Source organism: Streptomyces sp. H27-D2, assembly GCF_035828615.1.
Lineage (GTDB): Bacteria > Actinomycetota > Actinomycetes > Streptomycetales > Streptomycetaceae > Streptomyces.
Map to the genome: position 1 here is coordinate 1 of NZ_JAYMZR010000001.1, position 56,015 is coordinate 56,015.

General features: G+C 70.5%; 54 protein-coding genes and 2 pseudogenes (1 of these 56 running past the window's edge). 25 read left to right on the plus strand and 31 right to left on the minus strand.

The window, feature by feature from the left end:
* The first annotated feature begins 112 nt into the window (after positions 1-112).
* The gene (nirB, locus tag QMK28_RS00005) at positions 113-2,713 is read left to right on the plus strand and encodes a nitrite reductase large subunit NirB (protein ID WP_326434806.1); all 2,601 of its coding nucleotides are present in this window, start codon (positions 113-115) and stop codon (positions 2,711-2,713) included.
* A complete protein-coding gene (nirD, locus tag QMK28_RS00010) occupies positions 2,710-3,111 on the plus strand; it encodes a nitrite reductase small subunit NirD (protein WP_326434807.1) in 402 nt (133 codons plus the stop codon). Before nirB ends, nirD begins: the two co-directional genes overlap by 4 nt.
* Before the next feature lie 35 nt (positions 3,112-3,146).
* Here nirD and QMK28_RS00015 read toward each other — a convergent pair whose 3' ends face one another.
* Positions 3,147-3,776, minus strand: a complete 630-nt coding sequence (locus QMK28_RS00015; RefSeq protein WP_326434808.1) for a LysE family transporter — start codon at positions 3,774-3,776, stop codon at positions 3,147-3,149.
* Positions 3,777-3,965: 189 nt separating this feature from the next.
* Here QMK28_RS00015 and QMK28_RS00020 point away from each other — a divergent pair, with 189 nt between their 5' ends.
* From QMK28_RS00020 to QMK28_RS00030, 3 genes are all read left to right on the plus strand, one after another.
* Positions 3,966-4,985 (plus strand): LysR family transcriptional regulator, encoded by a 1,020-nt coding sequence (locus QMK28_RS00020; protein ID WP_326434809.1) that lies wholly within the window; start codon positions 3,966-3,968, stop codon positions 4,983-4,985.
* A gap of 47 nt (positions 4,986-5,032) precedes the next feature.
* On the plus strand, positions 5,033-6,019 hold the full coding sequence (locus QMK28_RS00025; RefSeq protein WP_326434810.1) for an oxidoreductase: 987 nt from the start codon (positions 5,033-5,035) through the stop codon (positions 6,017-6,019).
* A 168-nt stretch (positions 6,020-6,187) separates the two neighbouring features.
* Complete coding sequence (locus QMK28_RS00030; protein WP_326434812.1) at positions 6,188-6,532, plus strand: cupin; 345 nt, start codon at positions 6,188-6,190, stop codon at positions 6,530-6,532.
* Between the two features lie 291 nt (positions 6,533-6,823).
* Here the strand turns inward: QMK28_RS00030 and QMK28_RS00035 are convergent, their stop codons facing one another.
* The gene (locus QMK28_RS00035; protein WP_326434813.1) at positions 6,824-7,318 is read right to left on the minus strand and encodes a hypothetical protein; all 495 of its coding nucleotides are present in this window, start codon (positions 7,316-7,318) and stop codon (positions 6,824-6,826) included.
* Between the two features lie 524 nt (positions 7,319-7,842).
* On the opposite strand from QMK28_RS00035, the gene QMK28_RS00040 reads away from it, so the two are divergent.
* The 3 genes from QMK28_RS00040 to QMK28_RS00050 are packed head-to-tail and all read left to right on the plus strand — an operon-like array spanning position 7,843 to position 10,865.
* Positions 7,843-9,108, plus strand: a complete 1,266-nt coding sequence (locus tag QMK28_RS00040; protein ID WP_326434814.1) for an ABC transporter substrate-binding protein — start codon at positions 7,843-7,845, stop codon at positions 9,106-9,108.
* Positions 9,105-10,025 carry a carbohydrate ABC transporter permease gene (locus QMK28_RS00045; RefSeq protein ID WP_326434958.1) on the plus strand — a complete coding sequence of 307 codons (921 nt, stop codon included), beginning with the start codon at positions 9,105-9,107 and terminating at the stop codon, positions 10,023-10,025. Before QMK28_RS00040 ends, QMK28_RS00045 begins: the two co-directional genes overlap by 4 nt.
* A gap of 3 nt (positions 10,026-10,028) precedes the next feature.
* The gene (locus QMK28_RS00050) at positions 10,029-10,865 is read left to right on the plus strand and encodes a carbohydrate ABC transporter permease (RefSeq protein ID WP_326434815.1); all 837 of its coding nucleotides are present in this window, start codon (positions 10,029-10,031) and stop codon (positions 10,863-10,865) included.
* Between the two features lie 133 nt (positions 10,866-10,998).
* Here QMK28_RS00050 and QMK28_RS00055 read toward each other — a convergent pair whose 3' ends face one another.
* The 4 genes and pseudogenes from QMK28_RS00055 to QMK28_RS00070 form a co-directional block, all read right to left on the minus strand.
* On the minus strand, positions 10,999-12,024 hold the full coding sequence (locus QMK28_RS00055) for an ArsR/SmtB family transcription factor (RefSeq protein ID WP_326434959.1): 1,026 nt from the start codon (positions 12,022-12,024) through the stop codon (positions 10,999-11,001).
* Between the two features lie 606 nt (positions 12,025-12,630).
* Positions 12,631-15,381 carry a pyruvate, phosphate dikinase gene (ppdK, locus tag QMK28_RS00060; RefSeq protein ID WP_326434816.1) on the minus strand — a complete coding sequence of 917 codons (2,751 nt, stop codon included), beginning with the start codon at positions 15,379-15,381 and terminating at the stop codon, positions 12,631-12,633.
* Between the two features lie 496 nt (positions 15,382-15,877).
* Positions 15,878-17,005 carry a tRNA dihydrouridine synthase DusB gene (gene dusB / locus QMK28_RS00065; RefSeq protein WP_326434817.1) on the minus strand — a complete coding sequence of 376 codons (1,128 nt, stop codon included), beginning with the start codon at positions 17,003-17,005 and terminating at the stop codon, positions 15,878-15,880.
* A 136-nt stretch (positions 17,006-17,141) separates the two neighbouring features.
* Positions 17,142-17,858: pseudogene (locus tag QMK28_RS00070) on the minus strand (helix-turn-helix transcriptional regulator); the annotation flags it as partial.
* Here QMK28_RS00070 and QMK28_RS00075 point away from each other — a divergent pair.
* Entirely contained in the window at positions 17,812-18,990 is a 1,179-nt protein-coding gene (locus QMK28_RS00075) for an MFS transporter (protein WP_326434818.1), read from the plus strand. The pseudogene QMK28_RS00070 and the gene QMK28_RS00075 overlap by 47 nt on opposite strands.
* A gap of 217 nt (positions 18,991-19,207) precedes the next feature.
* On the opposite strand, the gene QMK28_RS00080 is transcribed toward QMK28_RS00075, so the two are convergent.
* Positions 19,208-20,590 carry a glycine--tRNA ligase gene (locus tag QMK28_RS00080; RefSeq protein ID WP_326434819.1) on the minus strand — a complete coding sequence of 461 codons (1,383 nt, stop codon included), beginning with the start codon at positions 20,588-20,590 and terminating at the stop codon, positions 19,208-19,210.
* A gap of 188 nt (positions 20,591-20,778) precedes the next feature.
* Between QMK28_RS00080 and QMK28_RS00085 the strand changes: the two genes are divergently transcribed.
* The 4 genes from QMK28_RS00085 to QMK28_RS00100 are packed head-to-tail and all read left to right on the plus strand — an operon-like array spanning position 20,779 to position 24,061.
* A complete protein-coding gene (locus QMK28_RS00085) occupies positions 20,779-21,798 on the plus strand; it encodes a metal ABC transporter substrate-binding protein (protein WP_326434820.1) in 1,020 nt (339 codons plus the stop codon).
* 14 nt (positions 21,799-21,812) lie between these two features.
* Positions 21,813-22,649 carry a metal ABC transporter ATP-binding protein gene (locus QMK28_RS00090; RefSeq protein WP_326434821.1) on the plus strand — a complete coding sequence of 279 codons (837 nt, stop codon included), beginning with the start codon at positions 21,813-21,815 and terminating at the stop codon, positions 22,647-22,649.
* Complete coding sequence (locus QMK28_RS00095; RefSeq protein WP_326434822.1) at positions 22,649-23,542, plus strand: metal ABC transporter permease; 894 nt, start codon at positions 22,649-22,651, stop codon at positions 23,540-23,542. The genes QMK28_RS00090 and QMK28_RS00095 overlap by 1 nt, the downstream gene beginning before the upstream one ends.
* A gap of 48 nt (positions 23,543-23,590) precedes the next feature.
* Positions 23,591-24,061, plus strand: a complete 471-nt coding sequence (locus QMK28_RS00100) for a Fur family transcriptional regulator (protein ID WP_443050474.1) — start codon at positions 23,591-23,593, stop codon at positions 24,059-24,061.
* Positions 24,062-24,228: 167 nt separating this feature from the next.
* Here QMK28_RS00100 and QMK28_RS00105 read toward each other — a convergent pair whose 3' ends face one another.
* The 4 genes from QMK28_RS00105 to QMK28_RS00120 form a co-directional block, all read right to left on the minus strand.
* Complete coding sequence (locus tag QMK28_RS00105) at positions 24,229-25,098, minus strand: isoprenyl transferase (RefSeq protein ID WP_326434824.1); 870 nt, start codon at positions 25,096-25,098, stop codon at positions 24,229-24,231.
* 82 nt (positions 25,099-25,180) lie between these two features.
* Positions 25,181-25,927: a DNA repair protein RecO gene (gene recO / locus QMK28_RS00110; protein ID WP_326434825.1), complete on the minus strand. Its 747-nt coding sequence runs from the start codon at positions 25,925-25,927 to the stop codon at positions 25,181-25,183.
* A 70-nt stretch (positions 25,928-25,997) separates the two neighbouring features.
* The gene (locus tag QMK28_RS00115; RefSeq protein ID WP_326434826.1) at positions 25,998-26,198 is read right to left on the minus strand and encodes a DUF397 domain-containing protein; all 201 of its coding nucleotides are present in this window, start codon (positions 26,196-26,198) and stop codon (positions 25,998-26,000) included.
* A 10-nt stretch (positions 26,199-26,208) separates the two neighbouring features.
* A complete protein-coding gene (locus tag QMK28_RS00120; RefSeq protein ID WP_326434827.1) occupies positions 26,209-27,060 on the minus strand; it encodes a helix-turn-helix domain-containing protein in 852 nt (283 codons plus the stop codon).
* 180 nt (positions 27,061-27,240) lie between these two features.
* Here QMK28_RS00120 and QMK28_RS00125 point away from each other — a divergent pair, with 180 nt between their 5' ends.
* The 5 genes from QMK28_RS00125 (at position 27,241) to QMK28_RS00145 (ending at position 30,272) form a co-directional block, all read left to right on the plus strand.
* Positions 27,241-27,666, plus strand: a complete 426-nt coding sequence (locus QMK28_RS00125; protein ID WP_326434828.1) for an ATP-binding protein — start codon at positions 27,241-27,243, stop codon at positions 27,664-27,666.
* Positions 27,667-28,215: 549 nt separating this feature from the next.
* Positions 28,216-28,713, plus strand: a complete 498-nt coding sequence (locus QMK28_RS00130) for a hypothetical protein (RefSeq protein ID WP_326434829.1) — start codon at positions 28,216-28,218, stop codon at positions 28,711-28,713.
* A gap of 36 nt (positions 28,714-28,749) precedes the next feature.
* Positions 28,750-29,310 carry a hypothetical protein gene (locus tag QMK28_RS00135; RefSeq protein WP_326434830.1) on the plus strand — a complete coding sequence of 187 codons (561 nt, stop codon included), beginning with the start codon at positions 28,750-28,752 and terminating at the stop codon, positions 29,308-29,310.
* Between the two features lie 32 nt (positions 29,311-29,342).
* Positions 29,343-29,648, plus strand: a complete 306-nt coding sequence (locus QMK28_RS00140; protein WP_326434831.1) for a hypothetical protein — start codon at positions 29,343-29,345, stop codon at positions 29,646-29,648.
* A 228-nt stretch (positions 29,649-29,876) separates the two neighbouring features.
* A complete protein-coding gene (locus tag QMK28_RS00145; RefSeq protein ID WP_326434832.1) occupies positions 29,877-30,272 on the plus strand; it encodes a hypothetical protein in 396 nt (131 codons plus the stop codon).
* A 376-nt stretch (positions 30,273-30,648) separates the two neighbouring features.
* Here the strand turns inward: QMK28_RS00145 and QMK28_RS00150 are convergent, their stop codons facing one another.
* Positions 30,649-31,314 (minus strand): TerB family tellurite resistance protein, encoded by a 666-nt coding sequence (locus QMK28_RS00150; protein ID WP_326434833.1) that lies wholly within the window; start codon positions 31,312-31,314, stop codon positions 30,649-30,651.
* A 491-nt stretch (positions 31,315-31,805) separates the two neighbouring features.
* The gene (gene leuA / locus QMK28_RS00155) at positions 31,806-33,590 is read right to left on the minus strand and encodes a 2-isopropylmalate synthase (RefSeq protein ID WP_326434834.1); all 1,785 of its coding nucleotides are present in this window, start codon (positions 33,588-33,590) and stop codon (positions 31,806-31,808) included.
* Positions 33,591-33,890: 300 nt separating this feature from the next.
* Between leuA and QMK28_RS00160 the strand changes: the two genes are divergently transcribed.
* Both QMK28_RS00160 and QMK28_RS00165 read left to right on the plus strand, forming a co-directional pair.
* Positions 33,891-35,000, plus strand: coding sequence for a M4 family metallopeptidase (locus QMK28_RS00160; protein ID WP_326434835.1), 1,110 nt, complete (start codon positions 33,891-33,893; stop codon positions 34,998-35,000).
* A gap of 75 nt (positions 35,001-35,075) precedes the next feature.
* A complete protein-coding gene (locus QMK28_RS00165; RefSeq protein WP_326434836.1) occupies positions 35,076-35,342 on the plus strand; it encodes a protealysin inhibitor emfourin in 267 nt (88 codons plus the stop codon).
* A gap of 162 nt (positions 35,343-35,504) precedes the next feature.
* Here the strand turns inward: QMK28_RS00165 and era are convergent, their stop codons facing one another.
* From era to QMK28_RS00180, 3 genes are all read right to left on the minus strand, one after another.
* Positions 35,505-36,443, minus strand: coding sequence for a GTPase Era (era, locus tag QMK28_RS00170; protein ID WP_326434837.1), 939 nt, complete (start codon positions 36,441-36,443; stop codon positions 35,505-35,507).
* A gap of 193 nt (positions 36,444-36,636) precedes the next feature.
* Positions 36,637-37,047 carry a cytidine deaminase gene (locus QMK28_RS00175; RefSeq protein WP_326434838.1) on the minus strand — a complete coding sequence of 137 codons (411 nt, stop codon included), beginning with the start codon at positions 37,045-37,047 and terminating at the stop codon, positions 36,637-36,639.
* A gap of 109 nt (positions 37,048-37,156) precedes the next feature.
* A complete protein-coding gene (locus QMK28_RS00180) occupies positions 37,157-37,978 on the minus strand; it encodes a helix-turn-helix transcriptional regulator (RefSeq protein ID WP_326434839.1) in 822 nt (273 codons plus the stop codon).
* Between the two features lie 186 nt (positions 37,979-38,164).
* Here QMK28_RS00180 and QMK28_RS00185 point away from each other — a divergent pair, with 186 nt between their 5' ends.
* Positions 38,165-39,691 carry an MFS transporter gene (locus QMK28_RS00185; protein ID WP_326434840.1) on the plus strand — a complete coding sequence of 509 codons (1,527 nt, stop codon included), beginning with the start codon at positions 38,165-38,167 and terminating at the stop codon, positions 39,689-39,691.
* A 79-nt stretch (positions 39,692-39,770) separates the two neighbouring features.
* On the opposite strand, the gene QMK28_RS00190 is transcribed toward QMK28_RS00185, so the two are convergent.
* Positions 39,771-40,262 (minus strand): DUF6415 family natural product biosynthesis protein, encoded by a 492-nt coding sequence (locus tag QMK28_RS00190; protein ID WP_326434841.1) that lies wholly within the window; start codon positions 40,260-40,262, stop codon positions 39,771-39,773.
* Between the two features lie 76 nt (positions 40,263-40,338).
* Here QMK28_RS00190 and QMK28_RS00195 point away from each other — a divergent pair, with 76 nt between their 5' ends.
* The 3 genes from QMK28_RS00195 to QMK28_RS00205 all read left to right on the plus strand — a co-directional run bounded on the left by QMK28_RS00195 (position 40,339) and on the right by QMK28_RS00205 (position 41,816).
* Positions 40,339-41,106, plus strand: coding sequence for a Twin-arginine translocation pathway signal (locus tag QMK28_RS00195; RefSeq protein WP_326434842.1), 768 nt, complete (start codon positions 40,339-40,341; stop codon positions 41,104-41,106).
* 1 nt (position 41,107) lies between these two features.
* Positions 41,108-41,422 carry a 4a-hydroxytetrahydrobiopterin dehydratase gene (locus QMK28_RS00200; protein WP_326434843.1) on the plus strand — a complete coding sequence of 105 codons (315 nt, stop codon included), beginning with the start codon at positions 41,108-41,110 and terminating at the stop codon, positions 41,420-41,422.
* 94 nt (positions 41,423-41,516) lie between these two features.
* Positions 41,517-41,816, plus strand: coding sequence for a 4a-hydroxytetrahydrobiopterin dehydratase (locus QMK28_RS00205; RefSeq protein WP_326434844.1), 300 nt, complete (start codon positions 41,517-41,519; stop codon positions 41,814-41,816).
* A gap of 176 nt (positions 41,817-41,992) precedes the next feature.
* On the opposite strand, the gene QMK28_RS00210 is transcribed toward QMK28_RS00205, so the two are convergent.
* From QMK28_RS00210 to hrcA, 14 genes and pseudogenes are all read right to left on the minus strand, one after another.
* On the minus strand, positions 41,993-43,303 hold the full coding sequence (locus QMK28_RS00210; protein WP_326434845.1) for a hemolysin family protein: 1,311 nt from the start codon (positions 43,301-43,303) through the stop codon (positions 41,993-41,995).
* Entirely contained in the window at positions 43,300-43,791 is a 492-nt protein-coding gene (gene ybeY / locus QMK28_RS00215) for an rRNA maturation RNase YbeY (protein ID WP_326434960.1), read from the minus strand. The genes QMK28_RS00210 and ybeY overlap by 4 nt, the downstream gene beginning before the upstream one ends.
* Before the next feature lie 13 nt (positions 43,792-43,804).
* Entirely contained in the window at positions 43,805-44,854 is a 1,050-nt protein-coding gene (locus QMK28_RS00220; protein ID WP_326434846.1) for a PhoH family protein, read from the minus strand.
* A gap of 262 nt (positions 44,855-45,116) precedes the next feature.
* Positions 45,117-46,283, minus strand: a complete 1,167-nt coding sequence (locus tag QMK28_RS00225) for a carbohydrate kinase family protein (RefSeq protein WP_326434847.1) — start codon at positions 46,281-46,283, stop codon at positions 45,117-45,119.
* Positions 46,284-46,583: 300 nt separating this feature from the next.
* A pseudogene (locus tag QMK28_RS00230) lies at positions 46,584-46,949 on the minus strand (enolase C-terminal domain-like protein); the annotation flags it as partial.
* An 80-nt stretch (positions 46,950-47,029) separates the two neighbouring features.
* Positions 47,030-47,701 (minus strand): MBL fold metallo-hydrolase, encoded by a 672-nt coding sequence (locus QMK28_RS00235; RefSeq protein ID WP_326434848.1) that lies wholly within the window; start codon positions 47,699-47,701, stop codon positions 47,030-47,032.
* Positions 47,701-48,786 carry an S-(hydroxymethyl)mycothiol dehydrogenase gene (locus QMK28_RS00240; protein WP_326434849.1) on the minus strand — a complete coding sequence of 362 codons (1,086 nt, stop codon included), beginning with the start codon at positions 48,784-48,786 and terminating at the stop codon, positions 47,701-47,703. The genes QMK28_RS00235 and QMK28_RS00240 overlap by 1 nt, the downstream gene beginning before the upstream one ends.
* A gap of 157 nt (positions 48,787-48,943) precedes the next feature.
* The gene (locus QMK28_RS00245) at positions 48,944-49,861 is read right to left on the minus strand and encodes a ribonuclease Z (RefSeq protein ID WP_326434850.1); all 918 of its coding nucleotides are present in this window, start codon (positions 49,859-49,861) and stop codon (positions 48,944-48,946) included.
* Between the two features lie 9 nt (positions 49,862-49,870).
* A complete protein-coding gene (locus QMK28_RS00250) occupies positions 49,871-50,230 on the minus strand; it encodes a histidine triad nucleotide-binding protein (protein WP_326434851.1) in 360 nt (119 codons plus the stop codon).
* 110 nt (positions 50,231-50,340) lie between these two features.
* Complete coding sequence (locus tag QMK28_RS00255; protein ID WP_326434852.1) at positions 50,341-51,057, minus strand: hypothetical protein; 717 nt, start codon at positions 51,055-51,057, stop codon at positions 50,341-50,343.
* A 131-nt stretch (positions 51,058-51,188) separates the two neighbouring features.
* Positions 51,189-51,959 carry a 16S rRNA (uracil(1498)-N(3))-methyltransferase gene (locus QMK28_RS00260; protein ID WP_326434853.1) on the minus strand — a complete coding sequence of 257 codons (771 nt, stop codon included), beginning with the start codon at positions 51,957-51,959 and terminating at the stop codon, positions 51,189-51,191.
* The gene (locus QMK28_RS00265) at positions 51,956-53,059 is read right to left on the minus strand and encodes a nitronate monooxygenase (RefSeq protein ID WP_326434854.1); all 1,104 of its coding nucleotides are present in this window, start codon (positions 53,057-53,059) and stop codon (positions 51,956-51,958) included. The genes QMK28_RS00260 and QMK28_RS00265 overlap by 4 nt, the downstream gene beginning before the upstream one ends.
* Before the next feature lie 64 nt (positions 53,060-53,123).
* Positions 53,124-54,263, minus strand: a complete 1,140-nt coding sequence (gene dnaJ, locus QMK28_RS00270) for a molecular chaperone DnaJ (protein ID WP_326434855.1) — start codon at positions 54,261-54,263, stop codon at positions 53,124-53,126.
* Entirely contained in the window at positions 54,264-55,280 is a 1,017-nt protein-coding gene (gene hrcA / locus QMK28_RS00275; protein WP_326434856.1) for a heat-inducible transcriptional repressor HrcA, read from the minus strand.
* A 174-nt stretch (positions 55,281-55,454) separates the two neighbouring features.
* On the opposite strand from hrcA, the gene QMK28_RS00280 reads away from it, so the two are divergent.
* Positions 55,455-56,015, plus strand: partial view of an MBL fold metallo-hydrolase gene (locus QMK28_RS00280; protein ID WP_326434857.1) — the 5' portion only. 174 nt of this gene lie beyond the right edge of the window; the window shows 561 of its 735 coding nt (coding positions 1-561); it begins with the start codon at positions 55,455-55,457; its stop codon lies off the right edge, out of view.

Genomic DNA, 56,015 nt, shown 5'->3' on the forward strand with positions numbered 1-56,015 from the left:
TGCTCGGCGATCTCGGCACCGTCGGTGCGCTCGCGCGCACCTGGGAGGACGACGAACCGCTGTCCTCCGCGCCGCTGCTCCACCTGCTCACCAACGACGGAGGCTCCTGACCATGCCCGCACCGAAGACCGCCGCTCCCACGATCCTGCTGGTCGGCCACGGAATGGTCGGGCAGCGCTTCCTGGAGGCGCTCGCCGACCGGGGCCTCACCGACACGGCCCGGGTGGTGGTGCTCTGCGAGGAGCCGCGACCCGCGTACGACCGGGTGCGGCTGACCTCCTACTTCTCCGGCAGCACGCCCGACGAACTCTCCCTCGTGGACGAGGGCTTCATGGCGCGGCACGGCATCGAGCTGCACCTCGGCGACCCGGCGCAGTCCATCGACCGGGAGGCGCGCACCGTCACCTCGCGCGCCGGGCTGACCATCGCGTACGACACGCTCGTGCTGGCCACCGGCTCGTACCCGTTCGTACCGCCCGTCCCCGGCAAGGACAGCGAAGGCTGCTTCGTCTACCGCACCATCGAGGACCTGCTCGCGATCGAGGAGTACGCCAAGGGGGCGGCCACCGGAGCGGTCGTCGGCGGCGGGCTGCTCGGTCTGGAGGCGGCGGGGGCGCTCAAGGGGCTCGGCCTCGACACGCACATCGTCGAGTTCGCGCCCCGTCTGATGCCCGTCCAGGTGGACGAGGGCGGCGGCGCGGCGCTGCGCCGGACCGTCGAGGGCATGGGGCTGACGGTGCACGCCGGGGTCGGCACCCAGGAGGTCACCGCGGACGACGCGGGCGCGGTCGCGGGCATGACCCTGTCCGACGGCTCCACCCTCGCGACCGACCTCGTCGTCTTCTCCGCCGGCGTGCGCCCGCGCGACCAGCTCGCCCGCGACAGCGGCCTGCGGGTGGGCGAGCGCGGCGGCATCGCGGTCGACGAGCAGTGCCGCACGAGCGACGCGGCCGTGTACGCGATCGGCGAGTGCGCGCTCGCCGCCGACGGCCGGGTCTACGGACTGGTCGCGCCCGGCTACGAGATGGCGCAGACCACCGCCGACGCCATAGCGGGCCTGCCCGGCTCGTTCAACGGCACCGACACCTCCACCAAGCTCAAGCTGCTCGGCGTGGACGTGGCCTCCTTCGGCGACGCACACGGCACGGCGGACGGCTGCCTCGACGTCGTCTACTCCGACTCCCGCTCCGGCGTCTACAAGAAGCTGGTCGTCAGCGCGGACGGCGTGCTGCTGGGCGGCGTGCTGGTCGGCGACGCCGACTCGTACGGCATGCTGCGCCCGCTCACCGGCTCCGTACCGCCCGTTTCCCCCGAGCAGCTCGTCCTCCCGGCGGGGCTCGGCGCGCCGGCCGCGCTCGGCCCGTCCTCGCTGCCCGACGCGGCGGTCATCTGCAACTGCCACCACGTCACCAAGGGCGCGATCCGCTCGGCCGTCACCGAGCACCAGTGCGTGGACGTGCCCGCCGTGAAGAAGTGCACCAAGGCGGGCACCGGCTGCGGCAGTTGCGTGAAGGTGCTCACCACACTCGTCAACGACGAGCTGGAAGCGAGCGGCGTCAGCGTCGACAAGGGGCTGTGCGGCTGCTTCGCGCACACCAGGGCCGAGCTGTACGAGATCGTGCGCACCCTGCGCATCACCACCTTCGCCGCGCTCCTCGACAGCCACGGCCGCGAGCCCGCCCGCAGCGGCGACGGCTGCGAGGTCTGCAAACCGACCGTCGGCTCGATCATCGCCTCCCTCGCGCCCGCCCTCGGCGCGAGCGGCTACGTCCTGGACGGCGAACAGGCCGCCCTCCAGGACACCAACGACCACTTCCTCGCCAACCTCCAGAAGAACGGCTCGTACTCGATCGTGCCCCGCATCCCCGGCGGCGAGATCACCCCCGAGAAGCTCATCGTGATCGGCGAAGTGGCACGGGACTTCGGCCTCTACACGAAGATCACCGGCGGCCAGCGGATCGACATGTTCGGCGCGCGCGTCGACCAACTGCCGCTGATCTGGACCCGGCTGGTCGACGCCGGATTCGAGTCCGGTCACGCGTACGGCAAGGCGCTGCGCACCGTGAAGTCCTGTGTGGGCTCGACCTGGTGCCGCTACGGCGTGCAGGACTCCGTCCGGATGGCCATCGACCTGGAGCTGCGCTACCGGGGCCTGCGCTCCCCCCACACGCTCAAGTCGGCCGTCTCCGGCTGCGCCCGCGAGTGCGCGGAGGCGATGAGCAAGGACTTCGGCATCATCGCCACGGCCGAAGGCTGGAACCTGTACGTCGGCGGCAACGGCGGCGCCACCCCCCGGCACGCCGATCTGCTGGCCCAGGACCTGAGCGACGCGGAGCTCGTCCGCCTCATCGACCGCTTCCTGATGTTCTACATCCGCACCGCCGACCGCCTGGAGCGCACCTCCGCCTGGCTGGAGCGGATCGAGGGCGGCCTGGACCACATACGGGACGTGGTCGTGCACGACTCGCTCGGCCTGTGCGCGGAGCTGGAGGCCCTGATGGCCGGCCATGTGGACGGCTACCGCGACGAATGGGCCGAGACCGTCAACGACCCGGAGCGCCTGCGCCGCTTCGTCTCCTTCGTCAACGCACCCGACGCCCCCGACCCGACCGTCCGCTTCGTCCCGGAGCGCGACCAGGTCAAGCCGGACCTCACGCTGCTGGCCGGCCCGACCATCCCCGTACGCACCCTGGAAGGGACCGCTACTCGATGACTACCGCGCCTGTACAGACCAGCGAGCAGACGCAGGAGGCGGCCGGCGCCGCCGGCCGCTACGTCGAACTCCGGATCGGGCAGAACTGGGTCGCGGTCTGCGAGCTGGCCGACCTCACCCCCGGCCGCGGCGTCGCCGCCCTGCTGCCGGACGGCCACCAGGTCGCGGTCTTCCTCGACCGGGACGGCCGCTCGTACGCCGTCGGCAACCGCGACCCCTTCTCCGGCGCGTACGTCCTCTCCCGGGGCCTGCTCGGCTCGGCCGCCGGCCGCCCGTTCGTCGCCTCCCCCCTCCTCAAGCAGCGCTTCGACCTGGCGACCGGCGGCTGCCTGGACGACGAGACGGCGAGCGTGCCCGCTTACGTCACGCGGAGGTCGGGTGAGTCGGCTGCCGGGTGACGGGGCTGCCGGGTGACGGGGCGGACGCCGATCGCTCAGTGCGGCAGCAGAACCGCGATCGCGAGAGAACCGATCACCGCGCCGGAGAGCAGCGCGGTGGCCAGCCGCCCGCGCCGCCCGGTGAGCGCACGGCCGAGTACGGTGCCGCCCCCGGCCAGCAGCAGCTGCCAGCTCGCGGAGGCGGCGACGACTGCCGAGAGGTAGCCGATCTGCTCCGCAGGGCTCATGTCCACGGCCACTTGCCGGCCCAGCATGAGCGCCACGAAGTAAATGGCCGGCCACGGGTTGAGGGCGGTCAGCCCCAGATAGGTGACGTAGGCCCGGAACGGGGTGATCCGGGCGCCTCGGGGGCCGCTCGCCCCGGACGAGTCGTGACGGTGCCGTATCGCTGTCACGACGATGCGGAGCGCCATCGCCATGAGGATCGTCGAGGCGATCCACCGCATCAGCCCCATGAACGGCCGGACCGTGCTCGCCAGCGCGTTTCCGCCGAGCACGGCGGCGACGGCGTAGCAGGCGTCCGCCGTGGCAGCTCCGGCCGCCGCCGCGGCTCCCACCCGGAACGAGGACCGCGCGGTGAGGCTCACCATCGACACCGCGACGGCGCCGACGGGTACGGCGAGGCCGTATCCGGCCCAGAGCCCGGCGGCTATCGCCCCGATCACGAGCGAGTGCGAGTGCGAGTGCCGGTGCGGGGACGAGTTCGGGGATGAGTCCGGGGGTTTGACGTGGCGCGGGATTTCGCAGGGTATCCGCAGGTGAAGGGCGTTTCGGCTGTCATGCGGACAGTCTCGATCGGCATGACCGTTCGGGTCCATCGAAGATTTCCGCACCGGACCTTGTTGGATGAACGCATGATCGACCCACGCCTCCAGACCCTCCGAGTGCTGCGCGAGAAGGGCACCGTCACCGCGACCGCCGAGGCGCTGCATCTCACCCCCTCCACGGTCTCCCAGCAACTCCGCCGGCTCTCGGCCCAACTCGGCGTCGCCCTGCTGGAACCGGTCGGCCGCAGAGTGCGGCTGACTACCGCGGCTGTGACACTCCTGGGTCACGCCGACGCCCTCAACGCCCTGTGGGAGCGCGCCGCCGCGGATCTGGCCGCGCACCGCGACGGGGAGGCCGGACAGCTACGGATTTCCGGAGTGGCGACAGCTCTCGCGGCCGTGATCGCACCAGCGGCCGAGAAACTGCGGCGCCGTCATCCGCAGCTGACCCTTCATCTGACGGAGGACGCCGGGGAGAACCGCTTCGAACTGCTGCTGGCGCGGCAGACCGACATCGCTGTCGTCATCCCCACGCCGACCGGCCCGCCTCCCGACGACCCGAGGTTCGAGCAACGTCCCCTCCTCGAAGAGCCGCAGGATCTGCTCGTCCCGGCCGGCCACCCCTTCGCCGACCGGGACGGTGTGGAACTCGCCGAGGCCGCGAGCGAGACGTGGATCCGCGCGGGAGATCCGCACGACCAGCATCAATTGCTCCTCACGACGTGCGCCGCGGCCGGCTTCACGCCCCGGGTGGCTCACAACGCCGTCGACTGGTCCGCGATAGCCTCCCTCGTCGCCCATGGGTTCGGCGTCTGCCTGGTGCCGCGCCTCGCGCCGGTCCCGCAGCACTACAGCGTCACCCGCGTACGCCTGCGCGGCGAGCCGGCCCCCGCGCGCCGGCTCATCGCCTGCGTGCGCCGCGGCAGCGACCGACAGGCGCCCGTCGCCCGCGGGCTCGCCGCGTTGCAGGAAGCCGCCGCCCAATGGGCAGCGCGAGGCAGACTGCCCCTCGGCAACGTCGGCCCGGACCCGGTCGGCACAGCGGATATGCCTGACCCCGGGCTGAGCGGGCAGGGTCCTCTCACGTCAGCTGGAGACCGGCGCTGACGACGGACGAGGAACGACACGGACCCAGGCGAAGGAGCGCAGCAGACGTGACGGGCTGGAACGCGAACGACATCCCCGACCAACATGGCCGCACCGCCATCGTGACCGGCGCGAACAGCGGCATCGGCTATGTCACGGCACGCGAGTTGGCCCGGCGCGGCGCGCGGGTCGTGCTGGCGTGCCGGGACGAGACGCGCGGCCGGGACGCCGAGGAGCGGATGCGGGAAGAAGTACCCAAGGCGCGGCTCCGGTTCGCCCCGCTGGATCTCGCGGATCTGGCGTCCGTACGGGCCTTCGCCGGCTGGTACGACAAGGTCGGGTTCAGGGCCGAGGGCGACGGCCGCTGCGATTCCGACGCCGACGATCAGCTGGACCTGCTCGTCAACAACGCGGGGGTCATGGCGCTGCCCTACGGCATCACGGCCGACGGCTTCGAGCGGCAGTTCGGCGTCAACCACCTCGGGCACTTCGCGCTGACCGGGCTGCTGCTGCCGAAATTGCTCGCGACTCCCGGCTCGCGGGTCGTCAGCGTGTCGAGCGGCCTCCATATGCTGTCCAACATCGATCTGGGCGACCTCAACAGTGAGGGCGGCTATCACCGCTGGATCGCCTACGCCCGGTCCAAGAGCGCCAATCTGCTGTTCGTCCACGAGCTGTCCCGGCGGCTGGCGCGGGCCCGCGCCGATGTGCTGGTGGCCGCCGCGCACCCCGGCTACGCCGCCACCAATCTGCAGACGGCCGGGCCGCGGATGGAGGGCCGCCGGCGCGTCGAGCGGCTGGTCGAACTGGGCAACCGGATCGTCGCCCAGCCCGCCGAGGCCGGCGCACTGCCCTCCCTGCACGCCGCCACCGCGCCCGGCGTCGCCCCCGACTCCTTCACCGGCCCGCGCGTGCAGGGCTTGCGCGGCGCGCCCGTGCGCTCCTGGCGTGCCCCGTGGACGCGCGACGACAGGGCGGGCGAGCTGCTGTGGGATGCCTCCGAGCAGCTCACCGGCGTGCGGTACGAGGGGCTGGAGCCGTCCTTCGGCGGCTGACGGGCCGCGGGCCACCGACCCGGCCGTTCCCGACCGGGTCGGCCCCGGCCTGCCCCGGCCGGGGGCGCGAGGCGGGTTCCGCCAGGCCGCCCGGGCGGATTCCGGCGAAGATGGACCCGGAGGACCGGCAACCTGGTGTCCCCCGGGACCGGAGGAACGGAGCACCGCATGAATGACCTCACCGCGCTGGCCGAGGAGCACCTCGCCAAGGCCCACACGTCCGACCACGGCCGCAGCGCGCAGCTGATCGTGCACGAGGGACCACTGCGCCAGACAGTCATCGCGCTGGTTTCCGGCACGGCGCTCGACGAGCACAACGCGCCCCCCGCCGCGAGCCTGCACGCCCTGCGCGGCCGGGTGCGCCTGACAGCGGACAGCGGGGACCACGAGCTGTCCGCCGGGCAACTGCACGGCATCCCGCAGGAGCGGCACGGACTGCTGGCGCTGGAGGACTCCGTGGTGCTGCTGACGGCCGTCACCGCCACGGGGGCCGGCCCGGAGGCGCGGCCCTGAGCCGGAGCGCGGCGGCGTAGCCCTGAGGGCCGTCCCTGCGGTGCGGGCGCCCTGACGCGAGGGCCTGACGCGCGGCCCCGCGGTACGGCCCTGACGGCCCTACGGTCCGGGCCTGACGCGCGGCCCCGCGGTACGGGCCGAGCACGGCCTTGGGCCCCGGGCCCCGGCTCTGCGGCCGGCCCGCTCTGAGGCCAGTCCCGCGCGCAGCCCGAAACGCAGCCCTCCCGCCCCGGCGCACGCCCCCAGCACGCATCCGCGAGGCACACCCGGCGCGCCCCGCCACCGCACCGCTCACAACCCCGACGCGTCAAAGACCGCACGCGCCCCCTCCCCGTCGATCCGGTCCGCCAGGGCCTGGAGCGGCCCCGCACCGCACCGCAGCAGCCCACGCTCGCGGGAGAGCCGCACGCCCCCGTCCACGACGTGCCAGAGCATCGGATTCGCGGTGAACGCCCTGGGGTCCAGCTCCACCCGGCCGCCGAGCGCGTCGCGCAGCACCAGACGCGGCGCCATGCCGTCCGCGCGCCGTACCAGGACCAGCAGGTCGGTCCGTACCCGCCGCTCGCGGAGCATCCCGCGCACCGCGAGCCAGTCCCGCCCGGCCGTCACTCTCGGCGGGTACAGAATGCCGAGGAGCACCAGCGCGAGACCGACCCAGCAGGCCGCACGCGGCAGATCGAGCGTGCCGTTGCAGACATCGATGAGCAGCATGACGGCCAGGGCGCCCGCCGGGCAGAGCGTCGCGGCGCGCCGTTCGGCCGCCCAGGTGCGGTCGCGGGCCCGCACGGGCCCCACAGGGTCCGCGTGGGCGTCGCCGTGCACAGCCGGCAGCGCCCATGGCGCCGGTGTCCGCCCTGCCGGCCGCCGTCGCTCCCCGGCGGGCCGGTACGGGGATCTGTCCCGTCCCGCATCGTCATCACCCCTCGTCGAACCGAGCCCTCTTCGCCGTGCCATGGGCAGGACGCTAGAACCGTCTCACCCTGACCGGTGACACATTGACGCGGAACTGACGTGGCATCGCCCGACCTTGACGCAGCGCTGACATCCGTCGGCTGCTGTCAGCCCGCCGATGCGCGTCTTCTGCCGCCTCGTGGCCGGTACCGGCCATCGACGCGACGGCGTGCGCGAACGGCCCCGCGCCCCCCGCCCCGGGAACCCGACATACGGCCGCAACGCACCTGTCGCAATCCACCCCCATCGTTGATCGTTGAGTCATACGCTGACGAACGGCCAGTCAAATGGTCAGCCGATCGGTCACCGGAAGCACATCGCGAGCACATCGCAAGCGCACCGGAGCGAGGGGGCACCACATGTCCATCAGCCGCAGACGACTCCTCGGCACGGGCGGCGGCATCGCCGCGGCGGGCGCGCTGGCCGCCGCGTGCGGGTCCAACACCGGCCGGGAGTCCGATGGTTCGGGCGGCGGGCCGATGTTGAGCCACTGGTATCACCAGTACGGCGAGGCGGGCACCGAGAAGGCCGTCAAGCGGTACGCGGCCGACTACGACAAGGCCGACGTCAAGGTCCAGTGGCGGCCGGGGAACTACGACCAGCAGACCTCCGCCGCCCTGCTCACCGATTCAGGCCCGGACGTCTTCGAGGTGGACGGGCCCACTCTGGACCAGATCCAGGGCGGCCAGGTCGTCGACCTCACCGACCTCTTCGACGGCGTCAAGGACGACTACAGTCCAGCGGTCCTCGCCCCGAAGACGTACGAGGGCAAGATCTGGGGCATTCCGCAGGTCATCGACATGCAGATGCTCTACTACCGCAAGAGTCTGCTGGCCGACGCCGGGGTGAAGCCGCCCCGGACCCTGGACGAGCTGGTCGACGCCGCGAAGGAGCTCGCCACCGGCAAGGTCAAGGGCCTCTTCCTCGGCAATGACGGCGGCGCGGGCGTCCTCGGCGGCACCCCGCTGCGCGCGGCCGGGCTGGAGCTGGTCACGGACGACGGCGAGGTCGGCTTCGACGACCCGGCCGCCGCCCGCACGCTGGGCAAGCTGCGCGCGCTCTACAGCGACAAGTCGCTGCTGCTGGGCGCGCCCGCCGACTGGTCCGACCCCTCGGCGTTCGTCCAGGAGCTGACCGCGATGCAGTGGTCCGGACTGTGGGCCCTGCCGATGATCGAGAAGGAGCTGGGCGACGACTTCGGGGTGATCCCGTTCCCGAAGGACGGCCCGGCGGGCAGGCCGTCGGTCCCGGTGGGGGCGTACGGCGCGGCGGTGAGCGCCCGCAGCGCGCACAAGGCGCGCGCCAAGGCGTACGCGAAGTGGCTGTGGATCGACCGGACCGACCACCAGGAGGACTTCGCGCTCTCCTACGGTTTCCACATCCCGGCCCGGATCTCGCTCGCGAAGAAGGCCGACAAGCTCAAGCGGGGCGCGGCGGCGGACGCGGTGCGCTTCACCAACGACTACGGCTACGCCCAGCCGCTGCTGTGGACGACCGCGAGCCGTACCGCCTACCAGGACGCGCTCAGCCGCATCATCAAGGACGGCGCGAATCCGGAGAGCGAGCTGAAGTCGGTGGTCCGCAAGGTGCGCGCTGAGCTGCGGCGCGTCCAGAAGAAGGGCTGAGCGTGCGGCGGGCGCTGCTGGGGCCGCAGAACCGCACTCTGTGGTTCTGGGTCTTCGTCGGCCCGTTCGCGGTCGGGCTGGGCCTCTTCACCTACGTGCCGCTGGCCTGGAGCGTCTACCTCGGCTTCTTCGACGCGCACAACACCGTCTCGCCGACCGATTTCGTCGGGCTGGACAACTACGCGGCGATGCTCCGCGACGACGCGTTCACCAGCAGCCTCGGCACCTTCGTGCTCTTCTCCGCCTTCATCGTGCCGACGACGTACGCGCTGTCGCTCGCGCTGGCCCTGATGGTCAACCGGATCCGGTTCATGCAGGCGTTCTTCCGGTCGGTGTTCTTCCTGCCGACGGCGTGCTCGTATGTCGTCGCGTCGCTGATCTGGAAGATGTCGATCTTCAACGGGGTGCGGTTCGGGCTGGCCAACACCGTGCTCGACCGGCTCGGCCTCGACCAGGTCGCCTGGCTGTCGACGACCCATCCGCCCTGGTACTGGCTGGTCATCGTCACCGTACGGCTGTGGTTGCAGGCGGGCTTCTTCATGGTGCTGTTCCTGGCCGGACTCCAGCGCATCGCGCCGCAGTTGTACGAGGCGGCGGCGGTGGACGGCGCCAGGCCGGGCTGGCAGGTCTTCCGGCACATCACCTTCCCGCAGCTGCGGGCGACGTCCGTCGCGGTCGTCCTGCTGCTGGTGATCAACGCGTTCCAGGCGTTCGACGAGTTCTACAACCTGCTGTCCGACGCGCGCGGCTACCCGCCGTACGCCCGCCCGCCGCTCGTCTACCTCTACTACACCGCGCTCGGCCAGGGGCAGAATCTGGGGCTCGGCAGCGCGGGCGCGGTGATCCTCGCGCTGATCATCGCGGTGGTGACGGTGGGCCAGGCCCGCTGGTTCGGCCTCGGCCGGAAGGAGGACTGACCCGTGCACGACGCCCTGACCCGGGTGGGCCGCACACTGCGGCTCGCCCTGCTGATCGCGCTGGCCCTGCTCTTCCTGATCCCGTTCTACCTCCTGGTGCGCAACGGGCTGGCGACCGAGCAGGACATCACGTCCGCCGACTGGACCTTCTTCCCCGCCGAGCTGCGGTGGTCGAACCTGCGCGAGCTGTTCGAGGACCCGGCCGTGCCGATGGCCCGTGCGCTGGTCAACTCCACGCTGATCGCCGTCGCGAGCACGCTGGGCACCCTGCTGCTCGCCTCGCTGGCCGGCTACGGGCTGGCCCGCATCCCGTACCGGCACGCGAACGCGGTCTTCTACGCGATCCTCGGCACGATGATGGTCCCGGCCGCCGTCACCTTCGTACCGAGCTTCGTGCTCGTCTCGTCACTCGGCTGGATTTCGACCCTGCGCGGGCTGATCGTCCCGACGCTGTTCAGCGCCTTCGCCGCGTTCGTCTTCCGGCAGTACTTCCTGGGCTTCCCGCGCGAGCTGGAGGACGCGGCGCGGGTCGACGGGCTGGGCTACTGGCGGACGTACTGGCGGATCGTCGTCCCCAACTCGCGGCCGGTGTTCGCGGCCGTCGGCACGATCGTCTTCATCGGGGCCTGGAACTCCTTCCTGTGGCCGCTGGTCATCGGCCAGGACCGCGACTCCTGGACGGTTCAGATCGCTTTGTCGACGTACACGACCGCGCAGACCGTGGTGCTGCACAAGCTGTTCATCGCGGCGGCCGTGTCGATCCTGCCGCTGCTGGTGGTGTTCGTGCTGCTACAGCGCTTCATCGTGGCGGGTGTCGAACGGTCCGGCATCGACGACTGAGCGAACGGCCGTCTCCGCCGGGGCGTACGGGGCGTACGGGCTACGACCGCCCTCCCCGCCACGCCCCTCCCCGCCACGCGCCCCACCACGCGCCCCGCCGCGCGCCTCCCCCACCGCGCGCCCCCCGCGCGCCTCACCGCCCCGTGCCGCTGGCCGCCTCGGACAGCGTCCGCACCCCCGCGCCGCCGCGCAGCAGAGCCGCGCCCAGCGGGGTGAGCGTGTGCAGCACGGCGGTGCCGTTCCGCAGCGTGACGACCAGCCCGGCGTCTCGCAGCACACTCGCGTGCTGACTCGCCGAGGCCAGCGACACGCCGACCCTGCGGGAGAGCTCGCTGGTCGTACAGCCGCCTCCGACGGCTTGCAGCACGGCGGACCTGGTGTTGCCGACCAGCTTGCCCAGCGAGCGCGGCGCGGTGGCCCCGAAGGGCCGTGCGAGGGCCGTGGGCGCGGCCGCCGGGCTGTGCTCCACCGGATACACCAGCAGCGGCGTCAACTGCGCGTCGTGCAGCGCCACCGGAGTGCGGCGGCAGAAGAACGACGGCAGGAGCAGCAGCCCCCGGCCGTCCAGATGCAGGTCCCGGTCGACCGGGTAGTCGGCCTCCAGCACCGGCGGACGCCAGCGCATCATCGGCGGCAGCGAGGCCAGCAGCCGGTCCGCTCCGCCGTCCAGCAGGGCCCGCCCGCGCGCCGCCCGGTCGGCCTCTATCCGGGCCTGTATATGCGGCCAGTACGGCCCGACGGCGGCCCGGTAGTAGTTGCGCAGTGCGCCCGTCAGCCGGCCCAGCGGGGCACTGTCGCCCTCCGCCAGGGTGCGGGCCCAGGAGGGCAGGCTGCGCGAGGCGGGAAGCCTCGACATGTCGACCCGCAGCCGGTCCTCAGGGGTCGCGCGCAACGCCTCCAGCGCGGCTTCCAGTCCTTGCGCTCCCTCCGGGGGCGTCAGAAAGTCCGGGAAATAACCGCGGGACGGAACCAGCGGCCCGAGCAATCGTGCTTCACTGTTCAACCGAGTACGGGTTTCGGAGCGCCATTCATCAAAGACCAACGCCCCCTGCCTGTCCCGTAGTCGGTGAAAACTGAGAATGGTTTCCCATAAAGCGTCCGGGCGCGCGGCGATCCGCACCCGAGCGAGATCGAGTCCAGTGAAATGGACGCGTAGCACCAAACCCCCACTTGCAACCGCGGTCACCCCCAGCAATGAGTATGCACACCGACACAGGCCGTCACCACGCTCTTTTAGCCACAGTTGAAACAGGTCGCGAGGTCAGGCCCGCGAACGAAAGGCTGTACCCCGTCGAGCACAGCGGAACAATCGAAGGGCTGTCGTGGGGGCAGCGCGGCGATTGCTCGTGGCGGCTGGGTACCGCCCGGTGCCGACATGGGAGGCGGCCCGCGGTTCAGTGACCCCGAGCACACTGAACCGCGGGCCGGATGTAGCGGCGGGATTCAACTTCCGCCGTCTCTTCGACTCCCGTTCGACTCGGCTCCCGTTCGAGGCCCGGTTATCCACGCGACGGCGACGGACGGCCTCAATTGAAAACCGCCGGGATTCCTCTTCGCTCCGGCGCCACGGACTCCAGGCGCGCCGGCTCCGCTCCAGGCACGCCGGCTCCAGGGACACAGAAAAAATGCGGGGGCGGCCCCCGCACAGGAGCCGCCCCCGTAGGGAAGCCGGAGCCGCCGCCGGGCTGAGGGTCGGGGTTGCCCGGCGGCGGCTTCGGTGGTTCATGGAGCCCTGCGCACAGCGCCCCGGACGGAGCGCCCCGCGTCAGCGGCTGTCGCTGCCCTTGCTCGCGGCCGCCGCGCGGCCCGCTTCCAGGCGTGCGACGGGGATGCGGAACGGCGAGCAGGAGACGTAGTCCAGGCCCACCTCGTGGAAGAAGTGCACCGACTCCGGGTCGCCGCCGTGCTCGCCGCAGACCCCGAGCTTGAGGTCGGGACGGGTCGCGCGGCCGGCTGTGACGGCGGAGCGTACGAGTGCGCCGACGCCGTCCCGGTCGATGGTCTCGAACGGGCTGACCCCGAAGATGCCCTTCTCCAGGTACGCGGTGAAGAAGCTCGCCTCGACGTCGTCGCGGGAGAAGCCCCACACGGTCTGGGTGAGGTCGTTCGTGCCGAAGGAGAAGAACTCGGCGGCCTCGGCGAGCTGACCGGCGGTCAGCGCGGCGCGGGGCAGCTCGATCATGGTGCCGAGGGTCAGCTTGAGCTCGGTGCCGGTGGCCGCCTCGACCTCGGCGATGACCTTCTCGGCCTCGTCGCGGACGATCTCCAGCTCCTGCACGGTGCCGACGAGCGGGATCATGATCTCGGGGCGCGGGTCGCCCTTCGCGTTCTTGCGGTGCGCGGCGGCCTCGGCGATGGCCCGTACCTGCATGGCGAACAGACCGGGGATGACCAGGCCGAGCCGCACGCCGCGCAGGCCGAGCATCGGGTTCTGCTCGTGCAGCTTGTGCACGGCCTGGAGCAGCCGCAGGTCGTTCTCGTTGGCGTCCTTGCGGGACTCGGCGAGGGCGACCCGGACCGACAGCTCGGTGATGTCGGGCAGGAACTCGTGCAGCGGCGGGTCGAGCAGCCGGACGGTGACCGGCAGCCCGTCCATCGACTCGAACAGCTCGATGAAGTCGGCCTTCTGCAACGGCAGCAGCGAGTCCAGCGCCTGGTCGCGCTCGCTGTCCGTGTCGGCCAGGATCAGCCGCTCGACCAGTTCCCGGCGCTCACCGAGGAACATGTGCTCGGTGCGGCACAGCCCGATGCCCTGGGCCCCGAAGCGGCGGGCGCGGTTGGCGTCCTCGGCGTTGTCCGCGTTGGCCCGTACCCGCAGCCGGCGCACCCGGTCCGCGTACGCCATGATCCGGTGCACGGCCTGCACCAGTTCGTTGGCGTCGTCGGCGCCCGCGTGCATCCGGCCCTCGAAGTACTCGACGACCGGCGAGGGCACGACCGGGACCTCGCCGAGGTAGACCTTGCCGGAGGAGCCGTCGATCGAGACGACGTCACCCTCCTCGATCACGATGGCGGCCTTGCCGTCCGGGCCGCGCGCGGTCATCCGGCGGCGCTTGGTGTCGACTTCCAGCTCCTCCGCGCCGCACACGCAGGTCTTGCCCATGCCGCGGGCGACGACGGCCGCGTGCGAGGTCTTGCCGCCGCGGCTGGTCAGGATCCCCTCGGCGGCGATCATGCCGTTGAGGTCGTCGGGGTTGGTCTCGCGGCGGATCAGGATGACCTTCTCGCCGGACCGGGACCACTTCACGGCCGTGTACGAGTCGAAGACGGCCTTGCCGACGGCGGCGCCCGGCGAGGCGGCGATGCCCCGGCCGAGCAGATCCGCCTTGGCGGTCTCGTCGAAGCGAGGGAACATCAGCTGCGCGAGCTGCGCCCCGTTCACCCGTTGCAGCGCCTCGGCCTCGTCGATCAGCCCCTGGTCGACGAGTTGGGTGGCGATCCGGAAGGCCGCGCCCGCGGTGCGCTTGCCGACGCGGGTCTGGAGCATCCACAAGTGGCCGCGCTCGATGGTGAACTCGATGTCGCACAGGTCCTTGTAGTGCGTTTCGAGCGTCTCCATGATCTGCATCAGCTGGTCGTACGACGCCTTGTCGAGCTGCTCCAGATCGGCGAGCGGCACGGTGTTGCGGATGCCCGCGACCACGTCCTCGCCCTGCGCGTTCTGCAGGTAGTCGCCGTAGACGCCCTGGTGGCCGCTGGCCGGGTCGCGGGTGAAGGCGACGCCGGTGCCGGAGTCGGGGCCCAGGTTGCCGAAGACCATCGAGCAGATATTGACCGCGGTGCCGAGGTCGCCGGGGATGCGCTCCTGGCGGCGGTAGAGCTTGGCGCGGTCGGTGTTCCACGAGTCGAAGACCGCGCGGACGGCGAGGTCCATCTGCTCGCGCGGCTCCTGCGGGAAGTCGTGGCCGGTCTCCTTGACCACGATGTCCTTGAAGTTCTCGACCAGCGTCTTGAGGTCGGCCGCGTCCAGGTCGACGTCGGTGGCCGCGCCCTTGGCGTGCTTGGCCGCCTCCAGCGCTTCCTCGAAGAGGTCGCCGTCGACGTCGAGCACGGTCTTGCCGAACATCTGGATGAGCCGCCGGTAGGAGTCCCAGGCGAACCGCTCCTCGCCGGCCTGGGCGGCGAGCCCGATGACCGAGGCGTCGGAGAGGCCGATGTTCAGGACGGTGTCCATCATTCCGGGCATGGAGAACTTGGCGCCGGAGCGGACCGAGACCAGCAGCGGGTCGTCGGCCTGGCCGAGCTTCTTGCCCATCTTCTTTTCGAGGGCGTCGAGGTGCGCGCTGACCTCGTCGCGCAGCGCCGCGGGCTCGGTGCCGCTGTCGAGGTAGACCTTGCACGCCTCGGTGGTGATCGTGAAGCCCGGAGGGACGGGCAGACCGAGGTTGGTCATCTCGGCGAGGTTGGCTCCCTTGCCGCCGAGCAGGTCCTTGAGATCCCTGTTGCCCTCGGTGAAGTCATAGACGAACTTCTGGAGAGCTGGCTGGGATACGTGGGGATCTTGAATTTCCGACACGGGTCTCGACTCCTCCTGGGGATCCCCCCGGATGAAGTTGGGGGAGGGCTGCCCTGACGGCGGGAAACATACCCAGATCGAAGGCATCTGGGTACGTCCACTTGGCCGTCATACGGCCGTAACCACCCGGCTGCCGCGACATCGAAAGTGATGCACGCCACGACGCCTGTGATCCACGGGAAATTCGGGCTGGCCCGGAACCCTTCACTTATCGAACATGCCGGCTCTCACCGAACCGGAATCAGGCACACAGCGCGGTCGGCCGGCGGCCCCGAGTCGCGATGAGTTCACTTGTCGAACACACGCCCATGGCACCCGGTGCCATGACTTGGAGAGGTGAAGCGCTCAGAAGGTCGCTGAGTACGCCAGATGAGCGCGCTCATCTGAGCAACTAGATCATCAAACGTGGCGAGCATCACGGCAGGTCGGAGGTCCGAATCCCGGCATTCGGACGATCTTGCAAGCGCCGGCCGCCCCAGCCGTCAAGCGTCGCCCGTCAGCCACCGGAGGTGTCGAGCTCCGCCTCCGCGCTGACGCCCGCGCAGTCGTACGGGTCGTCCAGCCAGCCGTCCGGCAGCACCACCCGGTCTCGGCCCGCCGTACGACCGCGCGGGCCTTCCGCGCCCACCGGCCACGGCTGGTCCAGGTCCAGCTCGCTCATCAGAGCGTCCAGCTCGTCCAGCGACGAGGTGACCGACAGCTTCCGCCGGATCTCGGAGCCGATCGAGAAGCCCTTGGTGTACCAGGCGACGTGCTTGCGGAAATCGATGACACCGCGTGCCTCATCCCCGATCCACTCCCCCAGCAGCTCCGCGTGCCGCCGCATCACGATCGCGACCTCCTTCAAGGTCGGCGGCAGCGGCGCGGGCCGCCCCTCGAAGGCCGCCACCAGATCGCCGAACAGCCACGGCCGCCCCAGGCAGCCGCGCCCCACGACCACGCCGTCGCAGCCCGTCTCGCGCATCATCCGCAGCGCGTCGTCCGCCGTCCAGATGTCGCCGTTGCCGAGCACCGGGATCTCCGGGACGGTCTCCTTCAGCCGCGCGATGGCGTCCCAGTCGGCGGTGCCGCCGTAGTGCTGGGCCGCCGTCCTGCCGTGCAGCGCGATGGCGGTGACGCCCTCCTCGACGGCGATCCGGCCGGCGTCGAGATAGGTGATGTGGTCGTCGTTGATGCCCTTGCGCATCTTCATCGTGACCGGCAGCGCGCCCGCCCCCGCGACCGCCTCGCGCAGGATCGAGCGCAGCAGGTGCCGCTTGTACGGGAGCGCGGAGCCGCCGCCCTTACGGGTCACCTTGGGCACCGGGCAGCCGAAGTTGAGGTCGATGTGGTCGGCCAGACCCTCGTCCGCGATCATGCGGACGGCCTTGCCGACGGTCACCGGATCGACGCCGTACAGCTGGATGGAACGCGGCTTCTCGGTCTCGTCGAAGCGGATCAGCCGCATCGTCTTCTCGTCCCGCTCGACCAGCGCGCGCGTCGTGATCATCTCGCTGACGAACAGCCCCTTGCCGCCGCTGAACTCGCGGCAGAGGGTACGGAACGGCGCGTTGGTGATACCGGCCATCGGCGCGAGCACCACCGGCGGCTGCACCGTGTGCGGGCCGATCTGCAACTGAGTCATCGAGGGAGCCTTCTTGCTGCGTGCGGCGGTCAGGGACGGGGGTCCGTTCGGGAACGGACCTCCCATTGTCCCGCACTCCCGAGGTGCTCATGAGCGGTCAGGGTGCTCATGAACGGTCGGGGGCGCCCATGAGCGGTCAGGCCCCGGCGAGCACCAGTGCGTGCAGCCGCTCCAGCCGCTCCTGGGTCTCCGGGTCGGCCGGGACGTAGGTGATGAGCCGGTGACCGGGGCGCGGCCCCAGCCACATGCCGGTGTAGTCCAGGTGCAGCAGACCGACCTGGGCGTTACGGAAGCGCTTGGTCCGGTTCCCGCTCTGGAGCACCTCGTGCCGGTCCCAGATCTCGCGGAACTCGGCCGACTCGCGGAGCCGCTTGAGCAGGTGCTTCCACGCCGGTTCGGCGATGTGCTCGGCCATGGACGAGCGGAACTTCGCCGCCATGATGCGGTTCGTGTCCTCGCGGTCGACCAGCGAAGCGGCCCAGTCGGCGTTGTTGAACGACAGCCACATGCAGTTGCGCTCCTCGTACGGGAGCGCGTCGAGGTCGCACATCAGCCGGCCGAAGGTGCGGTTGTGGGCCAGGATGTCGTAGCGGCTGTTCTGCACCGAGGCCGGATACGGCTCCAGTTGCCGGAGCATGAGCCGGATCGCCTCCGTCACCTGCGGGCAGTCGCCGCTGGGGGCCGGGTCGGTCGCGCCCGCCAGCACGAACAGATGGGCCCGCTCATTGGGGTCGAGCAGCAGCGCGCGGGCGATCGCGTCCAGCACCTGGGCCGAGACATGGATGTCGCGGGACTGCTCCAGCCACGTGTACCAGGTCACACCGACCACCGCGAGCTGCGCGACCTCCTCGCGGACCTCGCTGCTCTGCGGGCTCGCGCCGGACGCCTGGTCGCTGGTCGGCGCGCGGGTCGCGCAGGGCGCGGCCGCCGCGCTGATGCTGCCGCAGGCGCTCGCCACCATCCACTCCACCACGTCCGGCCGGCGCAGGGCGCGCGCGCTGGGGCTGTACGGCGCGACGGCGGGCCTGTCGATGGTCGCCGGGCAGATCCTCGGCGGGGTGCTGGTGGCCGCCGACATCGCGGGCACCGGGTGGCGTGCGATCTTCCTGGTCAATGTGCCGGTCGCACTGCTCGGTCTGGCGCTCGCGGTCCGTACGGTTCCGCCGACCAAGTCCGACCGGCCGACGTCGGTCGACGTCCCCGGCACCGCGCTGCTGGCCCTGAGCCTCGTCACCCTGCTGGCGCCGCTCACCGAGGGCCGGGCGGCGGGCTGGCCGCTGTGGACGCTGCTGTCCCTGGCCGCCTTCCCGTTCGCGGCGGTCGCGTTCTACGGGGTGGAGCGGCGCGCCGAACGGCTCGGCCGCACGCCCCTGGTCCCGCCGAGCCTCTTCGCGCTGCCGGGACTGCGCCGGGGGCTCACCCTGATGCTGTCCTTCTCGACGGGCTTCGGCGGCTTCATGTTCGTGATCGCCATCGCCTTCCAGCAGGGGCTGCGGATGGGCCCGGTCGCGGCCGGTCTCGCGCTGGTGCCGATGGCCGTGACCTTCTTCGCCGCCTCGCTGGCGGGACCCCGGCTGGTCGGCCGGTTCGGCAGCCGGGTGGTCACCGTCGGCGGCCTGCTCCAGGGCGTCGGCGTGCTCCTGCTCGTCCTCGCCGTACTGCGCGGCTGGCCGGACCTCGGCTTCCTCGACCTGCTGCCCGGCGCGGCCCTCGCCGGTCTGGGACAGGGCCTGCAACTCCCGGTGCTGTTCCGGATCGTGCTGGGGAACGTGCCGCCGGAGCGGGCCGGAGTGGGCAGCGGCGTCATGATCACCACCCAGCAGACGTCGCTGGCCCTGGGCGTCGCGACGCTGGGGACGCTGTTCCTGGCGATGACGGACTCGGTGGGGATGCGGGACGCCCTGGCCGTCACGCTCCTCGTCCAGCTCGCGGTGATCATCGTGACGGTCCTGCTGAGCCTGCGGCTGCCGCGAGCGGTGGAGTAGCGGGGCGCGTGTGCGGCCTCGTGGTGCGCGGCTCGCGCAGCAGCCGGTATCAGCTGGTCACGCGCCCTTCGGCCGCACTGTCCTCAAGCGCCTGACAAGAAACGCCGGACAGGAAGCGCCGGACCGGCTGAATTCAGCCGGTCCGGCGCTTGAGGACACCCGCGGCTGACCGCTGAGCGCTAGTGCCCCTCCTGGCAAGCTCTGCCCTGTCGCGGCACTAGCAGCCGAGCAGTCGCCCACCCAGGTACGACTGGATCTGGTCCAGCGAGACCCGCTCCTGCTTCATCGTGTCGCGCTCGCGCACGGTCACCGCGTTGTCGTCCAGGGTGTCGAAGTCGACCGTGACGCAGAACGGCGTACCGATCTCGTCCTGGCGGCGGTAGCGGCGGCCGATCGCGCCCGCGTCGTCGAACTCGATGTTCCAGTTCTTCCGCAGGTCGGTCGCCAGGCCCTTGGCCTTCGGCGACAGCTGCGGGTTGCGGGACAGCGGCAGCACGGCGACCTTGACCGGCGCGAGGCGCGGGTCGAGGCGCATGACGGTGCGCTTCTCCAGGACGCCCTTGGCGTTGGGCGCCTCGTCCTCGTTGTACGCGTCGAGCATGAAGGCGAGCATGGCGCGGTTCACGCCGGCCGCCGGCTCGATGACGTACGGGAACCAGCGCTCGCCGGCCTCCTGGTCGAAGAACGACAGGTCGTGACCCGACGCCTTGGAGTGCGAGGCGAGGTCGTAGTCGGTGCGGTTGGCCACACCTTCGAGCTCGGAGAACTCGTTGCCGCCGAAGTTGAAGCGGTACTCGATGTCAGTGGTGCGCTTCGAGTAGTGGGAGAGCTTCTCCTTCGCGTGCTCGTACCAGCGGATGTTCTCCTCGCGCATGCCGAGGTCCAGGTACCAGTTCCAGCGCTCCTGCATCCAGTACTCGTGCCACTGCTCGTCCTCGCCCGGCTTGACGAAGAACTCCATCTCCATCTGCTCGAACTCGCGGGTGCGGAAGATGAAGTTGCCCGGCGTGATCTCGTTACGGAAGGACTTGCCGACCTGGGCGATGCCGAACGGCGGCTTCTTGCGCGAAGTCTGCTGAACCTGGCCGAAGTTGGTGAAAATACCCTGCGCGGTCTCCGGGCGCAGGTACGCGACCGAGCCCGCGTCCTGGGTCGGGCCGAGGTGGGTCTCCAACATGCCGGAGAACTGCTTGGGCTCGGTGAAGGCGCCCTTGTTGCCGCAGTGCGGGCAGTTGACGTCGGCGAGGCCGTTCTCGGGCGGACGGCCGTGCTTGGCCTCGTACGCCTCTTCAAGGTGGTCAGCGCGGAATCGCTTGTGGCAGGAGGTGCATTCGGTCAGCGGGTCGGAGAAGGTGGCGACGTGGCCGGATGCCTCCCAGACCTCACTGGCCAGGATCACCGACGAGTCGAGACCGACGACGTCCTCACGGGCGGTGACCACGGAACGCCACCACTGACGCTTGATGTTCTCCTTGAGCTCGACGCCGAGGGGACCGTAGTCCCAGGCCGCCCTGGTGCCTCCGTAGATCTCACTGCACGGGTATACGAAGCCACGGCGCTTGCTCAGGCTGACGATGGTGTCGATCTTGTCGGCGGCCACGGTGCTCTCTTCATTACGACGACGAAGCGGTCATTGTGGGGTACGCGGGCGCCCACTCGCGAACGCTGCGGCCCAGCGAATGCTTCAGATTACCGGCGGGTGCACCCCCAGGATCAAATCGGTTCCCGCCAAGGCGCCTGGAACCGCCTTGTTGACAATCGTTTCCAAGTTAGTTGAAAATGGGTGTCATGAACGTAAGGCGCTCCACTCCCCGAATAAAACCGGCTGCCGTCGCGGTCGCCGGAGCCACCGTGCTCGGCCTGCTGGCCCTGTCCGCGTGCTCCTCCTCCGACGCCACGGGCGGGGGCGAGGACGGGAAGCTCGACGTGGTCGCCTCGTTCTACCCGATGCAGTTCCTGGCCGAGGAGATAGGCGGGCGCCATGTCTCCGTCTCCAGCCTGACCAAGCCGGGCCAGGAGCCGCACGACCTGGAGATCAACCCGCGGCAGACCGCCCAGCTCAGCAGCGCCGGGCTGATCGTCTATCTCAAGGGCCTCCAGCCCGCCGTGGACGAGGCCGTCGATCTGTCCGAGGCGAAGAACACCGTCGACGCCGCCTCGCTGACCCGGCTGGAACACCACGGCACCGAGGTCGGCCACAACCACAGTGAGGCCGGCGAGCACGGCAAGGGCGAGCACACCGACGAGAACTCGCAGGGCCACGACCACGGCTCCGAGGACGGCGCCTCCGACCCGCACATCTGGCTCGACCCGCTGAAGTACGCCCAGATAGCCAAGGGCGTCGGCAAGGCCATGGAGAAGGCCGACCCGGATCACGCCGCCGACTACAAGAAGAACACCGCGGCGCTCGTCGGCAAGCTCGGCGGCCTCGACGACGACTTCAAGGCCGGCCTGGAGAACCGCGCCACCGACACCTTCATCACCACGCACGCGGCCTTCGGCTACCTCGCCGAACGGTACGGCCTGGTGCAGGAGTCGATCAAGGGTCTCGACCCCGAGTCCGAGCCCAGCCCGGCCCGGATGAAGGAACTCCAGAGCATCGCCGGGAAGGACAAGGCCACCACCGTCTTCTACGAGACGCTGGTCAGCGACAGCGCCGCCAAGACCGTCGCGGGCGACACCGGCCTCAAGACCGATGTACTCGACCCCATCGAGGGCATCACGCCGAAGAAGTCGCGCGGCGACGACTACTTCGAAGTCCAGCGGAGCAACCTCAAGGCCCTGCGACAGGCCCTCGGCGCCAAGTGACGGAGGCAGCCCCCATGCCAACCACAGCAACCACAGCAACCACAGCACCCGCGGAATCCCCCGCCGGCGCAGCCCGCCCGGCACTCCCCGAGCCGGTCATCTCCCTGCGGGACGCCGCCGTCACGCTGGGCTCGCGCCCCGTGCTGCGCGGCGTCGACCTCACGGTGCGCGGCGGCGAGGTCGTCGCGCTGCTCGGCGCAAACGGCTCGGGCAAGTCCACGGCGGTACGCTCCGTCGTCGGCCAGGTCCCGTTGAACAGCGGTGAGTTGGAGCTGTTCGGCACCCCGCTGCGGCGCTTCCGCGACTGGGCGCGCATCGGCTATGTGCCGCAGCGCACCACCGCCGCCAGCGGGGTGCCCGCGACGGTGCGCGAGGTGGTCTCCTCCGGGCGGCTGGCCCGTACGAAGCTTGGGCTGCCCCGCAAGGCGGACCGGGCGGCCGTCGACCGGGCGCTGGAGCTGGTCGGCCTCGCCGACCGGTCCAGGGACTCGGTCAACGCGCTCTCCGGCGGCCAGCACCAGCGGGTGCTGATCGCCCGCGCGCTCGCCGTCGAGCCCGAACTGCTGATCATGGACGAGCCGATGGCCGGGGTGGACCTCGCGAGTCAGGAAGTGCTCGCCGAAGCGCTGCGGCGGCAGGTGGCGCGCGGCGTCACCGTGCTGCTCGTGCTGCACGAACTGGGCGCGCTGGAGCCCTTGATCGACCGCGCGGTGGTGCTGCGCGACGGCTGCGTGGTGCACGACGGCCCGCCGCCCGAGGCCCTCGGCCAGCACGCGCTGCCCGGCCACGACCATGTGCACCCGCACGCGGCGCACGACGCCGAACCGATCCGGACAGGGCTGCTGACCTGATGGAAATCCTCACCTACCCCTTCATGCAGCGGGCGCTGATCGCCGCCCTGCTGGTCGGCGTCACCGCCCCGGCCATCGGCATCTACCTCGTGCAGCGCCGCCAGGCGATCATGGGCGACGGCATCGGGCATGTGGCCATGACCGGCGTCGCCCTGGGCTTCCTGCTGAACACCAGCCCGGTCTGGATGGCGACGCTGGTCGCCGTCATCGGCGCCGTCGGCATGGAGGTGATCCGCTCCCGCGGCCGGACCAGCGGCGATGTGGCGCTCGCGATGCTCTTCTACGGCGGCATGGCCGGCGGCGTCATGATCATCAACCTCTCGGACAACGGCTCCACCGCCAACCTCACCTCGTACCTCTTCGGCTCGATCACGACGGTCTCGCCGCAGGACGTGACGGCCGTCTGCGCGCTGGCCGCCTTCGTCGTGCTGATCACTCTGGGCCTGCGCCGCCAGTTGTTCGCGATCTGCCAGGACGAGGAGTTCGCACGGGTCACCGGGCTGCCCGTACGGCTGCTCAACCTGCTGCTCGCGGTCACCGCGGCGGTCACCGTCACCGTCGCGATGCGCATCGTGGGCCTGCTGCTGGTCAGCGCCATGATGGTGATCCCGGTCGCCGCCGCCCAGCGGGTCACCCGCGGCTTCGCGATGACCCTGGCGCTGGCGATGGGCATCGGCGTCACCGTCTCACTGACCGGCACCGTCACCACGTTCTACGTGAACGCGCCGTCCGGAGCGGCCATCGTGCTGCTCGCCATCGGCGTCTTCCTGGCCTTCTCCGCGCTCGCGACGCCGCTGGCGAGAAGGCGCGCCCGCACCACGGCCGCGGCGGAGAAACAGTGCACCCTGGAGGTACCGGAAGCCCGCCCGCCGGTCGACGATGTGTTGGTCTAGGCTCTGTCCGGCCTGTCCTCGGCCCACTACCTGGCACAATGGCCGGGCATGAGCACGAACCGGCCGACAGGCGAGCATGAGGAGGCAACTGTGACGACCGCGGCGAGCAGTCGAGCGAACACAGCCCCAGTGCGCGGCCGGTCCACCCGGCAGCGTGCCGCCGTGGCGGCAGCCCTCGACGAGGTCGAGGAATTCCGCAGCGCGCAGGAACTCCACGACATGCTCAAGCACCGGGGCGACTCGGTCGGCCTGACCACCGTCTACCGCACCCTCCAGTCCCTCGCCGACGCCGGCGAGGTCGACGTGCTGCGCACCGACGACGGCGAGTCCGTCTACCGCCGTTGCAGCAGCGAGGACCACCACCACCACCTGGTGTGCCGCAGCTGCGGCAAGGCGATCGAGCTGGAGGGCCCGGCCGTCGAGAAGTGGGCCGACGCCATCGCCGCCGAGCACGGCTTCGTGGACGTCGCCCACACCGTGGAGATCTTCGGCACCTGCGCGGAGTGCGCGAAGCGCTGAGCGGCCGAGCGGTCGCGGGTTGCCCCCGAGAACGCCATTGACCGACCCACTGAGCGGCCCGGACGCCCACCGGCGTCAACTGGGCCGCTCTTGGCTGCACCGGCCACAGGGGGCGCGACCAGCGGGCCGTACGCCCCCCGCGCCAGCCCTCTGCGCCCGCCCGCGCCTCAGCTCTTCGCGGAGTCGCCGCCCGCGGAGTCGTCCTTGGCCGAGCCGCCCTTCGCCGAATCGCCGCCGCTGTTCGGCAGCGCGCCGCCGAAGCGCCGGTCGCGCGAGGCGAACTCGTGGCAGGCGTCCCAGAGGTTACGGCGGTCGAAGTCCGGCCACAGCACGTCCTGGAAGACCATCTCGGCGTAAGCGCTCTGCCAGATCAGGTAGTTGGACGTGCGCTGCTCGCCGGAGGGCCGTACGAAGAGGTCCACGTCCGGCATGTCCGGGTAGTACAGGTACTTCGCGAGGGTCTTCTCGTCGACCTTCGACGGGTCGAGCTTGCCCGCCTTCACATCCGCCGCGAGCGCCGCCGCCGCGTCCGCGATCTCCGCCCGGCCGCCGTAGTTGACGCAGAAGTACAGCGTCATGGCGTCGTTGTCCTTGGTCTGCTCCTGCGCGACCTGCAACTCCTGGACGACCGACTTCCACAGCTTCGGCATCCTGCCGGTCCACCGGATGCGGATGCCCAGCGCGTCCATCTCGTCGCGGCGGCGGCGGATGACGTCCCGGTTGAAGTTCATCAGGAAGCGCACCTCGTCGGGCGAGCGCTTCCAGTTCTCGGTCGAGAAGGCGTACAGCGAGAGGTTCTTGACGCCCATCTCGACGCAGCCCTTGAGGACGTCCATGACGACGGACTCCCCCACCTTGTGGCCCTCGGTGCGCGGCAGCCCGCGCTCCTTCGCCCAGCGCCCGTTGCCGTCCATGACGATCGCCACGTGCTTCGGCACCAGCTCGCCGGGGATCTTCGGCGGGCGGGCACCGGAGGGGTGCGGCTCGGGCGTCTCGTACTCGCGGCGGGTACGGCCCAGAATCCCGCGTCGTGCCATGCGACCCACGTCTCCTCGTTCTCGTTCTCTTGCTCGTTCGGCCGGTCCGGCCCCATGCGCCGCGCGCCTGCCGCTCGCCCGGCTACTTCTCGACGTACCGGAGCGAGCGCAGGCCACGCTCCAAATGCCAGTGCAGATAGGCCGCGACGAGCCCGCTGCCCTCCCTGACGTGCCGCGCCTCGGCGGCGTCCGCCGAGGCCCAGTCGCCGGTCAGCAGCGCCCCCAGCAACTCCAGCGCCTCCGAGGAGGGTACGACGCTTCCCGGCACCCGGCACTCGCCGCAGATGACCCCGCCCGCCGCCACCGAGAAGAACCGGTTGGGCCCCGGCATGCCGCATTTCGCGCACGCGCCGAAGCTGGGGGCGTAGCCGTTGACGGCGAGCGAGCGCAGCAGAAAGGCGTCCATCACCAGATTCGACGCGTGTTCCCCGGCGGCCAGCGTCCGCAGCCCGCCCACGAGCAGCAGATACTGCTGCACCGCGGGCTCGCCCTCATGATCGGTGAACCGCTCGGCGGTCTCCAGCATCGCGGTGCCCGCCGTGTAGCGGGAGTAGTCCGTGACGATGCCGCTACCGTACGGAGCGATCGTCTCGCTCTGCGTGCAGAGCGGCAGCCCCCGGCCGATCAGCTCGGAGCCCCGCGCGAAGAACTGCACGTCGACATGGGAGAACGGCTCCAGCCGCGCCCCGAACTTCGACTTGGTCCGCCGCACCCCACGCGCCACGGCCCGCACCCGCCCGTGCGTACGGGTGAGCAGCGTGATGATCCGGTCCGCCTCACCCAGCTTCTGGGTGCGCAGCACGATGCCGTCGTCGCGGAACAGACTCATGGGCCCATTGTCCCGTACGGCCGACCCGGCCCGGGCCGTCGGGTACGGGGCGGCCGGCGGCGCGGCCGACTCAGCGGGTCAGGTGATCGAACGCGCCGGCCTTGACGCGGTGGATGAACGCACCGAGCTGCGCGGAGCTGGCGGCGGCGACCACGCTCGGGTCGTCGCTCTCGCGGAGCAGGACGGCGTCGGCGGAGAGGGCGAGTTCTACGCAGTTGTTGCCCTCCGCGTCCGCCGAGTAAGAGGACTTCTGCCACTGTATTTCGGACATCTCCATGCCTTCACATTTGTTGTGCGATGGCGCGAATGAAATCGCGTGCGCTTTCGGTGGTGAGGGACATCTCTTCCGTACGGTCCAGAACTCGCCGATAGTTGACGAGAGGAGTTTCCGCGTCCAGGAGAGCCACACCGGTCGGCGAATCGAGTTGCACCGTGTCCAATTGTGGAACCGGACCTGCGAAATAGACCGTGGAGCTCCCCGCGTTGGGGAAACCTCCGGCAGCGAACGGGATGACCCGAACGGTCACATTGTCCCGCTCCGACGCGTCCAGGAGATGCTCCAGTTGCCGCCTGGCCACTTTCCGACCGCCGAACTCCATCCGCAGCGCCGCCTCGTGGACCAGGAACGTGCACTGCGGCGGATCTTCCCGGTCCAGCACATCCCGGCGCTTCAACCGGTGGGACAACCTGCACCGGAGCTGGCTGGGCATGGGCTCCGGAACGGCGCCCGAGAATACGGCCTTGGCATAATCCTCGGTCTGTAGAAGCCCTGGGATGTGCATGATCTGCACCGCGCGCAGGCTCACCGCGTGGAATTCGAGTTCGGCCAGATCGAGCGCATCGACAGCGAGCTTCCCTCGATACTCCTCCCACCAACCCTGCCCACGTTCCGTGGCCATTGCCGCGAGAGCATCGACGTACGCCTGGTCTCCGCTTTCGTAGATGGCGGCGAGCGCCTTGACGCGCCCCTCGCTCATGCCGAGGCGACCGGCTTCCATATTGCTGATCCGCGTCCGGTCGGCACCCAACTGGTCACCGGCGTGCGCGACATTCATTCCGGCGTGCTCGCGCATCTTGCGCAGCTCCGCGCCGAGGCGTCGCTGCCGTGCGGTCGGAGCCGACCTCGGTGACATGTACAGCCTCCCCTTCACTCATCGACCAGTGTCACGCGCGACGTTCCCACAAGTCCATCAACTGCACTAGTTTCACTAAGTGAGTGCATACGTGCACTCACATGCCCTATGGTCCTGCTAGCGCAGCGCAACAACGCGATCACACAAGGTGCTGCCCCCACCGCGTTGGGAGACCAGAGCATGAGCACAGCCCTACTCACCACACCCGCACAGTCCTACCGGCTGAGCGCACCCAACTCCGTTACCAGCCCGAAGGTCTGCCGCGACACCATCGCAGCCCTGCTCTACGCCAACGGACACCACGAACTCGTGGACCCGGCACGGCTGCTGGTATCGGAAATCGTCACGAACATCACCGTCCACACCACCGCCTCCGCCATCCACGTGGAAGCGACCGTGCGGCACGACACCGTGCTCGTATCGGTGCACGACAACGACCCGCACGGCCGCCCCGGCCCGCGCGCGGCGCGCGACGACGAGGAGTCGGGCCGCGGCCTGCTGCTCGTACGGGAGATCGCGTACGCCTGGGGAGTGACCTGGACCGGTGGCCTCCAGCCGACAGGCAAGCGAATCTGGTTCGAGCTGCGCGAGCCCGTGGCCGAGTGATGACAGACGTCCAGGACATCCACACCCTGCTCGCGGGCGTGATGGCCGTGATGAGCGGGGCGTGTCTACTGGCACTCGCCCTCAAGGGAGTTCGAAGCGAACTTCCAGAGTCGGCCCCCACCCCACTCCCGTAGGCGCTGACCACCGGTCAGTTACTGTCGCATGATCGACATCGACATCGACAGCGGCAGCGGTACGGGGAGCAGTGCGTGGCGGAGCCCGGCAAGACACCCGGCATGTCTGTAAGCACTTCTTCGGGCTCGTACGCCGAGGTCCGAAGGACCCCCTGCCCCTGAGCGATGGATACCGGGGAAGGATGGACACTTTCGATGTCGGCCACGGAACGGACTTCGAGGTGCATGTCTACGACAAGGGTGGCCGGGAGGTTGGTATATATGGCAGTGATGGCTGGTTTGAGAAGCATGGTAAGAGTGCAGATGTAGATGTTCCCCAGAGCGTAGAAAACAGACTCAAGGGGGAGGCGGTGAAATTCATGAGGCGCACAGATCGCGTCCCTCCTAGAGGCGCGGCAGATATTTCAGGTGACAAATGGCATCGCCCACGCTTGACAGGAACGGCCTGCAAATGAAGTTTGTGAAAGTGGAATGGAATTCAGAGTTTCACGGATTCCGAACGGACGCGCGCGACTATCTGTCCGAACTGCCGAATCTGCGAGACGGGCTACCGAGCAACGCCTGGGAGTTCGCATCCGATGACGCACACTACGACTACGGAAGCGAACGATGCATCAAAGATTTGGAGCTTTCCGAAATCACTGTTCCAGAAAATGGAAACGGCGTTCTCGCGCTTCGATTCTCGCCAAATAAGTGGAAACACACCGCAGGACTTCGAATTGAATACACAGGCGTATCACATTTTTCGATCGACTACGAAGGAGAAATCGACTGGATGGACGCATATACGACTTTGCTTGACGAGATCCTTCCACACAACGGTGGCTGCCTCCATGAGATCGCACTGAGCGATGCTTCGATCACTGTTCACTGCGCGGATCTCAAAGCACGCTGGGAAGGCCCCGGTGTCTAGCAGATATCGACCACAGAAGGTAATGGATCGACACCTATGACCCAGATCTCAATTACCTCAAGGAGTAACATCTTCGCGATCGAGGTGGTCGATAGTGGCACCTCGGAGGATGTAAAGAGTGCACCCTCCGAGGCAGTTGGTAGAATCACGGTCGGCGAGTTCACGGAAGGGTTCCCCATGAACCTGAGCTTCTGGAGCGCGAGCGACTACCAGAGGAGTTGGAGTCATGCGTTGCAGGTGCTGGCAGAAGATGAGAACGGCGTCTCCTGCCTGATTGCTTCGATCACCGATCCGGAAAACACCAACTTCATCTTCTCCTGGCCTCTCTATCGAAGCCGGGAAGATGTGTACGTGCAAAATGCGATCATATTCCTAGATGAGCTGGACGGTAGATTCAACCCCGAAGAACCCTGGAAATTCGTGGACCCGCACTGCACGATCAATGAGGACGGAGATCGCATCTCTGAATGGCCAACCGGAATGGCCGAGATAAATCGATTCCTTGCGTCAGAAAAGGTCAATAGGGTTCATCTGCTGAAATTGCAGGGCTTGGACCGTGCGGGCGCTCCCGTGGTGTCGCGGCCGCGACCGCACTGACCATCCGGATCTCTCAGTGGGGAGCGCCACCCGTGTCCTACTTCATGAACGACATCAGGGGAGAATCGGTCAACGCGCCGAACGAGGCGCAGATCCGAGAAATCCTGTCAGCCCTGCAGGGCGCGGATGGCGAGCACGCGGATGTTTCCCTGGTCCATGAGTCAGGGTGGTCGCTGAGCGTCTACCCCGAAAAGGTACTGATCTGGGAGAACGTCGAGTATCCGTCGGCTCCTCCACGGGAGTTCTCCCTGGAGTCTTGGCAGGAGATCTTTGACGTTCTGCTGAGAGTCGCCCAAGGGGACATCTCCGCAGTGACGCGGGTGGCTTCAACCGGATAACTTCGATCGCGGCGCGGCACAGACCAAGGCGGCCGGGCGGCGGTAGCTCACGGCCGTAGTCCAGCCCCTCACCGCAACGCGTCGCGCCCCACTGTGAACGACTAGGAACGTCGGCATACAGAAGCCCGACCAGCACAAACAGACCCGCAAGCGGACGCGAGTTCGATTCCCGCCACGGCCTTCACTAAAGCTCCACATATGCCGCGAGGTCGTGCGATAGTCATGCGCATGACGGACCAGGGCAAGTGCAAGCTGGGCATTCTCATCGGGGTGGGAGTCGCCGTAGGGCTGCTGCCCGGCCTCTCGCTGGGCAGCGACATCATCTTCTCGCTCATGCTGGCGGCTGCCGTCTTCATGATCCTCACCACCGCCATCTCCATCGTGCCGTCCTCCGCCCGGCCCTTCGCCCCCGCGACGGTCATGCTCGCCCTGGCGCTGGGCGGAGTGGTTCAGGACCTTCTGCTGTGGCTGCTCGTCTCCTGGCTGGCCAGGATGTTCGGGCTCGGGTTCCAGCTGAACGGCATCGGCACGCTGCTCGCTGCCGCCGTCATCATGCGGACCTGCATCTGGGTGCCACTGCTGCTGTTGCCGGGACGGGCCGTACGGGAGCCCGCTTCCGACTGACAGGTCGCTACGCCGGCAGTACGCGGACGGGGATCGGCGCCTCAAACGGCACCCCCGCCGAAGCCGGCCGCCCGCTCGCCCGGCCCACCCGAAACGTGCTGACCATGCCGGACTTCTGATTCGCGGCGAACAGCAGCGTGCCGGATGGGTAGTCGCGCTCACCGAGGTCCGTCCCGGGCGGCAGGGTGGCCTGCGGCGCGCCGGAAGTCAGCGTCCCGGTGTACGGGGCGTAGCCCCCAACCGGCCTCTCCCCCGAAGAAGTCCACGCCCGCGCCGCCCTACTCCGCGCAGCCGCAGGCATCCCCCGGACGCGGCGCGCCACGTCAGCGCACCGGGGAGCAGCAGGCCGGGGAGTAGCCGGGGAAGCGCCGGCGCGTCAGGACGGCGTACGCGCCGCCGCCAGCAGCCGGGCCGTGTCGTCCGGGCAGATGAGCAGCGCGCTGCCGACCGTCGTGAGGGCCTCGCGTTCGGTCGGGCTGTAGGGGCCGTCGGCGAGGGCGATGCGGGCGCCCTGGAGCAGGATGGACTCGCGGCCGGCCGGGGCCAGGTGCGGGGCCAGTGGTTCGAGGGCCTCGTGCAGCTCGATGGCCAGCGCGGTGCCGCAGGGGTCGAGGCCGTCGCGGCCGTCCGCGTAGGTGCTGGGGAGCCGGCCGGTGTCGGCGGCGAGGGCGGCCAGCAGGGCGAGCAGCTGCTCTTCGCTGCAGTCGGCGAAGCCGGCGGCGCGCACGGCCCGTACGGCGCTCTCGCGGACCGCGCGGGCCTCGGTGCCGCCCGCGGCGAGTACGGCGAGGGCGACGGTGTGCACGGCGTCGCGCAGCATCGCGGAGAAGCGGGTGGTGGTCGGGTGGTCCAGCGCGTCGGTGCCGAAGTGGCCGCGACACGAGGAGCATTCGACGACCGGGCCGGTCGAGCCGCGTGGGAGCAGCGGGATGCCGAGCACGGTGAGCCTGCGGCGGCCGGTGCGGCGGCAGTAGTTGCGGTCGCCTCCGCAGTCCGGGCAGAAGAACTCGCCGTCGGCGATGGTGCGCCAGGACGTACGCATGCCAACAGCACGCAGACTCCGGCCCTGTTGGCCTGGAACTGGCATCACGTCGTACCTCCGTAACGCTTCGGCAACGCTGCCGTATTGACGTGATGTTAGCCACATCGATGATGCGGCGTCAGCACCCCGTGCGAGACAAGTCGGAGCGATTGCAGGTGGGTACGGTTCGCAAGCTCGGCCGGGGGACCCTCGAACGGGGTGATCGGCTCGGGCTGTGAGGACTGTGGGGGCTGCGGGAAAGCCGCCGACCTGGGGATGCCCTCCTTGACCGGAGTGAAGTCCGGTCAGCCTTCAACCAACCCCTGACCTGCGTAGTTGGTTTTGACTATTGCCGCACTGCAATTCTTGACCTGAACATCCTGGTGAAATTTGGCTCGTTCCGATCCGTCCAGGGCCGTTCAGGGGCGTCCAGGGCTATGAAGGCGGGGCCGACCGCTGAGATCAGCGGTCGGCCCCGTCAGGCACACCCGTCAGGCACCCGTCGGACGCCGTCAGGCAGCCCGCGCCGCGCGGTTCACGGCCGATACGACGGCCTTCAGGGAAGCGCGCGTCGTGTTCGCGTCGATGCCGATGCCCCACAGCACCTGGCCGTCGATCGCGCACTCGATGTATGACGCGGCCTGCGCGCTCGCGCCCTCGCTCATTGTGTGCTCGCTGTAGTCCAGCAGCCGCGCGTCCACGCCGACCGCCGCCAGCGCGGCGAAGAACGCGGAGATCGGGCCGTTGCCGGTTCCCGTCAGCACCGTCTCGACGCCGTCCACGACCGCCTCGACGGTCAGCGCGTCCGTGCCGTCGCTGCTGGTCGAGGTCTGCGCGGTGCGCAGCGCGACCCGGCCCCACTGGTTGCTGTCGACCGGCAGGTACTCGTCCTGGAAGGTGGACCAGATCTGCGCGGGGGTGATCTCGCCGCCGTCGGCGTCGGTCTTGGCCTGGATGGTGCGGGAGAACTCGATCTGCATCCGGCGCGGCAGGTCCAGCGCGTGGTCGTTCTTCAGCACGTAGGCGATGCCGCCCTTGCCAGACTGCGAGTTGACCCGGATGACGGCCTCGTACGAGCGGCCGACGTCCTTGGGGTCGATCGGCAGGTACGGCACCGCCCACTCGATCTCGTCGACCGTCTTGTCCTGGGCCTTCGCGTCGGCCGCCATGGCGTCGAAGCCCTTCTTGATGGCGTCCTGGTGGGAGCCGGAGAAGGACGTGTAGACCAGGTCGCCCGCGTACGGGTGGCGCGGGTGGATCTCCATCTGGTTGCAGTACTCGGCGGTGCGGCGGATCTCGTCGATCTGCGAGAAGTCGATCTGCGGGTCGACGCCCTGCGAGAACAGGTTCATGCCCAGCGTGACCAGGTCGACGTTGCCGGTGCGCTCGCCCTGCCCGAACAGGCAGCCCTCGACGCGGTCCGCGCCCGCCATGACGGCCAGTTCGGCGGCGGCGACGGCGGTGCCCCGGTCGTTGTGCGGGTGCGTGGACAGGCAGACGTGCTCGCGGCGGGACAGGTTGCGGGACATCCACTCGAAGCGGTCCGCGTGCGTGCTCGGCGTCGAACGCTCCACCGTGGCGGGCAGGTTGAGGATGATCTCGCGGCCGGCCTCGGGCTGCCAGACGTCCATCACGCTCTCGCAGACCTCCAGCGCGAAGTCCAGCTCGGTGTCGGTGAAGATCTCCGGCGAGTACTGGTAGCCGAAGGCCGTCTCGTCGCCCAGCAGCTTCTCCGCGTACTCCACGACCAGCCGGGTGCCGTCCACGGCGATCTGCTTGACCTGCTCGCGCGAGCCCCGGAAGACGACCCGGCGGAAGACCGGCGCGGTGGCGTTGTACAGGTGGACGGTCGCGCGAGGGGCTCCGCGCAGCGACTCGACCGTGCGCTCGATCAGTTCCTCACGCGCCTGCGTCAGGACCGAGATCGTCACGTCGTCGGGGATCGCGTCCTCTTCGATGATGGAGCGGACGAAGTCGAAGTCGGTGGCCCCCGAGGACGGGAAGCCGACCTCGATCTCCTTGTAGCCCATCCGCACCAGCAGATCGAACATCGCGCGCTTGCGGGCCGGCGACATCGGGTCGATCAGAGCCTGGTTGCCGTCCCGCATGTCGGTGGACAGCCAGCGGGGGGCGGTGGTGATGCGGTTGTCGGGCCAGCTGCGGTCGGGGATCTCCACCGCGTCGTACCGGCCGTACTTGTGGACCGGCATCCCGGACGGGCGCTGCGTGACGCTCGCGGCGGTGATGGGGGTGGGGCGGCCGACGGCGTTGGTCGAGTCAGAGTTCGAGGCAGACATGATGCGTAGGGCTCCAGACGAAGGGCTTCGACGGCCGACGGGGCGAGATCACCGCAGCACCGAACTCCGCGGGGAGGGGGGCCGGCCTACGACTACAGACCCTCGCCGCGGCAGCTAAGAAGAAGCAGCCCGTAACGCATGATGCTTCGCACCCTAGCCGAGCCGCCCGGTGCGCGGCGGTCCCGTATCAGTATGCGGGACGGAGCATCGGTGCCCGGCAAACGCCGATCTTCCACTCTTTTTCGGGAATCATGTCCGCAAGCAGTGACAGTGGCATAACTCAGTGCCACATTGCTCGCCATGGACGCCACACACAATTCTGCCCGCCCGTCTCCCGCCACCACCCCAGCAGGAGGCGCTGCGCGCCACAATGTCTTCTGCACCATCGTGCCTCCACACGTCCTCGACAAGCTCGCACGGGCCGAGGACCCAGCACTCGCCGATCCCGCCCTGCGCACCCTGGCCACCGACGCCGCCCAGCGCACCCGCCGCCGGATCACCACCGTCCGCGGCGCTGTAGCGGCCCCGCCCAGGGCCGACGCGGACAAGCCCAAGCGCACCATCTACGACACCAAGCACCACGAGACGCTGCCCGGCCGCAAGGTCTGCGGCGAGGGCGACAAGCCCGGCAAGGACGAGACCGTCAACCGCGCGTACGCCGGTCTCGGCGCGACCTTCGAGCTCTACCTCAAGGCGTTCGGCCGCAAGTCGATCGACGACTCGGGGCTGCCGCTGAACGCGACCGTGCACTACGGCGAGGACTACGGCAACGCTTTCTGGGACGGCGAGCGGATGGTCTTCGGCGACGGCGACGGCGAGATCTTCCTCGACTTCACCATCCCGGTCGACGTGATCGGCCACGAACTCACCCACGGCGTCACGCAGTACAGCGCCAACCTGGAGTACTTCGGCCAGTCCGGCGCCCTCAACGAGTCGATGTCCGACGTCTTCGGCTCGCTCATCAAGCAGTACTCGCTCGGCCAGACCGCCGACCAGGCCGATTGGCTGATCGGCGCCGGCCTGCTCGCGCCGCGCGTCACCGGCGAGGCGCTGCGCAGTATGAAGGCCCCGGGCACCGCGTACGACGACGACGTGCTCGGCAAGGACCCGCAGCCGGGCACCATGGACCACTACGTCCAGACCTCCCGCGACAACGGCGGCGTGCACATCAACTCCGGCATCCCCAACCACGCGTTCTACTTTGTGGCCGAAGCGCTCGGCGGCAAGGCGTGGGAGCGGGCCGGGCAGATCTGGTACGACGTGCTGACCGGCGGCGAACTGGGCTCGGACGCGCAGTTCACGGACTTCGCACGCCTCACGACGGCGGCGGCGCGGGCCCGCTACGGCGAGGGCGTGGAGCAGAAGGCGCTGCTCAAGGCGTGGGCGCAGGTCGGTGTGCCGACCTCGTAGCGGAGTCAGGCTCTCGTTCTCGCGTCGGAGCCACGCTCGGTGGCCACCGGCCCCCGAGCGCGGTAGGAAGAAGGCATGCGTATTCAGGTAAGGCGTACAGGAGGATTCGCGGGCATCGAGCGGCACGCCGAGGTGGAGACCTCGGAGCGGACCGACGCCCCGGAGTGGCACGCCCTGGCTGAAGAGGCAGCCGCCTCGGGCCGGGGCACGCCCCCCATCGGGGTGCCCGACGGTTTCACCTACCAGATCACCGTCAACGGCGACACGGTCTACTGCTCCGACCCGAGGCTGAGCGAGGCCCAGCGCAAGCTGATCTCGCGGGTGCTCAAGGAAGGCGCGTAGCGGGGGCAGCCCCGGCCCGTCGGGCGACCGTCGGGCCGAGTGGCTGCCGGGTGGCCGGCCGGGTCCGGGCCGGCCACCCGGTCCCGGCCGAGTCGTCCGGCTCGGTCGGGGCGTCCGGCTCGGTCGGGGCGTCCGGGCGGATCCCGCTGGGCCGGAACCGGGCTAGAAACCGAGCTTGCGGAGCTGCTTCGGGTCGCGCTGCCAGTCCTTGGCGACCTTGACGTGCAGGTCGAGGAAGACCGGGGTGCCGAGCAGCGCCTCGATGTGCTTCCGCGACTTCGTGCCGACTTCCTTCAGCCGGGCGCCCTTGGGGCCGATGATGATGCCCTTCTGGCTGGAGCGCTCGATGTAGACGAAGGCGTGGATGTCGAGCAGCGGCTTGTCCTCGGGGCGGTCCTCGCGCGGGATCATCTCCTCGACGACGACCGCGATGGAGTGCGGCAGTTCGTCGCGCACGCCTTCCAGCGCGGCTTCCCGGATCAGCTCCGCGACCATGACCTGCTCGGGCTCGTCGGTGAGGTCGCCCTCCGGGTAGAGCTGCGGGCCCTCGGGGAGCAGCGGGACCAGCAGGTCGGCGAGGAGCGAGACCTGCTTGTCGCCGACCGCCGAGACCGGGATGATCTCCGCCCACTCGATGCCCAGCTCCTTGCCGAGCTGGTCGATGGCGAGGAGCTGCTCGGCGAGCGTCTTGGAGTCCACCAGGTCGGTCTTGGTGACGATCGCGACCTTGGGGGTGCGCTTGGCCTGGGCCAGCTCCTTGGCGATGTAACGGTCGCCGGGGCCGAGCTTCTGATCGGCCGGCAGGCAGAAGCCGATCACGTCGACCTCGGCCCAGGTGGCGCGCACGACGTCGTTGAGGCGCTCACCGAGCAGCGTGCGCGGCTTGTGCAGACCGGGGGTGTCGACGAGCACCAGCTGTGCGTCGGGACGGTGCACGATGCCGCGCACGGTGTGCCGGGTGGTCTGCGGCCGGCTGGAGGTGATCGCCACCTTGATGCCGACCAGAGCGTTCGTGAGGGTGGACTTGCCTGCGTTCGGCCGGCCCACGAAGCAGGCGAAGCCGGACCGGTGGGCGACGGAGGAGTCGTTACGAGCGCTCATGCGCTCATTCTCTCCGATCGCACGGCCGCTGCCGACCAGCGGTCCCCGATGATCTCGGGGCAGGGCCGGGTCGGCCTGGGAGCGGGGTCCGGGACGGAAGGGCTTCCCTGCGACCTGACTGACCCGACTGACCTGACTGACCTGACTGACCGACTTGCGGTGCGGCTGCCTGTCGCGCCTTGGTGCCCGCTTGCTACGCCTCGCCGCCTGCCGGCACCGAAGCGCGCGCGACGCCGTCGAGGCCGGCGAGCAGCACCGGGGTGTCCGGGCCGCCCAGATCCCGTACAGCGGCGCGGTCCGCGTCAGCCACGGTCTCGGCCGCGCTGACGACCGCCGCCGCCTCCAGGGACTGCGCGCCGCTGGCGACGGCCATCGCGACGGCGGTCTGGAGGGCGGACAGCCGCAACGAGTCGAGAGCGACGGTGCCGGCGACGTAGGTCCGGCCGGTCTCGTCGCGGACGGCCGCGCCCTCGGGCACGCCGTTGCGGGCGCGGACGGAGCGCGCCAGCGTGATGATCTTGCGGTCCTCGGGGTCCAAGGCGCTGGGGTCCGAGGCGCCGGGGGCGGACGCGTCGGGGGCCGGGGCAGGGGTCGCTTCGCTCATGCGGGCGAGCATACGACCCGTGACCAGCGCTCCGGCGAACGGGACCGGCCCGCCAGCCCGCCCCCGCGCCGGTCGGCTCGGCTCAAGGGGCCGGAGCGGCCGAGGCGGCTCAACCCGCGACCTGGTACATGCCGCCTCTGCGGCCCTCCGGCGAGGTCAGCCATTCCAGCTTCGCCGCCGTGTCCGTGGCCGGCCGGGGGTTGTGCAGCACGATCACCAGGTCGGGCCGGGCCGGGATGTTCAGTTGCGTGGACTCGAAGAAGAGCGCGCCGACCAGCGGGTGCTCCAGCTCCTTGTGCAGTTGGCCGCCCGCCTCGACATCGCGCCGGGCCCACAGCTCGGCGAACTCCGGGCTCGCCTCGGACACCTGCCGGACGACCTCCGCGAACCCCTCGTCGTCGGGGTGCTGCGAGCACGCGACGCGGAACTGGGCAACGACCCAGGGCGCGGTCTGCTCCCAGCTCTTGGTCCGCGCCCGGTAGACCGGGTCGGTGAAGAAGGAGAGCACGCAGTTCTGCGGGGCTTCCTGCCGGAAGCCCATCACCAGCGCCGCCGAGTCGTTGTAGGCGATGGTGTTCCAGTACTGGTCGAGGATGTGCGCCGGGAAGGGCATCCACGCGTCGATCAGCCGGTGGAGACCCTCGCACAGGTGGTCCGACTCGTGCTCGGAGCGGGGCAACGGCGGGTTGAGCCCCGCCAGTACGTACAGATGGCGGCGCTCCACGCCGGTCAGCTTGAGCACCCGCGCGACCGCGTCCAGGACCTGCGACGAGACGGTGATGTCGCGGCCCTGCTCCAGCCACTGGTACCAGGACGCGCCCACTCCGGCCAGCACGGCGACCTCTTCGCGGCGCAGACCGGGCGTCCGCCGACGGGCCCCGCCGTCCGGCAGCCCCGCTTCGGTCGGGCTGACCCGGGCCCTGCGGCTCATGAGAAAGTCGCGGAGTTCCTGATGCCGACGTGATTTGGCGCTGCTCGCGACTGCTGTCCGGGCGACGGCCACGTGGTTTCCCCCCTCGTTGGGCTGCCTGGTGGTGCGGCCAAGCTGCCTGGTGGTGCGGCCAACAGGATAATCTCCGGCTCCCCACGCACCCTCGGATCAGTCGAACGTAGCGGCATGACCATCGATTCCCCCTCCCTGGCCCCCGCACCTCCCGCTCCGCCCGGCGATACCGCAGTTCACCCCACCCCCGCTCGCACCCCGTCCGCCGCCCCGGAACGGCTCTCCACCCGCGCCAAGCTGGTGCTGTTCGTGCTGTGCGCGGCCCAGTTCATGATCGCTCTCGACTTCTCGATCCTGAATGTGGCGCTGCCCGTCCTCGGCAAGGACCTGGGCATGGGGCAGGCCGACCTCCAGTGGGCGGTGACCGCCTTCGCCCTGCCGTCCGGCGGCTTCCTGCTGCTGTTCGGCCGGATCGCCGACCTGTACGGGCGGCGCAAGCTCTTCCTCACCGGGCTCGGCGTGTTCGCCGTGGCCTCCGTCCTCGCGGCGCTGGCCTGGGACCCCGCCTCGTTCCTGGCCGGGCGCGCGTTGCAGGGCCTCGGTGCGGCGATCATCGTGCCGACCGGCATGTCGCTGCTGACCACGACCTTCCCCGAGGGCCCGCAGCGCGAGCGGGCGCTGGGCATCAGCGGCACGCTGCTCTCGCTCGGGTTCACGATCGGCATGGTGCTCGGCGGCGCGATGACCGACACCGTCGGCTGGCGCTCCACCATGGGGCTGCTCGCGGTGGCCGGCGCGCTGGTGCTGCTGGCCGCGCCCAAGCTGCTCAGCGAGTCCCGGCACCCGCAGCGACCGCGTATCGACGTACCCGGCGCGATCACCGTCACCGGCGCGCTCCTCTCCCTGATCTACGGCCTGTCGACAGCCGCGCAGCAGGGCTTCGGCAGCCTCGACGTGATCGTGACCCTGGTGGCGGGCGTCCTGCTGCTGGCCGCGTTCATCGCGGTCGAGTCGCGCTCCGCGCAGCCGCTGGTGTCGCTGAAGATGCTGCGCCGCCGCAGTGTCGCCTGGGGCAACCTGGGCGGCATCGCGACCTTCTCGATGATGAGCACGGTCGTCTTCCTGCTGACCCTCTACCTCCAGGAAGTCCTGAAGCTGTCCGCGCTCCAGACCGGCCTGATCTTCGGCGTGCAGGGCGCGCTGTCAGCCGTCGCCGGCGTGCTGGCGCCCAAGGTCATCGGCCGCTTCGGCGCCCGGAACACCCTGGTCGGCGCCCTGCTGCTGCAAGCTGTCTTCACCGCGTCGCTGCTGGGCCTCGGCGTCGCCTCCGGCGCGTGGCTCGCGCTGGTCGGCGTGTCAGTCGCCAGCGTCGGCCACCTGGGCGCGATCATCTCGTACGGCGTCATCGCGACCTCCGGCCTGCCCGACGACGAGCAGGGTCTGGCAACCGGCCTGGTGACCAGTTCGCAGCAGGTGGGCATCACCATCGGCATCCCGCTGTTGAGCGCGCTGGCCTCGGCCCATGTCGCCGTCCTCCGCGACGGCGGCGACGGCTTCGCGGCGTCGACGCTGGGCGGAATCAAGCTCGGCCTGGGCGTGGACGCGGCGGTCGTGGCGGTGGTGGCCGTGCTGGTGGCCTTCGGGCTGAGCCGGCGGGCCGACGGCGGGGTGGCCGTGGGCGGCCGTACGGGCGGGGTGTGACGGGCGGGGTGTGACGGGCGGGGTGTGACGGGCGGAACTGCTATCCGCCCCCCATAGCCAGCGGGCGGGCCGGCATTCGTCACGCGTCGGGGTGCTGTTCAAGGAGCCAGCGGCAGTCGCGGGCGAGCTGGCGGACCTGGCGCTGCGCGGAGAGCAGCCCCGCGCCGAGTCCCTGGTCGACCTGGCGGCGGATGCCGTCGAGGCGGGCCCGGTGCGCGTACCACTCCCTGCCGCCGTGCCGCATCCGGTCGACCTTCGCCTCGACCTCCGGGAGCAGCAGGTGGATGTGACCGCGCAACAGCTGCTCCAGTCCGGCGAGTTCCTCGATGCGCAGTGGGGCGCTGCGCTCGGTCAGGCCGTGGCTGATCGTCTTCTTGACGGTGTCCCGGTCGACCGGATCGCCGTTCGTCTCGGCACCTGGGGACGCGACGGCGCGGAATCCGGCAGTGCCCTCGGCGCTCACGGGAACAGGCAGTCCCCGTCGCTCCGTACCCGGTCTCGGTCCGTCGGGGAACCGGTCGGGAGCGGCTGCGGGTGCCGCGTCGGTGGCGGTGGTGGTGTCACGGTCCATGGCTCCAGCGAACCGTCTGGGCGGCCTTCGCGCGGGAGCCTGCGCACGGTCCATTTTCGAGCTGATAGACCGTCTCGTGCGGTCGGCGCAGGGTGAGACGCGGCAGGGCCTCCTGCGCGTCAGCACGGCGTACGCGGCCCTGGTGGGGTGGCTGTACCAGGACGCGGGCGACATGGCGGGCGCGTCGTTCTGGCGAGGCGTGACGCAGGAGATCGCCCTGCGGTCCCGCGATCCTCACCTCATCGGGTACGCCCTGGTCAATCAGGCACAGGTGCGGACGGACCTCGGCGACGGCCTCGGCGTCATCGACCTGTGCGAGGCGGCATTGCAGGACACCGGCCGTGTCATGCCGAAGGTGCGGATCATGGCGATGCAGCAGCAGGCGCACGGTGCCAGCCTCGTCGGCGACCGAGCCGCAGTCGACCGGCTGCTCGACGATGCGGACCCGCTGCTGGGTCGTGCCGATGACGAACGCCCCTGGGGGAACGCGTGCAAGCGCACTCCGGGGTACCTCGAAGTGCAGCGGGCTACGTGTTACGGGCGGCTCGGACTCGGCGCGGAGGCGAGCACGCTGTGGACGCAAGTGCTCGGTGCGGTCCCCTCCACGGCGCACCGGGACCGAGGGGTCTACCTGGCCCGCCATGCCACGGCGGCTGCCACGGCGAGAGAGCCGGAGCAGGCTGTGGCGATTGCCCGTGAGGCCGTGCAGATCGCGGTCGAGACCAGGTCCGCGCGGATGCGGCAGGAGTTGAGCGCTCTGGAGCGGGCCATGCAGCCGTGGCACGATGCCCTACTCGGCCGGGATCTCACGGAGGTTCTGGCCCCCATCGCTGAGAGGGGATGACGTGGCTGACGGACCAGTGCCGCTGACGGAAGAGGAGATCGCCGAGCGGCTGCGACAGGTGCCGGGGTGGCAGAGGCAGCGGGACGCGATCTCCCGTGCTTACGGGATCCGGTATCACGGTGGGGTAGCGCTGATCGTGCACGTCGCGGACATCGAGCGGCTCATCGGCCACCACGCGGACATCGATCTCCGCTGGGATCACGTGCGGTTCGAGATCACCACGCACGACGCCGGCCACAAGCTGACCGCAGCGGACTTCGACCTCGCGCGGCGCATCGACAAGATCGCAGCGGCGCACGAGGCTACGCCCCGCTGAGCGCACTGGATGCGGCCATGGCTCCGTGGCAGGCTGAGCCGGTCGGTCAGGAGCTGGCCGGGATTCTGGCACACATGGGGTAGGGGGTACGGCTGTGGCTGAGGCTCTGACTCGGGACCAGATCGAGGAGCGGATCAAGGATCTGCCTGGTTGGTCGACGGACGGTAGGAAGATCGAGCGTTCCTACGCCGTTCCGCACATCGCGGGTGCGGCGTTCATCGTCCGCATCGCGGCGATTCAGGACGGTCTCGGGCACCACTCCGAGGCCACGCTCGGATACAAGGCCGTGCGGGTGTCGATCAGTTCGAGCGACCTCGGCGGGCATGTCGCTGAACACGACATCGAGCTGGCCCGCCGGATCGAGACGGCGGCGAGCGGGCACGGCGCGGCCTGAGGATGGGACCAGGACGGGGGGCGGGGCGCGGTGCGTTCGAGGCCGCGCGGCCGGTCACCGCTGGCGGCGCTGCGGATCGGGCCGGGAAAGACCCGGCTTGACCTCCAGGCCGGGCCTTGATCACTTGGGGTGAGTAACGGGACTTGAACCCGTCGCTCACCCCCTCCCCGCCCTGTCTACTCCCCGTCCTCCGCCCCCGTGACGCGGACCGGCTCGACCCGCACCGTCATGATCCGGTTGCGCCGCCCCGCAGGGGACTCCGCGGTGAGGCGCAGCGCCTTGAGGGTCGGGGCGGAGTTCTCCTCGGAGAGGTCCACTTCGGCTGTCGCGCCGGCGATCGGGACGCGGCCGAGGAACTTGGCGAGCAGACCGCCGACCGTCTCGACGTCCTCGTCGTCCAGCTCGATGCCGTAGAGCTCGCCGAGGTCGCCGATGTCCAGCCGGGCGGTGACGCGGTACGAGCCGTCGCCGAGGTCCTCGACCGGGGGGAGTTCGCGGTCGTACTCGTCGGTGATCTCGCCGACGATCTCTTCGAGGATGTCCTCGATGGTGACGATGCCGGCCGTGCCGCCGTACTCGTCGACGACGACGGCGACATGGTTGCGGTCCTGCTGCATCTCGCGCAGCAGATCGCCCGCGTTCTTGGTGTCGGGGACGAAGACGGCGGGCCGGATGGCCGTGGAGACGAGTTCGGACTCGGCGTCGCGGTTGATGTGCGTCTTGCGGACGAGGTCCTTGAGGTAGACGACGCCGACGACGTCGTCCTCGTTCTCGCCGGTGACCGGTATCCGGGAGAAGCCGGAGCGCAGCGCGAGGGTGAGGGCCTGCCGGATGGTCCTGGCGCGCTCGATGACGACGAGGTCGGTGCGCGGCACCATGACCTCGCGGACGAGGGTGTCGCCGAGCTGGAAGACGGAGTGCACCATGCGGCGCTCCTCGTCCTCGATGAGCGACTCCTGCTCGGCGAGGTCCACCATCGCGCGCAGCTCGGCCTCCGAGGCGAACGGTCCCTTGCGGAAGCCCTTGCCGGGGGTCAGCGCGTTGCCGAGGAGGATCAGCAGCTGCGGGATGGGGCCCATGACGCGGGCCAGCGGCAGCAGGACGTACGCGGCGGCGGTGGCGGTGTTGAGCGGGTGCTGGCGGCCGATGGTGCGCGGTGAGACGCCGACGGCGACGTAGGAGACGAGGACCATGACGCCGATGGCGATGGTCAGCGCCTCCCAGGTCTCGTTGAACTCCCGGACGCAGGCGAAGGTGACGACGGCGCCCGCCGCGACCTCGCAGGCGACCCTGACCAGCAGGGCGACGTTGAGGTAGCGGGTGGGGTCGGCGGCGACGGCCATCAGTTTGGCGCTGCCGCGCCGGCCGGACCGTACGGCCTCCTCCGCGCGGAAGCGGCTCGTACGGGCCAGGCCCGCTTCGGCGCAGGCGGCCAGCCAGGCGATGACGACCAGCAGGACCGCCGCCGCGATGAGTTGGGCGGTCACCGGGTGGTCGGCGCGGGTGAGGGGCCCTCGATGCCGCGCTCGTCGCGCCAGCCGTCGAGGATCGCCTTCTGCAGGCCGAACATCTCGGCCTTCTCGTCGGCCTCCTCGTGGTCGTATCCCAGGAGGTGCAGGACGCCGTGGACGGTGAGGAGGTGGAGCTCCTCGTCCATGCTGTGCCCGGCGGCGTCGCCCTGTTTCTTCGCCACCTCCGGGCACAGCACGATGTCGCCGAGCAGGCCCTGCGGCGGCTCCTCGTCGTCCTTGTCGGGCGGGCGCAGCTCGTCCATCGGGAAGGACATGACGTCCGTGGGGCCGGGCTCGTCCATCCACTGGATGTGGAGTTGTTCCATGGCGTCGGTGTCGATGACGATCACGGAGAGCTCGGAGAGCGGGTGGATGCGCATCCTGGCGAGGGCGTAGCGGGCGACGTCGAGGACGGCCTGCTCGTCGATGTCCTGACCGGACTCGTTGTTGACGTCGATCGACATGGTGCTGGGGCTCTTACCTTTGGTTGTGGTCACGGCCGGTTCGCTCGTCGAACTGCTCGTATGCGTCGACGATACGGGCGACCAGCTTGTGGCGGACCACGTCGGCGCTGGTGAGCCGGGAGAAATGGATGTCCTCGACGCCTTCGAGGATGTCCTGCACCTGACGCAGCCCGCTTCTGATGCCGTTCGGCAGGTCGACCTGGGTGACGTCGCCGGTGACGACGATCTTCGATCCGAAGCCCAGCCGGGTGAGGAACATCTTCATCTGCTCGGCGCTGGTGTTCTGCGCCTCGTCGAGGATGATGAACGCGTCGTTGAGGCTACGCCCGCGCATATAGGCCAGCGGCGCCACCTCGATCGTCCCCGCCGCCATCAGCCGCGGGATCGACGCCGGGTCGAGCATGTCGTGCAGCGCGTCGTAGAGCGGGCGCAGATACGGGTCGATCTTCTCGAAGAGGGTGCCGGGCAGGAAGCCGAGCCGCTCGCCGGCCTCGACCGCGGGCCGGGTCAGGATGATCCGGCTGACCTGCTTGGACTGCAGGGCCTGGACCGCCTTGGCCATGGCGAGGTAGGTCTTGCCGGTGCCCGCGGGGCCGATGCCGAAGACGACCGTGTGCTGGTCGATCGCGTCGACGTAGCGCTTCTGGTTGAGGGTCTTGGGGCGGATGGTGCGGCCGCGGCTGGAGAGGATGTTCTGGGTGAGCACCTCAGCGGGCGTCTCGGCGGGGGCGTCGCCGTTCGGCGTGCCGTCGCCGTTCTCCGAGCTGCGTAGCATGGCGATCGATCGCTCCACCGCGTCCTCCGTCATCGGCTGGCCGGTGCGCAGCACCAGCATCATCTGGTCGAAAAGGCGCTGGACGAGAGCGACTGCCGCCGGTTCACCGGTGACGCTGACCTCGTTGCCGCGTACGTGAATGTCGGTCGAGGGGAACGCCGTCTCGATCACGCGCAACAGGGAGTCCCTGGACCCCAGCACGGTGACCATGGGGTGGTTGGCGGGAACGGCGAAGTGGGCGTGGGCCGTCGATCGTGCGGGTGTCTGCCGTGTGGGTGTCTGCGTCATGGGCCGGCTCTAGGGCCTGCTCATCCCTCTTTCCCGGGTTCGACATCCCGAACGGAGCCAATTCCGCTCGGGCCCTTGGTATCCCAAGAGTACGACGCGGCACCGACAGCACCGAGGTCTTTTACGTCGGGTCACGCGGGGTCATGGCGGGGCGGGTCGGGGGCGGGGCGGGCTGAGGCGGGTTGTCGGCGGCCACGGGGGTGCGGGCCGCGTCCGCCGTACGGGGACGGCCCGCCGTCTCGGCTGCCGCTACGGCTGGCCGCTACGGCTGCCGGAAGCCGATCGTCGGTACGGCCCGGCGCAGCGGCCCCGGGCGGGTGGCGGTGGGGAGCAGCGCGTCGAGGAAGGCGTAGCGGCGCAGCGCCGTGCGGTCGCCGCCGCCGCTGCCGGGGGCCGTCCGCTGGTCGTCGAAGGCGCGGGTGTGCTGCCACCAGGCGGCGATCTCGACCCAGCCGGGCGCCGAGAGCGAGCCGCCGAATTCCTGCACGGACAGCGCGGCGGTCAGGCCGGCGAAGGCCAGCCGGTCGGCGAGCGGCCAGTCGGCGAGGGTGCCGGTGACGAAGCCCGCGACGAAGACGTCGCCCGCCCCGGTCGGGTCGAGCGCGTCGACGGAGATGGCCGGGACCTCGGCGCTCTCGCCGGTCCGGCCGTCGACGGCGTACGCGCCCTCGGCGCCCATCGTGACGACGGCGAGCGGGACCTTCTCGGCGAGGGCGTGCGCGGCGGCGCGCGGGGAGTCGGTGCGGGTGTAGCGCATCGCCTCGCCCGCGTTGGGCAGGAACGCCTCGCAGTGCTCCAGGTCGGCGAGGTCGGCCGGGTCCCAGCGGCCGGTCTCGTCCCAGCCGACGTCGGCGAAGATCCGGCTGCCGCTGCGGGCGGCGTGCTTGATCCAGTCCTGCCGCGCGCCGCGCGGGCCCTGCGGCTCCAGGGACGCGATGCAGGCGCGCGCCGGGGGCGGGCACTCCGGCGCGGGCTCCCCATCGAAGGCGGCCTCGGGCGAGGGGGCCTCGTGGCCGTGGCTGACCATGGTGCGCTCGCCCTCGTACGCCATGGAGACGGTCACCGGGGAGTGCCAGCCGGGGACCGTGCGGGACGGGCCGAGGTCGATGCCCTCGCCTCGGGCCAGCGCGTCCCAGCAGTACTCGCCGTACATGTCGTCGCCGAAGGCGGCGGCCAGCGAGGTGCGCAGGCCCAGCCGGGCCAGGGCGGTGGCCATGTTGGCGACGCCGCCGGGGCTGGAGCCCATGCCGCGCGCCCAGGACTCGGTGCCGCGCACCGGGGCGCTGTCGAGGCCGGTGAAGATGATGTCCAGGAAGACCGTGCCGGTGAGATAGACGTCGCAGGCCGGGTCGGCGGGGGTGCGCAGCGCGGCGAGCGGGTCGAGCGCGCAGGGCTGGGCCGCTGATTGCTCGCCGTCATGTCTGGTCACCGTGCGCTCCCCGGTCGGGCGTTCTCGATCGATGCAGGTCAGGCCAGTGTGCCTGACGGTGCGGGATGTGCCGGGGTAGACGCTCGGGAGGGGGCGCGGGACGGGACGCGGGACGGGACGCCGTACGGGGCGGGGAGGGGGAACGGGGCGGGGGGCGCGGCGTGCGTCGGCGTACGCCGGCGCACGTCACGCAGTGGCGGCGCGAGACCGCCCGCCCCGCGCCGGGCCGCACCGGGCCGCACCGGGCCGCACCGGGCCGGCACCGCACCGCGCCGCGCCGCGCCGCGCCGCCCGCCAGTGCTACCAGCGCGGAATCTCCGGCGTGCCCCAGCCCGGTTCACCCTTACGCATCGCTGCCGCGTCGTCGCGCTCGCGCATCGTGCCGTCGTCGTCGAGCCAGCGCCGGTGGAAGCGGGCGAGGGCCTCGCGGTCCAGCTCGACGCCCAGCCCGGGGGCGTCGGGGACCGTCAAGCGGCCGTCGTGGAAGACGAACCGCTCGGTGATCACGTCCTCGGTCTGCCACGGGTAGTGGCTGTCGCACGCGTAGTCGAGGTTGGGCACGGTCGCCGCGACGTGCGTCATGGCCGCGAGGCTGATGCCCAGGTGGGTGTTGGAGTGCATGGAGAGGCCGACGCCGAAGGTGCGGCAGATCGCCGCGAGCTCGCGGTGGAGCCGTCAATACCGCGCGGCGCGGCCCGGCCGCGAGCCGGGCGTACGCGGCGGCAAGCCCCGTACGCCCGCACCCCTCACTGACCGCGCGCGATCCACTCCGCCAAGCGGGGCGCTTCGTCCCCGATCGTGGTCGAGTCGCCGTGGCCGGTGCGCACCACGGTCTCGCCGGGCAGCGTCAGCAGCCGGTCGCGGATCGAGTCGATGATGGTCGGGAAGTCGGAGAACGACCGGCCGGTCGCGCCCGGACCGCCCTGGAAGAGGGTGTCGCCGGTGAAGACGACGCCCAGTACGGGCGCGTAGAGACAGACCGCGCCGGGGGCGTGCCCCGGGGTGTGCAGGACGGTGAGGTCGATGCCCGCGATTCGCAGCAGCCGGCCGTCCGCCAGCTCGCCGTCCGGGGCCCGGTCGGGGTGCGTCTGCTTCCAGAGCGGCAGGTCGTCCGGGTGCAGCAGGATCGGCGCGCCCGTGCGGGCCGCGAGCGCGGGGGCGGCGTCGATGTGGTCGTTGTGGGCGTGCGTGCAGACGATGGCGACCAGTTCCCGGCCTTCCAGCGCCGCCTCGATGGCCGCCGCGTCGTGGGCGGCGTCGATGACGATCGCCTGCGCGTCGTCGCCGACGATCCAGACGTTGTTGTCGACGTCCCAGCTGCCGCCGTCCAGCGCGAACGTGCCGGAGGTGACGAGATGGTCGATGCGGACGGCCCGCTCGCCGTCGTCGGCGGTGTGCTCGCTGCGGTCCGCGGCCATCAGAACTCCACGACCGAGCGGAGGACGTCGCCCTCGTGCATGCGCTCGAAGGCCTTCTCGACGTCATCGAGTCCGATGGTCTCGGTGACGAAGGCGCCCAGGTCGATCCGCCCCTGCTGGTGCAGGTCGATCAGCATCGGGAAATCGCGGGAGGGCAGACAGTCTCCGTACCAGGAGGACTTCAGCGCGCCGCCCCGGCCGAAGACGTCGATGAGCGGCAGTTCCAGCGTCATCTCCGGGGTGGGCACTCCGACCAGCACGACCGTGCCGGCCAGATCGCGGGCGTAGAACGCCTGCCGGTACGTCTCGGGGCGGCCGACCGCGTCGATGACGACGTCCGCGCCGTTCCCGCCGGTCAGCTCGCGGATCGCCTCGACGGGGTCCGTGCCGCGCGAGTTGACGGTGTGCGTCGCGCCCATCGAACGCGCCGTCTCCAGCTTGCGGTCGTCGATGTCGACGGCGATGATCCGCGCCGCTCCGGCCAGCTTGGCCCCGACGATCGCCGCGTCGCCGACGCCGCCGCAGCCGATGACCGCGACCGAGTCGCCCCGGCCGACCGCGCCGGTGTTGATCGCGGCGCCGATGCCCGCCATGACGCCGCAGCCGAGCAGCCCCGCCACCGCCGGGGAGACGGCCGGGTCGACCTTGGTGCACTGCCCGGCGGCGACGAGGGTCTTCTCGGCGAACGCGCCGATGCCCAGCGCCGCGGACAGCACGGTGCCGTCGGTCAGCGTCATCTTCTGCTTGGCGTTGTGCGTGTCGAAGCAGTACTGCGGCCGGCCGCGCAGACAGGCCCGGCACTGGCCGCACACCGCGCGCCAGTTGAGGATCACGAAGTCGCCGGGCTCGACGTCGGTGACGCCCGCGCCGACGGACTCGACGACGCCCGATGCCTCATGTCCCAGCAGGAACGGGAAGTCGTCGTTGATGCCGCCCTGCTTGTAGTGCAGATCGGTGTGGCACACCCCGCACGCCTGGATCTGCACCACCGCCTCGCCGGGCCCCGGGTCCGGCACCACGATCGTCTCGACCCGCACCGGCTCGTTCTTGCCGGGGGCGATGACCCCGCGAACTTCCTGCGCCATGGAACAGCCCTTCTCGTCGGTCTCGTCCTGATCCACTCTGGCCGGTCGATGCCCGAAACGTCCAACACGGGGACGTTCCGAACGCTACGCGCGCCGAGCGGCGCGGAACAGGGACCGCGCGCCCCCCGCGTACGCCGCCCGAGTACGCCGCACGCGCTCAGCGCCGCTTGGGGACCGCGACCCTCATGAAGTCCTCGGCGACGCTGACCGGCCCCTCGAAGCCCGCCGCGCGCGCCTGCCGCTCGAACTCGGCAGGGTCGCTGTAGCGCTGCGAGAAGTGGGTCAGCACCAGATGCCGCACGCCCGCCTCCCTCGCGACCCGGCCCGCCTGCCCGGCCGTGAGGTGGCCGTGGTCGACGGCGAGCCGCTCGTCCTCGTCGAGGAAGGTGGACTCGATGACGAGCAGGTCGGCTCCGTCGGCGAGTTCGAGCACCCCGTCGCACATCCTGGTGTCCATCACGAACGCGAAGCGCTGCCCGCGCCGCATCTCGCCGACCTGGTCACGGGTGACCGTACGGCCGTCCACGGTCAGCGATCCGGACCGTTGCAGGCGTCCGACGTCGGGGCCCGCGATGCCGTGCGCCGCGAGCCGTTCGGGCAGCATCCGGAAGGTGTCCGGCTCGACCAGCCGGTAGCCGAAGCAGTCGACGGGGTGCGACAGCGGCCGGGCTTCGAGGGTGAAGGCGGGCGTGCGGTCCAGCACCCCCGGGCCCTTGACCGGCTGTTGGCTGAGCGGCACCGACTCGAAGAAGGCCGTCGCGTGCCGCAGCCGGTCGAAGTAGCGCTGCCCGCTGTGCGGGTAGTGCACGGTGACCGGGTGCGGCACCCGGTCGAGGTTGATCCGCTGGATCACCCCGGCCAGCCCCAGCGAGTGGTCGCCGTGGAAGTGCGTGACGCAGATCCGGGTCAGGTCGTGCGCGGCGACGCCGGCGTGCAGCATCTGCCGCTGGGTGCCCTCTCCGGGATCGAAGAGGACGCCCTCGCCGTCCCAGCGCAGCAGATAGCCGTTGTGGTTGCGGTGCCGGGTCGGGACCTGGCTCGCGGTGCCGAGGACGACGAGTTCGCGTACGGACATCGGGCCGGGCTATCCGGGCGGCCAGTCGAGCCCGCGACCGCCGAGCACATGGGCGTGCGCGTGGAAGACGGTCTGGCCCGCGCCCGCGCCGGTGTTGAAGATGATCCGGTAGCCGCGGTCGTCGACCTTCTCGTCGGCGGCCACCGCACCCGCCTCGCGCAGCACGTCCGCGGCGAGGCCGGGCTCGGCCGCCGCCAGCACGGCCGCGTCCCGGTAGTGCGCCTTGGGGATCACCAGGATGTGCGTGGGCGCCTGGGGGTTGATGTCCCGGAACGCCACGGTCGTACCGGTCTCCCGGACGACGGTCGCCGGCACCTCCCCTGCGACGATTTTGCAGAACAGGCAGTCGGCCTGCGGTTCTCCCGCCACCGGTGGGCTCCTCCCGGGTCGTCGGCTGGTACGAACCGGATGCTACCCGCCCGTCCCGCCCGGCTCGTCGGCGCACGCCGGGCGCGGTGGACCCGAGCCGGCGCGGCGCGCTACTCGGCCGCCTGGTCCTGCTCCCGCGGGTCCCCCACCTGCGGCTGCGGAGTGACGCAGCCGCAGGTGGGGGTCGGGTCGGGCTGCGGGGCGGTGACGGTCACGGTCGCCGGGGGTGTGGACGGCGGCCGGGGCGAGGGCGGCCGGACCGTGCGGGTCACGGTGGGCCGCAGGTCGTGGCTGGGCGAGGGCGGCGCCGTACGGGTGTGGGTCGACGACGGATCACGGGTCGGCCGCTGCGTAGGATCGTCGCTCGGCCCGTCGCCGCAGTTGCCGAGCACGTTCGCCCGGAAGACCACCCGGCCGCCGACCTTCGCGGTCAAGTCACCGCGTACGCACCGGCCGTTCAGCTCCTGGGTGACCTTGCCCGCGATGCGGATCTGCTGCCCCCGCTTCGTCTCGCCCTCGCAGTCGACGGTCGCGACGGACCGGGTGCTCGCGCTCGCGCCGGGCCGCGCGGAGGTGTTCGCGGCCACCTCGCGGCCGTCACCCGTCTTCGCGGTGCAGCTCAGCCAGTTGACGTCGACACCGCTGCGCTCCAGCGCCCGGGTGCCCGCCTGGTCGGTGGTGAGAGCGACCGCGACAGTGTTCATCCCGCCGCCCAGCGCCGGGTCGCACGCCGCCAGCCCGACGACCGCCGCGCTGGCCGCTCCGGCCGCCGCGAGTGCGGGTCCCCACCGCGGTTTTCCGCGTCCGAATACCCTCAGTGCCCCCATAGGCGGCAGCCTCCCACCGGCGTGCGTACTCCGGTAGGGCTACTCCGGCCACTTCCGGTCACTCCTGGTGCCCCTCCCGGCACGAGCCACCGGAGGCGTCCCGCCGAGCGCCGCCCGCGCGACGGCGGCTCTCAGCCCCAGCGCCCCGTACGCCCCAGCAGCAGCGCGGACGCGGCCGTGCCCGCCGTAGAGGTGCGCAGCACGGTCGGTCCCAGCCGGTACGGCTTGGCGCCCGCTTCGGCGAAGACGGCCAGCTCCTCGGGCGAGACGCCGCCTTCCGGTCCGACGACGAGCACGATGTCGCCCCCGGCGGGCAGTTCGGCGCTCGCGAGCGGTTCGCTGCCCTCCTCGTGCAGGACGGCGGCGAAGGAGGCCGAGGCGAGCAGCCGCGCGACCTGGCGAGTGCTCATCAGGTCGGTGACGTCGGGGAAGCGGAGCCTGCGGGACTGCTTGCCGGCCTCGCGGGCGGTCGCGCGCCACTTGCCGAGCGCCTTGAGGCCGCGCTCGCCCTTCCACTGGGTGACGCAACGGGCCGCCGCCCAGGGGACGACGGCGTCCACGCCGGTCTCCGTCATGGTCTCGACGGCCAGCTCGCCGCGGTCGCCCTTGGGCAGCGCCTGGACGACCGTGATCCGCGGGTTCGGCGGGGCCTGCGTGCGCAGTTCGGCGACCGCGACGTCCAGCCGGTCCTTGCCCTCGACGGCAGCCACAGTGCCGTACGCGCCGGTGCCCGCGCCGTCCGTCAGCACGATCTCCTCGCCGACGCGCAGCCGGCGCACCGCTACGGCGTGCCGCCCCTCCTGGCCGTCCAGGGTGACGAGCCTGCCGGGCCTGGCCCCGGCCGCGTCGCCGGACAGGCCGCTCAGCCGCTCGCCGTCGACGAGGAAGACGGGAGCCGTCATGACGCGGATTCTCCTTGCGGGTGGAAGGCCAACGCCGCGCGGGCCTCAGCCAGTTCGGCGGCCAGCACCTCGATCAGCTGCCCGGCCGGCAGCTCGCGCGCCTGCCGGTGCCCCTGCCCTGCCCACAGCGCCATGCCCTGCGCGTCGCCGGCCTTCGCCGCCGCCTTGCGCAGCCCGGAGGTCAGGTGGTGGACCTGCGGGTAGGCGGACGGGGCGTACGGGCCGTGCTCGCGCATGAAGCGGTTGACCAGGCCGCGGGCCGGGCGGCCTGAGAAGGCCCGGGTCAGCTCGGTGCGGGTGAACAGCGGGTCGGTCATGGCGTGTTTGTGCAGCGCGTGGGCGCCGGACTCGGGACAGACGAGGAACGCCGTGCCGAGCTGCGCCGCGCTCGCGCCGGTTGCCAGCACGGCGGCGATCTGGCCGCCGCGCATCAGGCCGCCGGCGGCGATGATCGGGAGCTGGACGGCCTCGCGCACCTGGGTGACCAGGGTGAGCAGGCCGAGCCCGGAGCCGCAGCCGTCGCTCTTGGGGTCGTCGCGGTGGGTGCCCTGGTGGCCGCCGGCCTCGATGCCCTGCACGCAGACGACGGCGGCGCCCGACCACTGGGCGGCCTGTGCCTCGGCCGGCGAGGTGACGGTCACCACGGTCAGCGTGCCGGCCTTGGCGAAGGCTTCGAGGACCGGGCGGGGCGGACAGCCGAAGGTGAAGGAGACGACCGGGACCGGGTCGTCGAGGAGGATCGCGAGCTTCGCGTCGTACGCGTCGTCGCTGCCCGCGTCCGGGTCGCCGAGCGGGGTCTCGTACCAGGTGGCCTCGCCCGTGAGCTGCTCGCGGTAGAGGTCCACTTCGGAGCCGACGGCGGTGGTGGCCGAGGCGCTCGGCTGCGGCATGAAGAGGTTCACGCCGAACGGCCGGTCACTGAGCCCGCGCAGCTGTTTGATCTCTTCGTACATGGCTTCCGGCGTTTTATAGCCGGCGGCCAGGAATCCGAGACCGCCGGCCTGGGCCACCGCGGCGACCAGCGGCGGCCGGGAACCGCCCCCTGCCATGGGGGCCTGCACGATCGGATATGGGGAGAGATCGGTCAGCGCGGAGGACATGACCACATCGTGTCACGCCCCCCGCGCCGCGCCGTAACGAGCCTCAGCATCCGGTCGGCCGGGTCTAGCGCCCGTTGAACGCGTCTTTCAAGCGGGAGAAGAGCCCCTGCTGACCGGGCTGAAAGTGACCGGTCGGCCGCTCCTCACCACGCAGCTTGGCGAGCCTGCGCATCAGCTCTTCCTGCTCCGCGTCGAGCTTCGCCGGCGTGAGCACCTCGACGTGCACGATCAGGTCGCCCCGGCCGCCGCCCCGCAGATGCGTGATGCCGCGCTGGTGCAGCGGGATCGACTGTCCGGACTGAGTGCCCGGCCGGATGTCGATCTCCTCCAGACCGTCCAGGGTCTCCAACGGGCACTGGGTGCCGAGGGTGGCCGCCGTCATCGGGATGGTGACCGTGCAGTGCAGGTCGTCGCCGCGCCGCTGGAAGACCGGGTGCGGCAGCTCGTGGATCTCGACGTAGAGGTCGCCGGCGGGGCCGCCGCCGGGGCCGACCTCGCCCTCGCCCGCGAGTTGGATGCGGGTGCCGTTGTCGACGCCGGCCGGGATCTTGACCGTGAGCGTCCGGCGCGAGCGGATGCGCCCGTCGCCCGCGCACTCCGGGCAGGGCGTGGGCACGACGGTGCCGAAGCCCTGGCACTGCGGGCACGGCCGCGAGGTCATGACCTGGCCCAGGAACGACCGGGTCACCTGCGACACCTCACCGCGACCGCGACACATGTCACAGGTCTGCGCCGAGGTGCCGGGCGCCGCGCCCTCACCGCTGCACGTCGTGCAGACGATCGCGGTGTCGACCTGGATGTCCTTGGTGGTCCCGAACGCGGCTTCGTCCAGCTCGATGTCGAGCCGGATCATCGCGTCCTGGCCACGCCTGGTCCGGGAGCGCGGGCCGCGCTGGGAGGCCTGTCCGAAGAAGGCGTCCATGATGTCGCTGAAGTTGCCGAAGCCCGCGCCGAAGCCGCCGGCTCCGCCACCGCCGCCGCCCGCTCCGGAGAGCGGATCGCCGCCGAGGTCGAAGACCTGCTTCTTCTGCGGGTCCGAGAGCACCTCGTAAGCGGCGTTGATCTCCTTGAACCGCTCCTGGGTCTTCGGGTCCGGGTTCACATCCGGGTGCAGCTCACGCGCCAGCCGCCGGAAGGCCTTCTTGATCTGCTCCTGCGAAGCGTCGCGTTGTACACCGAGGACCGCGTAATAGTCCGTGGCCACTTACGACTCCGCCAGGATCTGTCCGACGTAACGTGCCACTGCGCGTACCGCTCCCATCGTTCCGGGGTAGTCCATGCGGGTCGGTCCGACCACGCCGAGTTTTGCGACTGCCTCGTCGCCCGAACCGTAGCCGACCGCGACGACCGATGTGGAGTTCAGGCCCTCGTGAGCATTCTCATGCCCGATACGTACGGTCATGCCCGATTCTTTGGCCTCGCCGAGCAGCTTGAGGAGCACGACCTGCTCCTCCAGCGCCTCCAGCACCGGCCGGATCATCACGGGGAAGTCATGGCCGAACCGGGTCAGGTTCGAGGTGCCGCCGATGATCAGCCGCTCCTCGGTCTCCTCGACCAGGGTCTCCAGCAGAACGGCGAGCACCGTCGTGACGGTTCCCCGGTCCTCCGCTTCGAAGGACTCCGGCAGATCCTGCACCAACTGCGGCACATCCGCGAAACGCTTGCCCACGACCCGGCTGTTCATCCGGGCCCGCAGGTCGGCCAGCGCGGTGTCGTTGAACGGCGCCGGGCAGTCCACCAGGCGCTGTTCGACCCGCCCGGTGTCGGTGATCAGCACCAGCATCACGCGGGCCGGGGCCAGCGAGAGCAGCTCGACGTGCCGGACCGTGGAGCGGGTGAGCGAGGGGTACTGGACGACCGCGACCTGCCGGGTCAGCTGCGCCAGCAGCCGGACCGTGCGGCCCACCACGTCGTCGAGGTCGACCGCGCCGTCCAGGAAGTTCTGGATGGCCCGCCGCTCCGGTGACGACAGAGGCTTGACGCCGGCCAGCTTGTCGACGAAGAGCCGGTAGCCCTTGTCGGTCGGGATGCGGCCCGCGCTGGTGTGCGGCTGGGCGATGAATCCCTCGTCCTCCAGCGCCGCCATGTCGTTGCGCACCGTGGCCGGGGAGACGCCCAGGTGATGCCGCTCGGTGAGCGCCTTGGAGCCGACCGGCTCCTCCGTGCCCACATAGTCCTGGACGATGGCGCGCAGCACTTCGAGCCTGCGTTCACTCAACACCGCACACCTCCAGTCCCACCGGTCGTCCTGTGTCTCCTGCCTGGCACTCTACGAATGCGAGTGCCAAACCTTTCGGCCCAGTGTACGGCCGGGTACCAGGACCCCGGCAAGAAGGTACCGCGCGCTGCCGACAACGTGCGGCACGACCGGCCTCCTGGCGCTAGCGTCCGTCGTATGAACCGTCGTATGAACACGGAGACGAACTGGGAGCAGCTCGCACCCGGTGTGGCACGTCGGCGGCTCCCGCACTGGGACGCGACGGTGGGGGCGGTGTCCGGCGCGACCGGAGCGCTGGTGGTGGACACCGGCGCCACGCTGGCTGAGGGCGCCGGAATCCGTCAGCAGGTGCGACGGCTCTTCGGACATCCCGCTACCCACGTGGCCCTCACCCATGCCCACTTCGACCATGTACTCGGAACGGCCGCCTTCGCGGGCGTCCAGGTCTACGGCGCGACGGGCCTGGACGTGCTGCTCGCCGGAGCGCGCGACGAGACGCGCGCGTCCGCCGTACGGCACGGCATGCCCGCGGATGAGGCGGCGGAGGCGGCCGATCTGCTGGTGAGCCCGCAGCACACGGTGCACGGTGAGCATCTCCTCGACCTCGGCGGGCGGCGGGTGCTGCTGGCGAACATCGGACCGGGGCACAGCGGCCACGATCTGGTAGTGCTCGTCCCGCCGGAGTCCGCCGGCGCGGTGCCGGTCGTCTTCTGCGGCGACCTGGTCGAGGAATCCGGG

Coding starts and splice junctions, on each gene's coding strand:
- dusB (WP_326434817.1), bottom strand. CDS start 17,005: ATGACTCAGTTGCAGATCGGCCCGCACACGGTGCAGCCGCCGGTGGTG.
- QMK28_RS00180 (WP_326434839.1), bottom strand. CDS start 37,978: ATGAGCCGCAGGGCCCGGGTCAGCCCGACCGAAGCGGGGCTGCCGGAC.
- QMK28_RS00030 (WP_326434812.1), top strand. CDS start 6,188: ATGAATGACCTCACCGCGCTGGCCGAGGAGCACCTCGCCAAGGCCCAC.
- QMK28_RS00145 (WP_326434832.1), top strand. CDS start 29,877: ATGACGGACCAGGGCAAGTGCAAGCTGGGCATTCTCATCGGGGTGGGA.
- QMK28_RS00150 (WP_326434833.1), bottom strand. CDS start 31,314: ATGCGTACGTCCTGGCGCACCATCGCCGACGGCGAGTTCTTCTGCCCG.
- QMK28_RS00265 (WP_326434854.1), bottom strand. CDS start 53,059: ATGTCCTCCGCGCTGACCGATCTCTCCCCATATCCGATCGTGCAGGCC.
- QMK28_RS00160 (WP_326434835.1), top strand. CDS start 33,891: ATGGACGCCACACACAATTCTGCCCGCCCGTCTCCCGCCACCACCCCA.
- QMK28_RS00245 (WP_326434850.1), bottom strand. CDS start 49,861: ATGTCCGTACGCGAACTCGTCGTCCTCGGCACCGCGAGCCAGGTCCCG.
- QMK28_RS00165 (WP_326434836.1), top strand. CDS start 35,076: ATGCGTATTCAGGTAAGGCGTACAGGAGGATTCGCGGGCATCGAGCGG.
- QMK28_RS00085 (WP_326434820.1), top strand. CDS start 20,779: ATGAACGTAAGGCGCTCCACTCCCCGAATAAAACCGGCTGCCGTCGCG.
- QMK28_RS00125 (WP_326434828.1), top strand. CDS start 27,241: ATGAGCACAGCCCTACTCACCACACCCGCACAGTCCTACCGGCTGAGC.
- QMK28_RS00130 (WP_326434829.1), top strand. CDS start 28,216: ATGGCATCGCCCACGCTTGACAGGAACGGCCTGCAAATGAAGTTTGTG.
- nirD (WP_326434807.1), top strand. CDS start 2,710: ATGACTACCGCGCCTGTACAGACCAGCGAGCAGACGCAGGAGGCGGCC.
- QMK28_RS00115 (WP_326434826.1), bottom strand. CDS start 26,198: ATGTCCGAAATACAGTGGCAGAAGTCCTCTTACTCGGCGGACGCGGAG.
- QMK28_RS00120 (WP_326434827.1), bottom strand. CDS start 27,060: ATGTCACCGAGGTCGGCTCCGACCGCACGGCAGCGACGCCTCGGCGCG.
- QMK28_RS00175 (WP_326434838.1), bottom strand. CDS start 37,047: ATGAGCGAAGCGACCCCTGCCCCGGCCCCCGACGCGTCCGCCCCCGGC.
- QMK28_RS00095 (WP_326434822.1), top strand. CDS start 22,649: ATGGAAATCCTCACCTACCCCTTCATGCAGCGGGCGCTGATCGCCGCC.
- QMK28_RS00255 (WP_326434852.1), bottom strand. CDS start 51,057: ATGGGGGCACTGAGGGTATTCGGACGCGGAAAACCGCGGTGGGGACCC.
- leuA (WP_326434834.1), bottom strand. CDS start 33,590: ATGTCTGCCTCGAACTCTGACTCGACCAACGCCGTCGGCCGCCCCACC.
- QMK28_RS00040 (WP_326434814.1), top strand. CDS start 7,843: ATGTCCATCAGCCGCAGACGACTCCTCGGCACGGGCGGCGGCATCGCC.
- recO (WP_326434825.1), bottom strand. CDS start 25,927: ATGAGTCTGTTCCGCGACGACGGCATCGTGCTGCGCACCCAGAAGCTG.
- nirB (WP_326434806.1), top strand. CDS start 113: ATGCCCGCACCGAAGACCGCCGCTCCCACGATCCTGCTGGTCGGCCAC.
- QMK28_RS00105 (WP_326434824.1), bottom strand. CDS start 25,098: ATGGCACGACGCGGGATTCTGGGCCGTACCCGCCGCGAGTACGAGACG.
- QMK28_RS00190 (WP_326434841.1), bottom strand. CDS start 40,262: ATGGACCGTGACACCACCACCGCCACCGACGCGGCACCCGCAGCCGCT.
- QMK28_RS00090 (WP_326434821.1), top strand. CDS start 21,813: ATGCCAACCACAGCAACCACAGCAACCACAGCACCCGCGGAATCCCCC.
- QMK28_RS00260 (WP_326434853.1), bottom strand. CDS start 51,959: ATGACGGCTCCCGTCTTCCTCGTCGACGGCGAGCGGCTGAGCGGCCTG.
- QMK28_RS00240 (WP_326434849.1), bottom strand. CDS start 48,786: ATGGCGCAGGAAGTTCGCGGGGTCATCGCCCCCGGCAAGAACGAGCCG.
- QMK28_RS00235 (WP_326434848.1), bottom strand. CDS start 47,701: ATGGCCGCGGACCGCAGCGAGCACACCGCCGACGACGGCGAGCGGGCC.
- QMK28_RS00185 (WP_326434840.1), top strand. CDS start 38,165: ATGACCATCGATTCCCCCTCCCTGGCCCCCGCACCTCCCGCTCCGCCC.
- era (WP_326434837.1), bottom strand. CDS start 36,443: ATGAGCGCTCGTAACGACTCCTCCGTCGCCCACCGGTCCGGCTTCGCC.
- QMK28_RS00220 (WP_326434846.1), bottom strand. CDS start 44,854: ATGACGCAGACACCCACACGGCAGACACCCGCACGATCGACGGCCCAC.
- ybeY (WP_326434960.1), bottom strand. CDS start 43,791: ATGTCGATCGACGTCAACAACGAGTCCGGTCAGGACATCGACGAGCAG.
- QMK28_RS00100 (WP_443050474.1), top strand. CDS start 23,591: ATGAGCACGAACCGGCCGACAGGCGAGCATGAGGAGGCAACTGTGACG.
- QMK28_RS00020 (WP_326434809.1), top strand. CDS start 3,966: ATGATCGACCCACGCCTCCAGACCCTCCGAGTGCTGCGCGAGAAGGGC.
- QMK28_RS00135 (WP_326434830.1), top strand. CDS start 28,750: ATGACCCAGATCTCAATTACCTCAAGGAGTAACATCTTCGCGATCGAG.